The following is a 56138-nucleotide window of genomic DNA, read 5'->3' on the forward strand; positions in this document are numbered from 1 at the left end:
GCCTTGGCCGGCTGCGGGGTGCCGCCGTACCGGTCGAAGAAGGCCGTGTTGTGGGCGGCGATGCCGGCCGGGACGATCGAGTAGAGCGGCGTCGCGGTGCCGTCGTACACCTCGCTGACCAGGGACTCGCGGTCGACGAGGTACGCGATGGCCTGACGCACCCCGAGCTCGCCGGCCACCGGGTGCTCGTGGTTGAAGACGAGGTGCTGCACCTCGGCCCCGGTGCCCTCGACGACGTCGATGCCCGTCTCGCCGCTCTGGCCGTCGAGTCCCGTGATGTCCTGCGCGGTGAGGCCTCGGTAGGCGATGTCCACCTCGCCCTTTTGCAGCGCCTTCTTGAGCGCCGCCTGGTCGTCGTCGAAGAACCGCAGCGTCATGCCGGAGTTCTTGGCCTTCGCCGTGCCCTCGTAGTCGGCGTTGACCGAGAAGGTGGCTTGCTTGTCGTCGAACGAGTCCAGCTTGTAGACGCCCGAGCCGACCGCCTTGTTGTCGGTGCGCAGCTTGTCGAAGCTGTACTCGCGGTGGTCGACGATCGATCCGGCGCCCGATGCGATCTTGCTGGGGAAGGTCGCGTCGGGCACCTTGAGGTGGAAGACGACGGTCTTCTCGTCCGGCGTGTCGATCGCGCCGATCGAGGCGAGCATGACGGCGGGGCCGTTCGCATCGTCGATCTTCAGTGTGCGCTCGAAGGAGTACTTGACGTCCTTGGAGGTGAGGCTGTTGCCGTTGCTGAACTTCAGTCCGTCCCGCAGCGTGCAGCGGTAGACCTTGCTGCCGCCGCCCTCGAAGCCGCACCGCTCGGCCGCCTCGGGCTGCGGCACCGTACTCCCCTTGGGGAAGCTCAGCAGGGACTGGAAGACGTTGTTGAACAACAGCCAGGAGCCGGGGTCGTAACCCGACGCCGGATCCGTGGCCGCAACGTCGTCGGACATTCCCATGACCACCGATTCACCGGTGCCCCCGGAAGCCCCCTCCTGCGCACCGCAACCGCTGAGCAAACCGGCCGCGAGCCCCGCCCCGAGCGGGGCCGCCAACCACTGGTTACGTCTCTTCACGCGAACGTGCCTCACTGTCTCACTGAGTTGCCTCCCGGCGCGTGGTGCCCGCCACCGGGTTCTGCGGATCAGCCGCTCACACCTCGGCCGAGCTCCCACAACTGAAGGTCCGCGGAGGAGTTGACCGACCACTCCACCCCGGTGATGTCGTCGCGCGCGCCGACGTACTGCTTGCCCTGCCACAGGGGCAGCACGGGCACGTCCTCGGCGACGATGTCCTGGATCTTTGCGAAGGTCTTGGCGGCCGCGCCCCGGTCGGTCACCCGTCGCGAGGCCGGGATCAGCTTGTTGCGGACCTCGTCGCTGACGTACGGCGTGTTGAGGAAGTTGTCCTTGTCCAGGAACGGCGCGACGTAGTTGTCGGCGTCCGGGAAGTCGGGGAACCAGCCGAGGCCGTAGACGGCGTACTCGCCGCGCTTCTGGGCGGGACGGAACTTCGACCAGTCGGTGCCCTTGACGGTGACGTCGAAGAGCCTGGTGGAGTTCAGCTGGCTCTTCAGCGCCTCGAACTCCTTGGCCGTGCCGGAGCCGTAGTGGTCCGTCGTGTAGTGCAGCGTCAGCTTCACCGGGGTCTCGATGTCGGCGGCGCGCAGGATGGAGCGGGCGCCGGCGGCGTTGGCGTCGCCGTACTTGTTGAAGAACGAGTTGACGTGGCCCGGGATGCTGGACGGCACCAGCGAGTAGAGCGGCTCGGCCGTCGATCCGTACACGCCCGAGGTGATCTCGTTGCGGTTGACGGCGGAGGCCATCGCCTGCCGGACCGCCTTGTCCTTCACCGACGGGTCCGCGGTGTTGAAGGCCAGGTACCGGATTTCCAGACCCGGCATCTCGACGAGCTCGACGCCCTCGGCCGGCGACGTCGACAGCTTCTCGATCTGCTCGGGCGACATCGTGCGGGACATCATGTGGATGGCACCGGACTCCAGCGCCCGGCCCATCTCGTCGGAGTCGGCGAAGGTACGGAGCTCGACCTTGTCGTTCCGCAGCTTCAAGTCGCCCTTGTAGTGGGGGTTCTTGGAGAAGACGGCGCGGACGAGCCGGCCGTCCTGGACCTCGGGCTTGACCGTGTAGGGACCGGAGCCGTCGACATCGAACCCGGCGCGCAGCTTCTTCGCGTCGTACGTGGCGCTGTTGACGATGCCCGCGGCGGGCGTGGACAGCTTGTACGGGAAGGTGGCGTCCGGGGTCTTGAGGTGGAAGACGACCTCGTCATCACTCTTGGTCTCGACCGTGTCGATGTTGGAGAGCAGCGTGATGGGGCCGTTGTCGTCGTCGATGGTCAGCACGCGGTCGATGGAGAACTTCACGTCCTCGGCGGTGAGCGCGTCTCCGTTGGAGAACTTCAGGCCGCTGCGCAGCGTGCAGCGGTAGCTCTCGTTGCCCCGGTCCGTGAACAGGCACTCCTGAGCGGCTTCGGGCTTGGGGGCGCCGCCGCCGCGCGGCACGTGCATCAGGGTCTGGACGGTCTGGCGGAGTACGTTCCAGGCGCCGGCGTCGTACGCGTACGCGGGGTCGAACGGAGCGGGTGCGTCCTCCGCGGCCTCGAACCGGTCCGTGGTACCGACGACGATCCCGTCGCCGCCCTCTCCCCCGCTGACCGTGCTGCCGCACGCGGCGAGCACGGGGGTGAGCAGGCCGGCCAGAGCCGGCAGCACCAGAGTCTTGCGGTTCATCCTCGAAGTTCTCCCTCATCCGGCACTTGCGTACAGCGGTTGCTTCCACTCCGCGCAGCCGCCCGGGGTAGGGGCGGAGCGATCGGGCCGGGTAGAAAACGATCGGTCCAGTGAGCTCAGTTACGGGGTACGTGCTGAGGACACGAAGGTTGCGGCGGAGTTCTCGCGACGACATTAGTGGGCATCGCCAGGAAAGCTGGAACTGGGCGGACTTGAGGCGTAATCACACGGTGATCGATGAGAACGGCTTGCGGATGCGGAGCCACGGAAGGATTCGTACACCGCTCCATGAATCCGGACACAAGGGAAGCGGACGCACCGCCTCAACCCGCCCGTCAGGGGGCAGAGGGGTGACGAAGCTCACCCCGGAGACCGTGGCCCGCGCCCATTTACTTTCAGCAACCACGCACTCACCGGAAAAGGGCGTGGCGGTGCCGGGATTTCCTTCCGTCCATTCAGTGCTGCACGCAGCGTGAAGGGGTCAGTTCAATCCCGTGATGAGAGTTCTGAGGAATGGGAGATCCACTTCTTCGAGGGACCTGACGACCGTCCGGCCGGGCGCCGCGGCGATGGGCGCGACCGACGGCACCGCCACCACCCGGCAGCCGGCCGCCTCCGCGGCGGCCACCCCGGTGGCCGTGTCCTCGATGACCGCACAGCGCGCGGGGTGGGCGCCGAGCCCCTCTGCGGCGAGGAGATAGGGGTCGGGGTGTGGCTTGGTGCGCGGGACCTCGTCCCCGGCGACGGTCATCGTGAAGCGGTGTGCCCCGAGCGACCCGAGGACGCGGTCGATGATCCGCCGGTGCGAGGCGGACACGAGGGCGGTCGGGACGTTGTGCGCGGCGAGCTCCGTGAGCAGCCGCTCGGCGCCGGGCATCATCGGCAGGCTGCGCCCGATGCGCTCCTCGAAGCGGTCGTTGAGCAGTACGGTCAGCTCGGCGAGGGTGATGTCGGCGCCGGTCGCCTCGATGAGGTAGCCGGCACTGCGGGTCATCGGACCGCCCACCACGATGTCGCGCCAGGTCTCGTCGAGCCGGTGCCCGAGATCGGCGAAGACCTCCACCTCGGCGTCCCACCAGAAGCCTTCGGTGTCCACCAGTGTGCCGTCCATGTCGAGCAGCACGGCCTGGAGTGCCGAGCCGTCGGCCGTACGGGTTACGGGCGCGGGAACCGTACTGGTCATCCGGGCACACCTCCATGAGGGACGAGAAGGCCGGCGGCTCTCCCGGGCGGGAAAGCTGCCGGCCTGCACTGGACCGACCAGTGTACGACGTGTCCGCCCGACGCGCGCTGCGGCCGCCGCGCGAGCCCGGCGCGGCGGGACCGCGCCGGGCCCCGCCGGGCCCCGCCGGACCGCTCTAGCGGGCGTTGAAGTACTTCGCCTCCGGGTGGTGGATGACGATCGCGTCCGTGGACTGCTCGGGGTGGAGCTGGAACTCCTCGGAGAGGTGGACACCGATCCGCTCCGGCTGGAGCAGCTCGGCGATCTTGGCCCGGTCCTCCAGGTCGGGGCAGGCGCCGTAACCGAGGGAGAACCGCGCGCCGCGGTACTTCAGCGCGAACATGTCCTCGACGTCCGCGGGGTCCTCACCGGCGAAGCCCAGCTCGGCCCGGACGCGGGCGTGCCAGTACTCGGCGAGGGCCTCGGCGAGCTGGACGGACAGGCCGTGCAGCTCCAGGTAGTCACGGTAGGCGTTGGCCTCGAACAGCGCGGCAGTGGCCTCGCCGATCCGGGAACCGACGGTGACGACCTGGAGGCCGACGACGTCGGTCTCGCCGGAGTCCTCCGGGCGGAAGAAGTCCGCGAGGCACAGCCGGCGGCCACGCCGCTGGCGGGGGAAGGTGAAGCGGGTGCGCTCCGAGCCGTCCTCGCCCAGCAGGATCAGGTCGTCGCCCTTGGACACGCACGGGAAGTAGCCGTGGACAACGGCTGCTTCCAGCAGGTTGTCGGTGTGCAGCTTGTCGAGCCAGCCGCGCAGCCGGGGCCGGCCCTCGGTCTCCACCAGCTCCTCGTACGTGGGTCCGTCGCCCGTGCGCGCCTGCTTCAGGCCCCACTGACCCTTGAACAGGGCGCCCTCGTCGAGCCAGGAGGCGTACTCCTTGAGGCCGATGCCCTTGACCACCCGGGTGCCCCAGAACGGCGGCGTCGGCACCGGGTTGTCCACGGCCACGTCGGAGCGGGCCGCGCCCTCCTCGGGGCGCTCTTCCACCACGGCGGTGGCGGTGGGCCGCACGCGGCGCTGCCTGAGTTCGGGCAGGGCCGCGCCGGGGACACCGCGCTTGACCGCGATGAGGGCGTCCATCAGCCGCAGGCCTTCGAACGCGTCGCGGGCGTAGCGGACTTCGCCCTCGTAGATCTCGTGCAGGTCCTGCTCGACGTACGCCCGCGTCAGTGCCGCACCGCCGAGGATCACCGGGTAGTCGGCCGCCAGCTTGCGCTGGTTGAGCTCCTCCAGGTTCTCCTTCATGATCACGGTGGACTTGACCAGCAGGCCGGACATGCCGATCACGTCGGCGCGGTGCTCCTCGGCGGCTTCGAGGATCGCGGAGACGGGCTGCTTGATGCCGAGGTTGACGACGTTGTAGCCGTTGTTGGACAGGATGATGTCGACGAGGTTCTTGCCGATGTCGTGGACGTCGCCGCGGACGGTGGCGAGGACGATGGTGCCCTTGCCCTCGGCGTCCGACTTCTCCATGTGCGGTTCGAGGTGGGCGACCGCGGACTTCATGACCTCGGCGGACTGGAGCACGAACGGCAGCTGCATCTGGCCGGAGCCGAACAGCTCGCCGACGACCTTCATGCCCTCCAGCAGCGTGTCGTTGACGATGTCCAGGGCCGGACGCTCCTGGAGGGCCTCGTCCAGGTCGGCTTCCAGGCCGTTCTTCTCGCCGTCGATGATCCGGCGCTGGAGCCGCTCGTCCAGCGGCAGGGCGAGGAGCTCCTCGGCCCGGCCGGCCTTCATCGACTTGGTGTTGACGCCCTCGAAGAGCTCCATCAGCTTCTGCAGCGGGTCGTAGCCCTCGCTGCGCCGGTCGTGGATGAGGTCGAGGGCGACCTGGACCTGCTCCTCCTCCAGCCGGGCGATCGGCAGGATCTTGCTCGCGTGCACGATCGCCGAGTCCAGACCGGCCTTGACGCACTCGTCCAGGAAGACCGAGTTGAGCACCAGCCGGGCGGCCGGGTTGAGACCGAAGGAGATGTTCGACAGACCCAGCGTCGTCTGCACGTCCGGGCGGCGGCGCTTGAGCTCGCGGATCGCCTCGATCGTGGCGATGCCGTCCTTGCGGGACTCCTCCTGACCGGTGCAGATGGTGAACGTCAGACAGTCGATGAGGATGTCGGACTCGTGTACGCCCCAGTTGGTGGTGAGGTCCTCGATCAGCCGCTCGGCGATCGCGACCTTCGTCTCGACGGTACGGGCCTGGCCCTCCTCGTCGATTGTCAGCGCGATGAGCGCGGCGCCGTGTTCCACGGCGAGCGCGGTGACCTTCGCGAACCGGGACTCCGGCCCGTCGCCGTCCTCGTAGTTGACCGAGTTGATGACCGCGCGCCCGCCCAGCTTCTCCAGACCGGCCCGGATCACCTCCAGCTCGGTGGAGTCCAGCACGATCGGCAGCGTCGAGGCGGTCGCGAACCGGCCGGCCAGTTCCTCCATGTCCGCCACACCGTCCCGGCCGACATAGTCGACGCAGAGGTCGAGCATGTGGGCGCCCTCGCGGATCTGGTCGCGGGCCATCTCCACACAGTCGTCCCAGCGGGCCTCCAGCATCGCCTCGCGGAACTTCTTCGACCCGTTGGCGTTCGTGCGCTCACCGATCGCCAGGTAGGAGGTGTCCTGGCGGAACGGCACGGTCTGGTAAAGCGAGGCGGCACCCGGCTCGGGGCGCGGATCCCGCACGGCAGGGGTCATTTCACGGACCCGCTCGACGACCTGCCGCAGGTGCTCCGGCGTCGTACCGCAGCAGCCGCCGACCAGCGACAGGCCGTACTCGCGCACGAAGGTCTCCTGCGCGTCGGCCAGCTCCGGCGCCGTCAGCGGGTAGTGCGCGCCGTCCTTGCCCAGGACCGGCAGTCCGGCGTTGGGCATGCAGGCCAGCGGCACCCGCGAGTGACGGGCGAGGTAGCGCAGGTGCTCGCTCATCTCGGCGGGACCGGTGGCGCAGTTCAGGCCGATCATGTCGATGCCCAGGGGCTCCAGGGCCGTCAGTGCCGCACCGATCTCCGAACCCAGCAGCATCGTGCCGGTGGTCTCCACGGTGACCGAGCAGATCAGCGGAACACTGATGCCGGCGACGTCGAGGGCGCGGCGGGCGCCGAGGATGGCGGCCTTGGTCTGGAGCAGGTCCTGGGTGGTCTCCACCAGCAGCGCGTCCGCGCCGCCGGCGAGCATGCCTTCGGCGTTCTGCTGGTAGGCGTCGCGCAGCTTGTCGTACGGGGCGTGGCCCAGCGTCGGCAGCTTGGTGCCGGGGCCCATGGAGCCGAGCACCCAGCGCTGCTGTCTGGTGGAGGCGGTGAACTCGTCCGCCACCTCGCGGGCGATCCGCGCGCCGGCCTCGGACAGCTCGTACACCCGCTCGGGGATGTCGTACTCGCCCAGGGCGGAGAGGTTCGCGCCGAACGTGTTCGTCTCGACGCAGTCCACGCCGACCGCGAAGTACTCCTGGTGCACCGTGCGCACGATGTCCGGCCGGGTGATGTTCAGGATCTCGTTGCAGCCCTCTAGCTGCTCGAAGTCGTCGAGGGTGGGGTCCTGTGCCTGGAGCATCGTCCCCATGGCTCCGTCGGCGACCACCACGCGGGTGGCCAGCGCCTCACGCAGGGCATCGGCCCTGTTCTGGCTGTCAGCGGATGGGGTGGGCAACGAGGCCATGGATGTGCTCCCTGGAGTGCGACGGCTGTCGGCTTTGCACCTTCTGACGGAAGGCGCACGCGGCCAGCGTAACCGCCAGACTCCTGCCCGGTGCGGCTGTCCCAAAGGCCGGACGGCATGCTGTGGCCGGGGGCACGTCTTGACAGACTCTCTCAATGGTGCACGAGGTCGGCATCGACCGATAGTGTTCAGCATTGTCGAACCGAGGTGGAGGAGGCTGCGCGATGGCTCGTAACATCCAGTCGCTCGAGCGGGCGGCCGCGATGCTGCGGCTGCTCGCCGGTGGCGAGCGCCGGCTGGGACTGTCGGACGTGGCCTCCTCCCTGGGGCTGGCGAAGGGGACGGCGCACGGCATCCTGCGCACCCTCCAGGCGGAGGGCTTCGTCGAGCAGGACGCGGCTTCCGGCCGTTATCAGCTGGGCGCGGAGCTGCTGCGCCTCGGCAACAGCTACCTGGACGTCCACGAGCTGCGGGCGCGCGCCCTGGTGTGGACGGACGACCTGGCCCGGTCCAGCGGGGAGAGCGTCTACGTCGGCGTGCTCCACCAGCAGGGCGTGCTGATCATGCACCACGTCTTCCGGCCGGACGACAGCCGCCAGGTCCTGGAGGTGGGGGCCATGCAGCCCCTGCACTCCACCGCCCTGGGCAAGGTGCTGTCGGCGTACGACCCGGTGGCGCACGGCGAGGCCGTGGAGAGCGAACGTCAGGCCTTCACGCCCCGGACCCTCACGGCCCTGGACGATTTCGAGTCCGTTCTGGACCTCACCCGGGCCCGCGGCTGGGCCGCCGATGTCGAGGAGACGTGGGACGGCGTGGCCTCGGTGGCGGCGCCCATCCACGACCGGCGCCGGATGCCGGTGGGGGCAGTCGCCATAGCGGGCGCCGTCGAGCGGGTCTGCAACGGGGGCGGCGAGCTGCGCTCCGAGCTGATCGCGGCCGTACGGGACTGTGCCCGCGCCGTCTCCCGCGACCTGGGCGCCGGGCGCTTCTGACGCCCCCGCCGAGACGGACGGTAACGATCCGGCTTTCGGCCACCGAACTCTTGACTCGCTGTGAACCGTGGCGGAAAACTGCCGTTCACCGGTCGGCATTGTCGAACAGCTAACGGCAATACACGCTAAGGTGTGCGAAGCCAAGGCCGGTCACCGCACTCACCGAGTGCGCGGACCACCGGAGGGACCCGGGGGTTCGCCTTCCCCTGGACGAAGGAAAAAGGAGTCGCGCGTGTCCAGCTCCGACATCTTCATCGGCGAGATCATTGGTACCGCCGTACTCATCCTGCTCGGCGGTGGCGTGGTAGCCGCCGTCGTACTCAAGCGCTCGAAGGCGCAGAACGCCGGCTGGCTGGCGATCACCTTCGGGTGGGGCTTCGCGGTCATGACCGCCGTCTACATGACGGGCACGCTCTCCGGCGCCCACCTCAACCCCGCGGTCACCCTCGGTATAGCCATCAAGGACGGCGACTGGGGCAATGTCCCGGTCTACTTCGCCGGCCAGCTGCTCGGCGCCATGATCGGTGCCGCCCTCGTCTGGGTCGCGTACTACGGCCAGTTCCGCGCCCACCTCACGGACCCCGAGATCCTCGCCCTGCCGCCGCACGAGGAAGGCCTGGTCAGCGAGCCGGCCGCACCGAAGGCAGGACCGGTGCTCGGCGTCTTCTCCACCGGCCCCGAGATCCGGAACGTGGCCCAGAACCTGGCCACCGAGATCATCGGCACCGTCGTACTCGTGCTCGCCGTCCTGACCATGGGCCTGAACGACAGCGGCAAGGGTCTCGGCACCCTGGGCGCGCTGATCGTCGCCTTCGTCGTCGTCGGCATCGGCCTCTCGCTCGGCGGCCCGACCGGCTATGCCATCAACCCGGCCCGTGACCTGGGCCCGCGCATCGTGCACGCCCTGCTGCCGCTGCCCAACAAGGGTGGCTCGGACTGGGGCTACGCCTGGATCCCCGTCGTCGGCCCGCTGATCGGCGGAGCCATCGCAGCGGGTATCTACAAGCTCGCGTTCGTCTAAGCCGTCCCTTCAAGACTTCGCAGGAGTACTCCGTGACCGACGCACACACCCCCGGCACCCACTCCCACGGCAGCGGCCCGTTCATTGCCGCGATCGACCAGGGCACCACCTCCAGCCGCTGCATCGTCTTCGACCGCGACGGGCGCATCGTCGCCGTCGACCAGAAGGAGCACGAGCAGATCTTCCCCAAGCCCGGCTGGGTCGAGCACGACGGCGCCGAGATCTGGACCAACGTCCAGGAGGTCGTCGACAGCGCGATCGCCAAGGCCGGCCTCACCTCCGCCGACGTCAAGGCGATCGGCATCACCAACCAGCGTGAGACCACGATCCTGTGGGACAAGAACACCGGCGAGCCGGTGCACAACGCCATCGTCTGGCAGGACACCCGCACCGACGCGCTGTGCAAGGAGCTCGGCCGCAACGTCGGCCAGGACCGCTTCCGCCGCGAGACCGGCCTGCCGCTCGCCTCGTACTTCGCCGGCCCGAAGATCCGCTGGATGCTCGACAACGTCGAGGGCCTGCGCGAGCGCGCCGAGCGTGGCGAGATCCTCTTCGGCACCATGGATTCCTGGGTCATCTGGAACCTGACCGGTGGAGTCGACGGCGGTGTGCACGTCACCGACGTCACCAACGCCTCGCGCACCATGCTGATGAACCTGCAGAGCATGCAGTGGGACGAGAAGATCCTCCAGTCGATGGACGTACCGGCCGCGGTGCTCCCGGAGATCCGCTCCTCCGCCGAGGTGTACGGGCACGCCAAGAGCGGCGCCCTCGCCGGCGTCCCGGTCGCATCGGCGCTCGGCGACCAGCAGGCGGCCCTCTTCGGCCAGACCTGTTTCTCCGAGGGCGAGGCCAAGTCCACGTACGGCACCGGCACCTTCATGCTGATGAACACCGGCCACGAGCCCGTCAACTCGTACAACGGCCTGCTGACGACCGTCGGCTACCGCATCGGTGACGAGGCGCCCGTCTACGCCCTCGAAGGCTCGATCGCCGTCACCGGCTCGCTCGTCCAGTGGATGCGCGACCAGATGGGCCTGATCAACAGCGCCGCGGAGATCGAGACGCTGGCCTCCTCCGTCGAGGACAACGGCGGCGCGTACTTCGTGCCGGCCTTCTCCGGCCTCTTCGCCCCGTACTGGCGCTCCGACGCCCGCGGTGTGATCGCCGGCCTGACCCGGTACGTCACCAAGGCGCACATCGCCCGTGCCGTGCTCGAGGCCACCGCCTGGCAGACCCGTGAGATCACCGACGCCATGACGAAGGACTCCGGCGTCGAGCTGACCGCACTCAAGGTCGACGGCGGAATGACCTCCAACAACCTGCTGATGCAGACGCTCTCGGACTTCCTGGACGCACCCGTGGTGCGCCCGCTGGTCGCCGAGACGACCTGCCTCGGCGCCGCCTACGCCGCCGGTCTGGCCGTCGGCTTCTGGCCGGACACCGACGCGCTGCGCGCCAACTGGCGCCGGGCCGCCGAGTGGACCCCCCGCATGGACGCGGACCAGCGGGACCGCGAGTACAAGAACTGGCTCAAGGCCGTCGAGCGGACCATGGGCTGGCTCGAGGACGAGGAGTAAGACATGAGCACCCTGCAGAGCGTCCCGGCCCTTGGGACGCACCCGACCGCCGGTTCGCGCCCCTCGCCGGTGGCGGGCCGTGCCGAGACCAGAGACCAACTGGCCAAGGCCACGTACGACCTTCTGGTGATCGGCGGCGGCATTCTGGGCACCTCGGTGGCCTGGCATGCGGCGCAGTCGGGGCTGCGGGTCGCGATGGTGGACGCCGGCGACTTCGCCGGCGCCACCTCCTCCGCCTCCTCCAAGCTGGTCCACGGAGGTCTTCGCTACCTCCAGACCGGCGCGGTCAGGCTGGTGGCGGAGAACCACCACGAGCGGCGGGTACTGGCCAAGGACGTGGCCCCGCACCTGGTCAACCCGCTCACGTTCTACCTGCCGGTCTACAAGGGCGGGCCGGTGGGTGCCGCGAAGCTGGGCGCCGGCGTGTTCGCCTACTCGGCGCTGTCCGCCTTCGGTGACGGCATCGGCAAGGTCATATCGCCCGCCAAGGCTGTGGCCGGCAACCCGGGCCTGAAGACGGACAACCTCAAGGCCGTCGCGGTCTACTACGACCACCAGATGAACGACTCGCGGGTCGCGGTCATGACCGTCCGCGCGGCCGTCGAGTCCGGTGCGGTCGTGCTGAACCACGCCGAGGTCACCGGGCTGCGGATGACGCAGGGCCGGGTCTCGGGCGCGGAGCTCAAGGACCGTCTCGACGGCACCGAGTTCGGCGTGAACGCGCGCGTCGTGCTCAACGCGACGGGTCCGTGGGTCGACCACCTGCGGCGGATGGAGGACAAGCACTCCATGCCGTCCATCCGCCTCTCCAAGGGCGCGCACATCGTGATGAAGCGCAAGTCGCCGTGGAGGGCCGCCATGGCCACCCCGATCGACAAGTACCGCATCACGTTCGCCCTGCCGTGGGAGGACCAGCTGCTGCTCGGTACGACCGACGAGAAGTACGAGGGCGACCCGGCGGACGTGCGGGCCACCGAGTCCGACATCCAGCAGATCCTGGACGAGGCGGCCTTCTCCGTACAGGACGCGGACCTCGACCCCTCGCTGATGACGTACGCCTTCGCGGGCCTGCGGGTGCTGCCCGGCGGTCCCGGCGGCGTGGAGAAGGCCAAGCGCGAGACGGTCGTCTCCGAGGGCCGCGGCGGGATGCTCTCCGTCGCGGGCGGCAAGTGGACGACGTACCGGCACATCGGCCGGGTGGTCATGGACAAGCTGGCGAAGCTGCCGGGCAGTCCGCTGACCGAGGACATGGAACCGGTGTCGTCGCTGGTACGCCGGGTGCCGTTGCCCGGCGTCGCCAACCCCAACGCGGTCGCGCACCGGCTGCTGGTGGACCGGGAGCCGGGAAGCCGGATGGATCCGCTGACGGCGCGTCACCTGGCCTCGCACTACGGCTCGTTGTCGTTCGACATCGCGCGCCTGGTGAACGAGGACCCGGCGCTCGGCGAGCGGATCCACGAGGACGGGCCGGAGATCTGGGCGCAGGTCGTCTACGCCCGGGACCACGAGTGGGCCGAGACGGTGGACGACGTGCTGCGCCGCCGTACGACGCTGACGATCCGCGGCCTGGACACCGAGGACGTCCGCGCCCGGGTCGGGGACATGCTGGGCCGCAAGGCCTGAAACAGCTGACTGGAAGGGGCGGCCTGCCGAGCAGGCCGCCCCTTCGGGTTGCCTTGGCATACCTTCGCCAAGCCGTAGGCTTGGCCCGTACGCAAAAGAACTTCGGAAGAAGGAGGCACTGGGTGATCGAGCTCGAGGGGGTTCCCGAGCTGATCGACCCGGTCATGGTGGCCGCGTTCGAGGGCTGGAACGACGCCGGCGACGCCGCCTCCACCGCGGTCGCACATCTGGACCGGGAATGGAAGGGCGAGGTGTTCGCGGCGCTCGACGCCGAGGACTACTACGACTTCCAGGTCAACCGGCCCACCGTGTGGCTGGACGGCGGAGTACGGAAGATCACCTGGCCCACCACCCGGCTGTCCGTGGTCCGCATCGGCGGGGCCAAGCCCCGCGACCTCGTGCTGGTACGCGGTATCGAGCCGTCCATGAGATGGCGCTCGTTCTGCAACGAGATCCTCGGCTTCGCCCACGAACTGGGCGTCGAGATGGTGGTGATCCTGGGCGCGCTGCTCGGAGACACCCCGCACACCCGCCCGGTGCCGGTCAGCGGGGTCACCTCCGACCCCGACCTCGCGCGGACCATGGAGCTCGAGGAGACCCGGTACGAGGGGCCCACGGGCATCGTGGGCATCCTCCAGGAGGCATGCACGCACGCGGGTGTACCGGCGGTGAGCCTGTGGGCAGCGGTGCCGCACTACGTGTCGCAGCCGCCCAACCCGAAGGCGACGCTCGCGCTCCTCAACCGCCTGGAGGATCTGATCGACCTGCGCATCCCGCTGGGCGAACTGCCCGAGGACGCGCGGGCCTGGCAGCTGGGCGTGGACCAACTGGCCGCCGAGGACAGCGAAGTGGCGGAGTACGTCCAGACGCTGGAGGAGGCGCGGGACACCGCGGAGCTGCCGGAGGCGTCCGGCGAGGCGATTGCCCGGGAGTTCGAGCGCTATCTGCGGCGGCGGGACGGCGGGCCGGGCCCCGGCCAGGCGCCGGGCGGCCACGCGACGGAGGGCGGCGACAGCTCGTATCTGCGCGACACCTCCAGCGGACGCACCCGGCCGCCCAAGCCGCCGCGCAGGAAGCGCGAGGAGCCCGGAGGGCCCGCCGAGGACGGCGACGCCGGCCCCGCCCCGGACCCCGGGGACGCGCAGGAGTAGGCGGACACCGAGCCCCTGGCGCGCTGTGGCGTCCGCGCGAAGGCCCGGTGAATACACGGGACTTGGCGTCCGAGCCCGTTCGGCACGGAAGTCCAGCGATCTCCGGGAACCCCCGGAACTCCGGGAAGACCAAGCTGACGCGGCCTCGGCTCGCCGCCTTGCCGGGCGGCGGACCGAGCCGACGGCGGCGGAACGGTGACGGCCCGACGCGGCGCTGACGGCCCGTCGGCCGTGCCCGACCGCGGCGGAAACGGTGACGGGCCGCCAGTAGGGACGGGGCCGCCCCCGGGGTTCCGAAGAGCTCCGGGGGCGGCTCAAGCAGGACGTGCGACCGTACAGGCCCTAGAGGGCGACGCCCAGGAGTGCGTCGACGGTGCGCGACACCACGCCGGGTGCCCCCTCGTCCGTACCGCCCTCGGACCGCTGCAGCGCGGCCCAGCGGTCGACCGCGGCAAGCGCGGCCGGCGCGTCCAGGTCGTTCGCCAGCGCCTCGCGGATGTCCTCGACGAGCGCGTCGGCGGGCGGCCCGTCGGGGCGCGACACGGCGGCACGCCAGCGGCCGAGCCGCTCGACGGCCGTGTGGAGGACGTTGTCCGTCCACTCCCAGTCGGCCCGGTAGTGGTGCGCGAGGAGCGTCAGGCGGATCGCGGCCGGGTCCACGCCCTCGCGGCGCAGCCGGGAGACGAAGACGAGGTTGCCCTTGGACTTGGACATCTTCTCGCCGTTCAGCGCGACCATGCCGGCGTGCACGTACGCCTGGGCGAAGGGGAATTCACCGGTCAGCACCTGTGCGTGCGAAGCGCCCATCTCGTGGTGCGGGAAGGCGAGGTCGGAGCCGCCGCCCTGCACGTCGAAGCCCATCCCGAGGTGGTCGAGGGCGATGGCGACGCACTCGATGTGCCAGCCGGGCCGGCCGCGGCCGAGCGTCCCCCCGTCCCAGCTCGGCTCACCCTCGCGGGCGGCCATCCACAGCATCGGGTCGAGCGGGTTCTTCTTGCCCGGGCGGTCCGGGTCCCCGCCGCGCTCGGCGGACAGCAGCCGCATCGCCTCGGCGTCCAGGTGCGACACCGCGCCGAACTGGGCGTCCGACTCGACGGAGAAGTACACGTCCCCGTCGAGCTCGTACGCGGCGCCCGCGTCCCGCAGCCGCTCGACGAGCGGCACGATCCCGGGTATCGCCTCCACCGCGCCGATGTAGTGCTGCGGCGGGAGCATCCGCAGGGCGGTCATGTCCTCGCGGAACAGCGCCGTCTCGCGCTCCGCGAGCTCGGTCCAGTCGTGTCCGTCGCGGATGGCCCGCTCAAGCAGGGGGTCGTCGACGTCCGTCACGTTCTGGACGTAGTGAACCTGCCGCTTGGTGTCGAGCCACACGCGCTGAACGAGGTCGAACGCGTTGTAGGTCGCCGCGTGACCGATGTGGGTCGCGTCGTACGGAGTGATGCCGCAGACGTAGATACGGGCGACGGGACCGGGGGCGAGGGTGATCGTCCCCTGGGTCGCGGAGTCGTGGATCCGGAGGTCGCGGCCCTTGCCGGGCAGGGCGGGAACCTCAGAAGCGGGCCAGGCATGCATGCCTACGAGACTAACCGGACGGGTGTTCCGTACACGAACCGGATGCGCGCCCTTGGCGATATCGGCGCTCTTGACTTTCCCGCGCTCCGTGCGCCTCGCGTGCGGACGTGCACTGCACCGGCACGAACTACACCGGCGGCCAGGGGATCGCCGGCCACTGGCCGGAGGGTGCCGGGTGGCAGCCGGTGGCCAGCAGCTCCGCCACTCGCGCCCGCACCGCTTCGAGTTCCACCGCGGTGATCAGCTCGGCCAGACGGGTGGCCAGGGCGCCGCCGTCGGCCAGGGCCGTGTCCAGCCGGCCCAGCACCTCCACCGCCTCCGGCGCCAGCGGCTCCCCCGCCCAGCCCCACAGCAGCGTGCGCAGTTTGTCCTCGGTGTTGAAGGAAACGCCGTGGTCGATGCCGTACAGCCGCCCGTCGGCGGTCGGCAGCAGATGCCCGCCCTTGCGGTCACCGTTGTTGATCACCGCATCCAGGACCGCCATCCGCCGCAGCCGGTCGTCGTCCGCGTGCACCAGCAGCGCCGTGCGCCCCTCCCCCACCTCGGCGAAGGCCACCGCCTTCCAGCCCTCTCCGGGCTCGTCGGCCTCGACCAGGCTCAGCAGCGGGGCGGCCTCGGGGTCGGCCTCGATCCACAGCTGGCACATGCCCGTGCCGTAGGGCCCGTCCCGCAGCACGGTGGGCGGGATCAGCCCCCATCCGGTGGCCTCGGAGAGCTCGTACGCGGCCACCTCGCGCTGGGCGAGATTGCCGTCGGGGAAGTCCCACAGCGGGCGCTCGCCCGCGACCGGCTTGTAGACGCAGCTGACCTGCCGGCCCTCGTGTTCGGCCACGCAGAAGAGCGCCGCGTTGGACGCCTCGCGGATCCGTCCGCGTACGGTCAGCTCCCCCTGGTCGAGCACCGTGAGGACGGCAGACCCGGGGGACCCGGCGGGCCCGGTGACCACGGTGACCTCGTCCGACGCGCTCATGCTCCGCGACGGTATCCGTTCTGGCGCGGGCACACGTGTCCCTCCGGATCGAGCGGCAGGCTGCACAGCGGGCACGGCGGGCGGCCGGCGTTCACGACGTCGAGGGCGCGCTTGGCGAAGGCACGGGCCTGCGAGCCGGACAGCCGCACCCGCAGCATGGGCGGCCCGTTCTCCTCGTCCTGGAGCATCCGCTCCTCGGCCTCCGCGAGGTCCTCCTCGGAGTCGGCGTCCAGTTCCACCAGCGCCTGTGCCTCGACGATCATGCGCTGTTCGTCACCGTCCCAGGCGAGCGCCATCGTGCCGACCCGGAACTCCTCCTCGACAGGCGCTTCGAGAGGGGCGGTGTCCGCGACCTCGGTGGGGGCGACGGCCGGTACCGGCGCGCTGCCGCCGGTACGGCGCACCACCTCGTCGAGCAGCTCGTCGATGCGCTCGGCCAGCGCGGCGACCTGGGTCTTCTCCAGGGCGACGCTGGTGACGCGCGTACCGGACGAAGCCTGCAGGAAGAACGTACGGCGTCCAGGCAGCCCGACCGTACCGGCCACGAAGCGTTCCGGCGGGTCGTAGAGGAACACCTGACGGGACACGTCCAGTCTCCATGGGTTCGGCGGTCGGGGGTCTACGTCGTCTACATCGTCCACACCGACAGCGTCGGCTGCATCAGCACCGGGCCGTGACAGCACCGGCTTTCGGCCCGTCCACCCTACTGCGCCCGGCGATCACGCCGCGCCCGCACCGCCCCCGACCACCGCGTCCCCGTTGTTTCCGGTCTCGCGCCCGGCCGGCGCCAGGGAGGCGAGGTCCCCGGTGTCGCCGAGCCGTACGACGAAGGGGCGCAGCCGGGTGTAGCGGATGGCCGTGACGGAACAGGGCTCCACGGAGATCCGCTGGAAGAGGTCGAGATGCATGCCGAGCGCGTCGGCGACCAGGGACTTGATGATGTCGCCGTGCGAGCACATCAGATAGGCGGCGTCCTCTCCGTGCTCCTCGGTGATCCGCTCGTTCCAGTCCCGTACCGCCTCGACGGCGCGGGCCTGCATGGCGCGCATGGACTCACCGCCGGGGAAGGCGGCCGCCGAGGGGTGCTGCTGGACGACGGTCATCAGCGGCTCGTCGGCGAGCTCGGCGAGTTTGCGTCCGGACCAGTCCCCGTAGTGGCACTCGCCGATGCGCTCGTCGGTGTGCAGGGGCAGCCCGGGGCGTGCGTCGAGCAGCGGCCGCAGGGTTTCCGTGCAGCGCTGGAGCGGGCTGGTGACGGCCGCGGCGAGCGGCACCGCGGCGAGCCGGCCGGGCAGGGCGGCGGCCTGGGCGGCGCCCTGCTCGTCCAGGGCGACACCCGGCGTCCAGCCGGCGAGCAGTCCGGCGGTGTTGGCGGTCGAACGTCCGTGCCGTACGAGGATCAGCGTGGCCATGACCGCCAGCCTAGGCTGCCGGGCGGTACGAGGTGCGTGCCGGGCGGTCAGAGGTGCGTGCCGGGCGGCAGGCGGGGAAGAATGCGCGGGTGATTGTGGACTGCGCCATTTACCGGGAGGGGCGCCGGATCGAGGGCCCCTCCGACTTCTCCGACGCCCTGGACGAGGCACGCGCCACGGGGGACGCCTTTCTCTGGATAGGCGTGCACGAGCCGACGGAGAAGGAATTCGACCTCGTACGCGGCGAGTTCGGCCTGCACCCGCTGGCGGTGGAGGACGCGTTGTCCGCGCACCAGCGTCCGAAGCTCGAGGTGTACGACGACTCGCTCTTCGTGGTCCTCAAGCCGGTCGTGTACGAGGACAAGGAGGACACGGTCACCACGAGCGAGCTGATGCTGTTCATCGGCGACTCGTTCGTGGTCACGGTCCGGCATGGCGACGGCGCCCCGCTGGCCGCCGTACGCCACCGGCTGGAGGCCGAGCCGGAGGTCCTGAGGCAGGGGCCGACGTCCGTGCTGTACGCGGTGAGCGACGCCGTCGTGGACCACTACATCGACGTGGCCGCGGAGCTTCAGGTGGACCTGGAGGAGCTGGAGACGGACGTCTTCGAACCCAACGGCGGCGACTCCAGGAACACGGCCGCGCGGATCTACAACTTCAAGCGCCAGGTGCTGGAGTTCCGGCGGGCGGCCGGGCCGCTGGCCGAGCCGATGGACCGGCTGGCCGGCGCGGGGGTGCCGTTCGTCGACGAGCACTCGCAGCCGTTCTTCCGCGACGTCGCCGACCACCTGACGCGGGCCAACGAGTACGTCGAGGGTCTCGACCGGCTGCTCTCGGACGCGCTGGCGGCCCATCTGGCGCAGATGGGTGTGCGGCAGAACGACGACATGCGGAAGATCTCGGCGTGGGCGGCGATGGCGGCGGTGCCGACCATGGTGGCGGGCATCTACGGCATGAACTTCGCCCACATGCCGGAACTCGGGCACACCTGGGGCTATCCCATGGTGCTGCTCGTCATGGCGGGAGCGGTGTTCGGCCTGCACCGGCTGTTCAAGCGACGCGGCTGGCTCTGAGCTCGGGCGAACTCCGCCGCGGGCTCAGGCGAACTCCGCCGCGGAGGTCTCCGGTCCGCCCAGGGCGTCGCGCCGGGCGGGCCGGGCCAGGCGCACCATCCGGTGCCAGCCGCCGAACCGCTCGTACGCGTACATGGCGTGGATCCCCGCCGCGAGGACCGCGGACTTCGTCCTGGGCCAGTGCAGGATGCGGCCCATCTGCTCCATGACGGCCAGGCTCACGTCGCGGTAGATCCTGGTCTCGGCGAGGGCGCTCTCCCGCAGTACACGGTGGATGGTGCGGCCGTGCCCCTGCCGGGCCAGCCGCAGCAACTCCTCGTGGCAGTAGGCCAGATGATTGTCCTCGTCGTCGCTGATCATCCTGATGGCCCGGCCGACCTCGGGGTGGTCGCCGAAGTACTTCACCAGCATGTCCATCTGGTCGGCCGCCCGCTGCTCGGTGACCCGGCTGTGCGCGAGGTAGACGACGATGTCCTCCTCGGTCAGCGGTTCGTCCCGGCGCAGCTTGTCGTGGGCCAGGCCGATGCCGCCCTGTTCCAGCAGCATCGTGTAGTCGGTCTCGGGCGGGACCGGGACCGGCTGCAGGTTGCGCTTCTTCAGGAGGGCGTTGAAGATCCGGCCGTGCTTGTCCTCGTCGGCACCGTGCCGGGTGATCTTCGGCGCGAGGGCGCTCATGCTCGGGGGTACGAGGGCGGCGATCCTGGCGTTCTCCCATCCGCCCTGCGTTTCGCCGCTGGCCGCGATGGAACAGAAGAGCCGGAAGGAGTCGTCATCACCGAGGATTTCCTGGAACAGGCTTCGGGCCGAGAGCATCACTGCCACCTCCATACAGGTATCCGCAAAGGACGAGTCAAATGCGGATACGGGTGGCGGGCAATACCTGTGTCGGACCAGTCCGCCGAACGAGGGACACAGCGGCGCGTCCGGTCGCGTAACCGAGCGGGCTTCCGCGCGTTGTTACCCATGACGGCCGTGGCGGGGAAGACCCCCCGAGCCCCCACCACGGCCGCAGACTTCCCGGCCGGCCGTTGCCCGGCCGGCCTTGCCGTTACGCGAGTCCGGCCCGCTCCAGGGCCTCGGTGCCGGCGCGCAGGGCCGTGAGCCGCTCGTCGAGCGTGAAGCCCGCCGGGGCCAGCGTCAGTGTGGTGACCCCGGCAGCGGCGTAGGCCTGCATCCGCTCGGCGATCCGGTCGACCGAGCCCAGCAGCGTGGTCGAGTCGATGAGCTGGTGCGGGATGGCGGCGGCCGCGCCGTCCTTGTCGCCGGAGAGGTACTTGTCCTGGATCTCGGCGGCTTCCTTCTCGTATCCCATGCGCTGGGCGAGCTGATTGTAGAAGTTCTGCTTCCGGCTGCCCATGCCGCCGACGTACAGGGCGGTGTACGGACGGAACATGTCGGCCAGCGCGCCGACGTCCTTGTCCTCGCCGACGGCCAGCGGCAGCGTCGGGCAGACGTCGAAGCCGTCGAGGGTCTTGCCCGCCTTCTCGCGGCCCGCGCGGATGTGCCGGATCGCGGTGTCCTCGAGGTGGTCGGCGGACGGGAAGATCAGCAGGGCGCCGTCGGCGATCTCGCCGGTCTGCTCGAGGTTCTTGGGGCCGATCGCGGCGATGTAGAGGGGGATGTGCTCGCGCTGCGGGTGGACGGTCAGCTTGAGCGGCTTGCCGGGGCCGCCGGGCAGCGGGAGGGTCCAGTGCTCGCCCTCGTACGAGAGCCGCTCGCGGGTCATCGCCTTGCGGACGATGTCGACGTACTCGCGGGTGCGCGCGAGCGGCTTGTCGAACTTGACGCCGTACCAGCCCTCGGAGACCTGCGGGCCGGACACGCCGAGGCCCAGCCGGAAGCGGCCGCCGGAGAGGGAGTCGAGGGTGGCGGCGGTCATCGCGGTCATCGCCGGCTGGCGGGCCGGGATCTGGAGGATGGCGGAGCCGACGTCGATGCGCTCGGTCTGGGCAGCCACCCAGGCGAGGACGGTGGGGGCGTCGGAGCCGTACGCCTCGGCGGCCCAGCAGACCGAGTAGCCGAGCTTGTCCGCCTCCTTGGCGACCGCGAGGTTGTCGCCGTCCATCCCCGCGCCCCAGTAGCCGAGGTTGATACCGAGCCGCATAGCACTCCCCTTACCGATCAGTAACGTCCTTGTTGCGGGGGACTCTAGCGCGCGCGGCGCGATCCGTCAGTCGGCACTTGTCCACAGGCTCCCACTGCGTAGGCCCCTGGCCAGTAATCTCAGCGCTCATGGAGCAGAGGCACCTCGGCCGCACGGGCCTGCGCGTATCCCGGATCGGGCTCGGCACCCTCACCTGGGGCCGGGACACCGGCGAGCACGACGCCGCGGATCAGCTGAAGGCCTTCTGGGAGGCCGGCGGGACCCTGGTCGACACCGCGGACGTGTACGGCGACGGCGACGCCGAGTACCTTCTGGGGCAGCTTGTGGAGGGGCTCGTGCCGCGGCGCGATCTGGTCATCGCGACCAAGGCGGGCAGCGTGCCGGACCCCGACCGGCGCTTCAACGGCTCGCGCGGGCATCTGCTGGCCGCGCTGGACGCTTCGCTGGAGCGGCTCGGGACGGATTACGTCGACCTGTGGCAGGTGCACGCCTTCGACCCGACGACGCCGCTGGACGAGACGCTTCAGGCGTTGGACCTCGCGGTCAGCAGCGGGCGGGCGCGGTACGCGGGCGTGTCCAACTTCTGCGGCTGGCAGCTGGCGAAGGCGGCGACCTGGCAGCTCGCCGCGCCCGGGGTGCGGACCAGGCTCGCGAGCACGCAGATGGAGTACTCGCTGCTCCAGCGCGGCGTGGAGCGGGAGGTGCTGCCGGCCGCCCTGGACCTGGGGATCGGGCTGCTGCCCTCCTCGCCGCTCGGCCGGGGCGTGCTGACCGGGAAGTACCGGCATGCCACGCCGGCCGATTCGCGCGGGGCGTCGGAGCACCTGGCGCCGTTCGTCGCCCCGTACCTCGACGACGCGGCGAGCCGGATCGTGGACGCGGTGACCACGGCGGCGGACGGCCTGGCGGTCACTCCGCTCCAGGTGGCGCTCGCCTGGATCCGCGACCGGCCGGGAGTCACGGCCCCGATCGTCGGCGCACGCAACGCACAGCAGCTCACGGCGGCGTTGTCAGTGGAGGCGCTTAGTCTTCCTGACGAGATCTGCCAGGCGCTGGACGACGTGTCGGCGCCCGTGCACCGCTACCCCGACCAGGACTGGAGCACGCTGTGAGTACGGAGCGCGAGGAGGATACGGCTGCCGCCGCGGAGGCCGAGAACGCCACGGGCGACGAGCCCGCGCCGAACACCGCCCGCGCCGACGACGGCCCCGCGACGAGCGCCGGCTCGGGCGACAGCGGCGCGCACGGTGGGCCGGGCAGTGCTGAGGACGAGGGCCGTGCCGCGCGGGACGGCGGGGACGCCGAGGGCGACGGGACCGGCCGGCACACTCACGGCTCCGCGACGAGCGCGGGCTCGGGCGAGGGCGACGGCGGCGAGTCGGGCACCGCCCCTGAAGGCGCCGGCATCGCGCCGGGCGGGGCCGGCGCCGGCGAAGACGAGGGCCGTACTCCGCGGGACGGCGCGGACGCCGCCGATAAGGACGCCGGCGGGGGCGGTGGGGACCTGGCCGGTGCCGGACAGGACGACACCGGTGCGGCGGAGGGGGCGGTGTCCGAGGCCGAGGCCGAGTTGGCCGCGCAGCGGGCGCTCCACGAGCGCATCGAGCAGCGCAAGGCCGAGCGGGGGACTCCCGTCGAAGCCGGGGCCAAGCTCAGCGGGACCGCCGCCGATCTGCTCGCCGCCGTACGGGCGGTGGAGAGCGGGGCCAAACCTCCCGCCGCGTACTCCGAGGCGCCCACCCCGGCACCGCGCCGGCCCGCCACGCCGACGGCGCCTCCCCGGCAGGCCCGCCCGGCCACCGCGGCCGGTGCGGTCGAGGCCGTGCAGGGGGTACTAACCCAGGGCGGCGCACCCGCCGCACTCGCGCCGCAGGTCGCCGCCGTGCTCGGGGACGGCGCCGCCCAGCTGCTGCGGGAGGACCCCTGGCAGCTCCTCGCCGTGAGCGGCGTACGGCCGACGCAGGCCGACGGATTCGCCCGGGCGCTGCTCGGCACGGAATGCGGGCCCGGCGACGAGCGGCGTACCACCGCGCTGGTGGGCTGGCTGCTGGAACAGGCCGCCGCCAAGGGCCACACCGCGCTCGAGTCCGCGGTGCTCTCGGGCGCCCTCGCCCAGTACGCGGTGCCGGCACCGGACGAGGCCGTGCAGGCCGCCATCGCCGACGGGAGCGTGCTGGTCTTCCAGGACACACCGGCCGACACGCCGGCCGACTCCGGTGAGACCGCCGAGCAGCCTGTCCCGGTCCTCATCGGGCTCGAGCGGTACGCCGTGGCGGAGGAGAGCCTCGCCGACGGGCTGGCGCGCCTCACCAACACCTTCGGCGGCGGAGCCGGTGCTGTGCTCGGAGCCGGCACCGCGGACGCAGGAAAGGACGGGGCGGCGGCCGGCCCCACCCCGGAGCGGTGGGAGGCGGCCGCCTCCACCGCGCCGTCGCCCTCCGCGGCCGAGCTGATCCGTGCCGTCGCCGGCAGCGGACTCGTCACGCACACCGGCGGCGAGGCCTCCCGGGCCGAGCCGGTGGCGCTGGTCGCCGCGGCACACGCGCTGGGCCTCCGGGTGTGCGCGGCGGCGCACACCAGGGACGGCCAGCGTCGGGCGGCGACAGCCGGCGCGGGCCCCGCCACCGCCACCGTCGCCGGACTGCTGGCGGGGAGCGAGGGGCCGGGGAGGGACGCCGAGGGCACCTTCGCCCTCGACCTGCTGGTGCTGCTGGACGCGCCGCAGTTGGACGTGGAGGCGGCCGCGGCCCTGGTCGAATCGGTCCCGGACGGGGCCCGGCTCGTCCTCAGCGGCGACCCCGGCGTGCTGGGGTCGGCGGGGCCCGGCCGGGTGTTCGCCGATCTGCTGGCTGCCCGCGTCTGTCCGCAGGTCACCTCCCGTACGCCGGACCCGGGCCCGCTCGGCGAGCTGGTCTCCGGCATCGGAATCGGTGAGCTGAACCAGGTGGCGGCGCCGGGCAAGGAGGTCGTCATCGTGCCGGTGCGGGACGCCGGGGAGGCCGTCCACCGCACCGTGCAACTGGTGGCCGACTCGGTGCCGCGGGCGATCGGCGTACCGCCGGAGAGTACGCAGGTGATCACCCCGGGGCACGGCGGCTCGGCGGGGACGCGCGCCCTGAACGCTGCCCTCAAAGAGCGGCTCAACCCGGGTCCGGGCCGCTTCGGGGGCTTCGACCCGGGCGATCGTGTGGCCTACGCGCCAGTGCCGGGCCGTACGCTGCCGGGCACGGTGGTCACGGCGGACGCGGAGGGGCTGCACCTGGACTGCGAGGGCACCGCGGTCATCGTGCCGAAGGAGCGCGTGGAGCCGGCCGTGCGGCACGGCTGGGCGCTCACCGCACACCAGGCGGTCGGGACGCGCTGGCCGGCGGTGGTGGTCGTGCTGCCGGGCGACGCGGCCGAGGCGCTGTCGCGGGACTGGGTCTACACGGCGTTCGGCCGCGGCGAGCGCCACCTTTCCGTGGTGCACGGCGTGGACCAGGCGCTGCCGAAAGCGGTGGCGGAAACACTCCCCAAGCCCCGCACCACCCGGCTCCGCACGCTACTGCTGCCCCAGACCCGGCCGGTCGCCCCGCAGGAGTGACCGGCCGGGCCATGGGCGGGACCGGCGGTCAGTGGCCGGCGTTCGGGCGGGGGTGGGTCTCCTCTTCGGCGTCCAGTTCGTCGTCGAAGACGGAGCTGGCATCGAACCGGCACAGCACCCGCTGCGGATCGGCCTCGTCGAACGGTGCGTTCAGCCACTCCCCCGGCTCCGCGGGCTCGTCGGCGGCCGACACCCACAGGGTGGCGTCGCCCTCCTCCAGGCCGAACTCCTTGTGGCGGGAGGCGATCTCGTCCGCTTCGTACTCCCCGAAGAGCACCCCGAGCGCCGCACCCACGCCCGCCCCGTCGGCAGGCCACTCGTCCCGGTCGACGGCCGCCACCCGGTCGGCCTGGGCGATCAGCCGCTGCGGTTCCACGACCACGTAGTCGCGCCGGATCAGCACGCTGATCGCGCTGGGCTCCGCGGGCCCCGTGTACGGCAGGGCGTCCTCGGTGCCGGGGATCTCGAAGGGGGTCACCTCGTCGTAGCGGTCGTAGAGCAGTTCGTCGTACTCCTCGGCCGCCGCGGCCAGTTCGTTGAACGCGGCGTACACGGCCGGATCGTCGTCTCCCGACCGGTGCTCGACCGCCTCGAGGTGACGGTCGAGCGCGGCTTTGACCGCCTCGGCGGCGGCGCGTACCTCGGCAGCGGTGGGCTGAGCAGCATCAGACATAGGGCAGACGCTATCCGTACCGGGCCGCTGCCCGCACAATAGATGCGATGCCGGAATACGAATTTGTCGACGTGTACGTACCGCGCGGGGTGTCCCGCAAGGAGGCGACCCGTCTGCTCACCGACCATGCCGAGTACGGACACTGGGAGTTGGACCGACTGAGTCTGCACCGGGACGGCAGCCGCCGGGTGCGGCTGCGCCGCCGGATCATCCGCCAGGTGCGCGCGACCTGGTGACGCGTGGAAGGGAGCGGGCCCCGCGGCTGCGGGCCCCGCTCCCTTCCGGCTGCGCCGACGGTGGTGTTACGCGGCGGCGCGCGCCCGGCGGTAGATCACCGCACCGGCCAGCAGCAGCCCGGCACCTGCCGGGATCGCCAGGCCGAGCGAGCCGGCGCCGGTCTGCGCGAGGGCGTCGATGCCCCGGGGCTCGGTGTCCGGCCGGCCGCCGTGCTCGGAGGGCCCGCCGGGCTGCTGCGGAGTCCCCGGCTTCCCGTCACCCGGCTTGTCACCGCCCGGCGTGCCAGGCTTACCGGGCTCCCCCGGCTTGCCAGGCTCTCCCGGCTTACCGGGCTCCCCAGGCTCTCCCGGCTTGCCAGGCTCGCCCGGCTTACCGGGCTCTCCGGGCTTACCGGGTTCCCCCGGCTTACCGGGTTCCCCCGGCTTACCGGGTTCCCCCGGCTTTCCGGGCTCGCCCGGCTTACCGGGCTTCCCCGGGCCCGGCTGCCCCGGCTTGCCCGGCGGGTAGCCGCCGGGCGGCGTGCCGGCCTGGGAGTCGTTGGCGCAGCGGTTTCCGGTGGCCGGGTTCAGCGCTCCGACCACGTCCGCCGTGTTCCCGCAGGCGTTCACCGGGACGCTGACCGGCGCCTGGACGTGGTTGCCGGAGCCGACGCCGGGCGAGTGCGCCGCCCCGCCCTCCGCCTTGGCGCCGCCACCGTTCCGGCCGCCCGAGGTGCCCGAGGCGCCCGTGTTCGCGCACTTGTTGCCGGCGGCCGGATTGAGCAGCCCGACCACGTTCACGGTGTTGCCGCACGCGTTCACCGGCACGTGCACCGGGGCCTGGACGGTGTTTCCGGACAGCACCCCCGGTGAATTCGAGGAGCCGCCGTTGGCCACTGAATCCGCTTGTGCGTATCCGCCACCCAGGGCGATGACGCCACCGGCGGCCGCCACGGTGATCAGGCCTTTGCGCGTGACCTGTCGCATTGGTTCGTTCCCTGCCTTCTGCTGTCCCGAAATGCGCCCGGACTTCCTGCCCGTACGCGGAAATGACCAGCGGCCCCGGAGTGCATCGCGTGCACTCCGGGGCTACGGGGATTCACACCCTCACGGGTTGTGGCAACGTCAGTCGTTGTGGCAGTAGTTGCCGAAGGCGGGGTTCAGCAGCCCGATCACGTTCACGGTGTTGCCGCACGCGTTCACCGGGATGTGGATGGGCGCCTGGACCACGTTGCCCGAGAGGACACCCGGGGAGTGCACGGCAGCACCCTGAGCACCCGAGTCGGCGACGGCCATGCCCGCACCCGCGAGAATGAGGCCACCCGTGGCAGCCGCAGCAGCGACGACCTTCTTGATCATTATTCCTCCTAGTTGGCAATGCGGTCCCAGCCGCGGACCGCATCACCTGTAACGAGGAGGAGGTGACGGGGCTACGAGTGCATGACCCCATTCACCCTTCTCAGTCACATGCGCACAGGCTGCCGATTATTGGAGTGTCGTTTCAGCAGTTTTTACGTCAGCACTTGTCCAGAAATCGGTCGAGGACGCGAACGCCGAACTTCAGGCCGTCCACAGGCACCCGCTCGTCCACGCCGTGGAACATTCCGGCGAAGTCCAGCTCCGGCGGCAGCTTCAGCGGCGCGAAGCCGAAGCAGCGGATCCCCAGATCGTCGAACGACTTGGCGTCGGTGCCCCCGGAGAGCATGTACGGGACGGCACGCGCGATCGGGTCCTCCGCCTTGAGGGCGTACTGCATGGCGTCGACCAGGTCGCCGTCGAAACTGGTCTCCAGGGCCTTGTCGCCGTGCACGTCCTCGCGCTTCACCCGTGGCCCGAGGATCCGGTCGAGATCGGCGAGGAACTCCTCCTCGTGGCCCGGCAGGAAACGCCCGTCGACGTGCGCCGTGGCCTGCCCCGGGATGACGTTCACCTTGTACCCGGCGCCGAGCATGGTCGGGGCGGCGGTGTTGCGCAGCGTCGCGCCGATGATCTTCGCGATGCCGCCGAGCTTGGCGAGCGTCGCGTCCATGTCCTCGGGGTCCAGCGGGGTGCCGAGCGCGTCCGAGAGCTCGTCCAGGAAGGACCGGACGGTCTTGGTGACCCGGACCGGGAACTTGTGCCGGCCGAGCCGCCCGACGGCCTCGCAGAGCTCGGTGATCGCGTTGTCGTTGTTGGTCATCGAGCCGTGGCCGGCGGTGCCGTCCACGGTGAGCCGCATCCAGTGCATGCCCTTCTGTGCCGTCTCGATCAGATAGAGCCGCAGGTTCTCGTTCACCGTGAAGGAGAAGCCGCCGACCTCGCCGATCGCCTCCGTGACGCCCTCGAACAGATCCGGGTGCCGGTCGACGAGGTGCCGCGCCCCGTACGTGCCGCCGGCCTCCTCGTCCGCGAGGAACGCCAGCACGATGTCGCGCGGGGGCTTGCGGCCACTGCGCAGCCGGTCCCGTACGACCGCGAGGGTCATGGCGTCCATGTCCTTCATGTCGACGGCTCCGCGGCCCCAGACGCAGCCGTCCGCGACCTCGCCCGAGAACGGGTGGTGCGTCCAGTCGTCGGCGTTGGCCGGGACGACATCGGTGTGTCCGTGGATCAGCAGCGCGGGCCGGGACGGGTCCTCGCCCTCGATCCTGGCCACGGTGGAGGCACGCCCCCGGTGGGACTCGAAGATCTGCGGCTCGAGCCCCACCTCGGCGAGCTTCTCCGCCACGTACTCGGCGGCGGCGCGCTCGCCGGGGCCCGAGTGGTCGCCGTAGTTGCTGGTGTCGATCCGGATCAGCTCGCGACAGAGGTCCACGACCTCGTCCTCGCCGGATACGGGCTTGGCGGTACTGGCCGGGCTGGCGGTGTTTGACTCGGTCACGCTGCTTCCTCCCACGGGCATTCCTGGTGGACCCGCCCATCCTCCCGCGAGCCGCCCCCTCCCCCAAGGGTGTGATCGAGCGGGTCCGAATGTTTGCTATGGTTTTCCACGTCGGAACGGCCCAGGGCCGTGAGACAGACACCTTGTCCGGGTGGCGGAATGGCAGACGCGCTAGCTTGAGGTGCTAGTGCCCTTTATCGGGCGTGGGGGTTCAAGTCCCCCCTCGGACACCAGCGAAGACCCCACGTCACGTGGGGTCTTTTCTTTTGTCCACGGCGCTCACGGCACCAGGACGTCCAGCTCGTGCAGCGCCCCCACGGCGATCTCCCTGGTCAGCTGTTCGGCGCGGGCCGCGTCCCGTTCCCGTACCGCCTCGGCGACCTGGACATGGAGCGTGACGGCGGCCGGGTCCGGGTCGTCGAACATCACGCGGTGCTGGGTACGGCCGGTCAGTACCTCGGCCACCACATCGCCCAGCCGCGCGAACATCTCGTTGCCCGAGGCCTGGAGCACCACGCGGTGGAACGCGACGTCGTGCACCAGGTACCCCTCCAGCTGGTGTCCGCGCGAGGTGGCGACCATCCCCAGCGCGTGCTCGGTGAGCTGTGCGCACTGGGCGGGCGTCGCGTGGTGGGCGGCGAGTCCGGCCGCGACCGGTTCGACGGCGGACCGCAGTACGGTCAGCGAACGCAGCTGGCGCGGGCGGTCGGCGCCGGCCAGCCGCCAGCGGATGACCTGCGGATCGTAGACGTTCCACGCCTCGGTGGGCCGTACGGTGACCCCCACTCGGCGCCGGGACTCGACCAGGTGCATGGACTCCAGCACCCGGATCGCCTCCCGGATGACGGTCCGGGAGACCTCGAAGCGCTGCGCGAGCTCGTCGGTGCGCAGGATGCTGCCCGGCGGGTACTCGCCCCCCGTGATGGCGGGCCCGAGCGACTCCAGCACCTGCGCGTGAAGCCCCTGCCCCCGGCCCTCTGTGGTCATGGGAGAAGCGTACGGGGAGCCCCTCGGGAAGAAAAAGTACGACTTTTATGTCACAGACTCTTGAATACGTCGTACCTAATGGGTTTCCTGGGCGCGACGAACCGACGTCGGATGTCGACGCCGGAGGTCAGTGAAGACAGCGAGGCCCTCATGAGCACCCCTCACGTCATCGTCGTGATGGGCGTGGCAGGAACCGGCAAGACCACGATCGGTCCCCTGCTCGCCGAAGCGCTGGGCGTCCCGTACGCCGAGGGCGACGACTTCCACCCCCCGGCGAACATCGCCAGGATGCGGGCCGGGATCCCGCTGGACGACGAGGACCGGGGGCCCTGGCTGGACGCCATCGGGGCCTGGGCCCGAAGCCGGGCCGGCCGGGGCGGCGTGGTGAGCAGCTCCGCGCTCAAGCGGATGTACCGCGACCGGCTGCGGGCCGCGGCGCCCGACGCCGTCTTTCTCCACCTCACCGGCGCTCGCGAGCTGATCGAGCGACGGATGGCGGAGCGCAAGGGCCACTTCATGCCCACCGCGCTGCTCGATTCGCAGTACGCCGCGCTCCAGCCGCTTCAGGAGGACGAGGCCGGCGTCGCCGTCGATGTCGCCGGCACCCCTGAGTCCATCACCCGACGGGCCGTCGCCGCGCTGCGGCAGCTCGACAAGCAGCTCGACCAGTAATGGAAGCACCGTGACCTCAGCGTAGAGATGCTGGCAGCGGGCCCAGTGGAACCGATTCACGCAAGGCGGCACGGAGCGCCGCCGCAACGCCAGCGGCCGCGCAGCGGGGTGCGCGAAAGGGCCGGACAGTAACAGAAAGTGATGGTACGATCACCAACGTGAAGATCGTTGTGCAGGTGAAGCTGACGCCGGATGCCGTACAGGCACCGGCACTGTCGGCGACCCTCCACGCGGTCAACGATGCCGCGAACCAGGTGTCGTCCCTGGCTTTCGAGCGCTTCGGACTGAAGGCCCGTGTGCCTGATCTGCGCCAGCTCTCCTATGGAGAGCTCAAGGCCCGTGGGCTTGGGGCGCAGGCCGCCCAGCATGTGATCAAGCGGGTGGCCGATGCGTACACGACGCTGCGGGGGAACATCCGGGCCGGAAACCTAGGAGCCGAAGGCTCCAAGCGGCGACGTAGGGCCGAGTCCAAGCCGATCGCGTTCCGCCCCGATGCGGCGCACACCTTTGATGACCGATGCTTGTCCTGGCAACTCGACGCTGGCACGGTGTCAATCTGGACCACCGGCGGGCGCCTGAAGAGCCTTCGGTTCGTCTGCTCCCCCGACGCTCTCAAGATGCTCACCCGGCACCGGCAGGGCGAGAGCGATCTCGTCCACCGAGACGGCATGTGGTTCCTCATCGCGACGTGCGAGGTACCCGAGGCCGACACGTTCGAGCCCACCGACTGGATCGGTGTGGACCGGGGCATCGTGAACCTGGCCACCACCTCGGACGGCACCAACTATCAGGGGCGCAGACTCGGACGGTACCGGCGCTGGCAGGCCCGCAAGCGGGCCGAGTTGCAGGCCAAGCGGACCCGTTCCGCGAACCGTCGGCTCAAGAAGCGGGCGCGGCGCGAGCAGCGTCACGCCACCCACATCAACCACAAGGTCTCCAAGGAGATCGTCGCCGTCGCAGCACGCACCGGTCGCGGCATCGCCCTGGAAGAACTCCATGGCATCCGCGACCGGGTACGGCTCCCTCGCGACCAGCGGGCACGACTCTCCTCCTGGCCGTTCCACCAGCTCGGCGCATTCGTCGCGTACAAGTGCCGCCGCGCAGGCGTGCCGTACTTGGAGGTGGATCCGGCCTATACATCGCAGCGCTGCCCGCGCTGCGGGCACACCGCGAAGAACAACCGCCCATCCAGGGACCACTTCTTCTGTCGTCGATGCGGCCTCGCTGGGCCCGCCGACCACGTCGCCGGGATCAACGTACGCAACCGCGCACGCTCGGCGTGGGTGTTCGTCAACGCACCCGTCCCAGACCCGGCATAGCCCGCCCTGGGAGATGCGACCCGTGACCGCCCTGTCGTAGGGGGCAGTCGGGAGCGCGACAAGGCCTAAAGGCACCGAGTACCAAGCTCGGTCCCTTTGGGGCCGAGAAGTTGACCCATGTCAACGACGCCGCCACAGCGGGTGCTCGCGCTCGGCCCACTCCCGGTCGACCGTGCCCGTGCGCATGCCGCGGCGGGCCTCCGGGTCGGCCAGGGCCATGCCCACATGCCCGGCGATCACGATGCCGAGCGCGAGCGCCAGCCAGTCGTGGACGAAGGTCGCCGCGGTCCGCCAGACCAGCGGGGCGAAGCCGGTGAACCACATGAGCAGCCCGGTCCCGAGCATCACCAGCACGGCTCCGGCGAGCCAGGCGGCGAACGTCTTCTGCCCGGCGTTGAATTTCCCGGCGGGCCGGGAGGCGGGACGGCGGTCGCGGCGCAGTGCGGCCCGCAGCCACACCCGGTCGTGCCGGCCGAAGCGGTTGAGGCGGCGCAGGTCCGCCCGGAACGCCGGGGAGGCCAGCCCCAGCAGGAACGGCGCCGGCAACAGCAGACCGGACCACTCGTGCACGGTGACCAGGAGATGGCGGCGGCCGACGAGTTCGGCGAGTTCCGGTACGTAGAGACAGGCCGCGGTCGCCACGCACACGCCCATGAGGGCGGCCGTGGCGCGGTGGACCCGCCGCTCGGCGCGGCTGAACCGCTCGATGCGCGGGGGCGGTTCAGACGGTGGGGGCATCGTCGCGTCCGTTCGACCGGCCGACCCATGCGTCGACGTCATAACCGCGCTCCTCCCAGTAACCGGGGTCGACGTCACGGGTGAGGGTGATGCCGGAGAGCCATTTCGCGGACTTGTAGAAGTACATGGGCGCGACATAGAGACGCGCCGGGCCGCCGTGCGCATGGCTCAGCGGCTTGTCCTGCATGCGCAGCGCCACCAGGACGTCGGCGCGGCGGGCCTGCGGGAGCGTGAGGCTCTCGCTGTACGTGCCGTCGAAGCAGCTGAACCGGATCGCCCGGGCCTCCGGGCGCACTCCGGCCGCGTCGAGCAGCCGGGAGAGGGTGACCCCCTCGAACGGGGTGTCCGGGACCCGCCAGCCGGTGACGCACTGGACGTCGCGCACGATCCGGGTCTGCGGGAGCCGCCGCAGCGCGTCGAGGGTGTACGTCGTGGGGCGCTCGACCAGACCGTCGACGGTGAGCCGGTAGTTCTGCGGGCCGCGGTGCGGGACGGAGGTCGCGACCGAGTAGTAGCGGAATCCCCCGCCGTTGGGCAGCAGTCCGGTGAGCCCGGTGGGGTCCTTGTCGGCGGCCGCGCCGAGGGCGGCTTCCAGTCCGCGCTGGAGGTACGGCGCGGTGGCCAGGCCCGCGGCGCCGAGGCCCAGCATCGACAGGACCAGGCGTCGCCCCACCGGGGTGCCCTGGCCATCGGCGTCCGGGGGCTGTTCTGTGGTCACAGAACGATTCGAGCACCCGCGGGGGCCGATGGCCAAGGGTCCGCGGGTGCTCGTCAGACTTCCGTCAGACTTCCGTCAGGTTCGCCGGTGCGTCCGGCATCCGCCGCGCGTCGCGCGTCAGACCTCGGCGCGGGATTCCGACTCGGCCGCCTTCTCCAGCCGGAACGCCTCGTTGCCCAGCCCGATCCGGGCGTGCACGTCCGGCTTCACGGACCGCAGCACCGCTCCGTACACCAGGCCGGCGACCACGGCCGCGCCGATGATGCCCGGCAGGATCCAGCTCAGCGCGGAACCGGGGCCGGCCCCCACCAGGACCTCGAAGTCCTTGACGGTGTAGACGGCGATGCCGACGAGCGCCAGTCCGGCCAGGGCCGAGGCGACCAGCCGTCCGGCCTGCGCACGGGCGGTTCCGCGACGTACGAAGAAGGCGATGACGGCGAAGGAGGCGGCGGCCATCAGCACGATGACCCCCAGGGCGCCGATGTTGCCCATCCAGGTGAACAGCTGGAGCACGGGGGCGGTCGGGTCGCCGACCGGCTTGTCGTCCGTGAGCGCGAAGGCCAGGACGACGATCACCGAGATCGCGGTCTGCAGGAGCGAGCCGGTCGCCGGGGCGCCGCTGGTGCGGCTGGTCCGGCCGAAGGCGGCGGGCAGCAGACCTTCGCGGCCCATCGCGAAGGCGTACCGGGCGACGACATTGTGGAAGCTGAGCAGTGCCGCGAACATGCCGGTCACGAACAGCACGTGCAGGACGTCGGTGAACGTGCCGCCGAGGCGGCTCTCGGTGAGGCCGAAGAGGAGGCCGGGCCCGGCCTCCCGGGACGCCCCGACCACGGCGCCGGGTCCGGTCGCGACCGTCAGCGCCCAGGAGCTGAGGGCGAAGAAGAGCGCAACGAAACCGACCGCGAGGAACATCACCCGGGAGACGACGATGTGCGGGCGGCTGGTCTCCTCGGCGTACACCGGGGACTGCTCGAAGCCGACGAAGGCGGCGATGCAGAAGCACAGGGCGGTGCCGAGTCCGGCGCCGGTGAGGGTGTCGGGGTTGAAGGCGTGGAGGGAGAGGCCCTCCTTGCCGGGGTCGGCCACGGCGGCGATGTCGAAGATGACGACCAGGGCGCATTCGATGATCAGCAGGACGCCGAGCACCTTGGCGTTGAGGTCGATCTTCAGGAAGCCGAGGACGCCGATGACCGCGGCGGTAGCCAGCGCCGGTATCCACCAGGCGAGTTCGATCTCCAGGTAGGTGGCGAAGAGGCCGGATATCTCGAAGCCGAGGATTCCGTAGACGCCGACCTGCATCGCGTTGTAGGCGACCAGGGCCACCAGCGAGGCTCCGACGCCGGCCGTGGGGCCGAGGCCGCGGGCGATGTACGCGTAGAAGGCGCCGGCGTTGTGGACGTGCCGGCTCATCTCGGCGTACCCGACGCTGAACAGCATCAGGACGACGCCGAGGATGACGAAGAGCAGCGGCTGCCCGACGATCCCCATCACCCCGAATGTGGTGGGCATGACACCCGCGACCACCATCAGGGGCGCGCTGGCGGCGAGGACGGACAGCAGCAGACCTGCCGTGCCGAGGCGGTCGGCGCGCAGCGCCCGGTTCTGGCCCTTGTAGGTGCTGATGTCACTCGCACCCGTTCTCTCGCCCGTGCTCGTGCTCGAACTGCCCGTCGCCATGGCGGGGTTGTCCTTTCCGGATATGCGGATCATGCGGAGCCGAGCGCGGCGTTGCGCGCGGCGAGGAACGCCTTGTGGGGGTCCAGGTCTGGGTAGGACCAGGGGGCACGGGTGGCGTGCCGCCCGATGCGGTGGAAGAGGGCGGCCGCCTCGGCGGGCCGGCCCTCGCAGAGCTTGGCGTGGGCCAGGAAGTTGAGGTCGATCCGGTTGCGCGGATGGTCCTCGCGCTCCCATTCGAGCCACCAGTCGAAGGCGGACTTCAGCACCTGGCGGGCGCGCCGTCCGGACCAGTGCTCCGAGACCCCGGAGCTCCCGGGCTCGGTGCCGGCGGCGAGGACGCGGTACCGCTCGGCGTGCGCGATCACCGGGAGTACGGCGAGCGGCGAGTCGGCCGGTGCCTGTTCCGCGGCCCAGGCGGCGAAGTCGTACACCTCGTGCAGCGGGTCCTGGCCCGTGCCGGACTGGCGTTCGGCGAGGCGCGCGACCATGAGGTGGTGGGCGTGGTGGTGTTCGCGGTGGCGGGCGCGCACCTGGTCGAAGAGCCGCCCGAACTCCTCCTCCGTACCGAAGGAGCGCGAGAGGATCAGCAGGCCGAGCCAGGGCGTGGGATCGCCGGGAGCGAGGGCGGCGGCGCTCCGGCAGGCCTCGGCGGCACGCTCGGGCGACTCCTTGCCGCGCAGCGCGCGGAAGACGGTGGCGCACGCCAGCAGGGCGGAGGCGTCGGCGCTGTCCGGCTCGGCGAGCAGCCACTCCTCGGCCCACGCGGCGGAAGCCTGGCCCTCGGCGAGGACGACGACGCGGTGGCCGCGGCGGTCCCAGTCGTCGCCGGTCTCGGCGAGCAGGGAACGGGCCCTGGACCATCGGCCCTGGGCGAACTGTCCTCGTACGGTGACGAGTTCGGCGTCACCGAGCGCCGGGTCGAAGAGCTGGGTGTCCCTCTTGCGGGGGCGGCCCAGGGGCGGCGGAGGCGGGGACATCCGCGGGGATTCCTCTACGACGTGTGGGTGCGAGCGAATGATCACGCACAGCAAAGCGGTAGTCACCGCTCCCCGTCAAGGCCGACCGGAATCCGGTGAGCCTTCAACTACCTACACGGACCGCCCACTTGCCTCTCACCTGCACGGATGTGGTCCATGTTGTCCAGGGGTGTCCCCCTGTCCGGACACCCCCTAGCCGACTGCCTGTGCGGCGGCGCGGCCGGCCGTCCGGCCCGAGAAGATGCAGCCGCCGAGGAACGTGCCCTCCAACGAGCGGTAGCCGTGCACCCCGCCGCCGCCGAAACCGGCCGCCTCCCCCGCCGCGTACAGGCCCGGCAGCGGGGCCTGACCGTCCCCGGCCAGGACCCGCGAGGACAGGTCCGTCTCCAGACCGCCGAGCGACTTGCGGGTGAGGATGTTCAGCCGTACGGCGATCAGCGGACCGGCCTTGGGATCGAGGATGCGGTGCGGGGCGACGGTCCGGATCAGCTTGTCGCCCAGGTAGTTGCGGGCCCCGCGGATCGACATCACCTGAAGGTCCTTGGTGAACGGATTCGCGATCTCGCGGTCGCGTGCGGTGATCTCGCGGCGCAGCTCGGCCTCGTCGATGAGCGGTTCTTTGGTGAGCGCGTTCATGCCGCGCACGAGTGCGCCCAGGTCCTTCTCCACAACGAAGTCCACGCCGTTGTCCATGAACGCCCGTACCGGGCCCGGCACATCGAGGCGCGCGCGGTTGATCACGTCGCGGACGGACCTGCCGGTCAGGTCCGGGTTCTGCTCGGAGCCGGACAGCGCGAACTCCTTGCCGATGATGCGCTGGTCGAGGACGAACCAGGTGTAGTCGTACCCGGACCTGGTGATGTGCTCCAGCGTTCCGAGCGTGTCGAAACCGGGGAACAGCGGCACCGGCAGGCGCTTGCCGCGCGCGTCCAGCCACAGCGAGGAAGGCCCCGGCAGGATCCGGATGCCGTGCCTGGACCAGATCGGGTTCCAGTTCTCGATGCCCTCGGTGTAGTGCCACATCCGGTCCTTGTTGATGTGGCGTGCGCCGGCCGCTTCCGCGATGCCGAGCATCAGCCCGTCGACGTGCGCGGGCACCCCGGACAGCATCTTCTCGGGCGGGCTGCCGAGCCGGTCGGGCCACTGGGCGCGTACGAGGTCGTGGTTGCCGCCGATGCCGCCCGAGGTGACGATCACCGCCTGGGCGCGGAACTCGAAGGACCCGGCGACCGCCCGGCTGCTCGCGGTGCCGCGCTCGGCCGTCGACGGCTCCAGCACTTCGCCGCTGACGGTGTCGAGGGTGCCCGCGCTGCGGGAGAGACCGGTGACCCGGTGCCGGAACCTCAGTTGTACGAGCCCCTTGGCCACGCCCTCGCGCACCCGGCGCTCGAAGGGCGCCACGAGACCCGGGCCGGTCCCCCAGGTGATGTGGAAGCGGGGCACGGAGTTGCCGTGGCCGTTGGCGTCGTACCCGCCACGCTCCGCCCAGCCCACGACCGGGAAGAACCGCACCCCCCGGCGGTGCAGCCAGGACCGCTTCTCGCCCGCCGCGAAGTCGACGTACGCCTCGGCCCACTTGCGCGGCCAGTGGTCCTCGGCGCGGTCGAAGCCGGCCGTGCCCAGCCAGTCCTGCATGGCCAGTTCGCGGCTGTCCTTGATCCGCAGCCGCCGCTGCTCGGGCGAGCCGACGAAGAACAGTCCGCCGAAGGACCAGTGCGCCTGACCGCCGATCGACTGCTCGGGCTCCTGGTCGAGCAGGATCACCGTGCGCCCGGCGTCGACGAGTTCGGCGGTGGCCACCAGGCCCGCGAGCCCGGCCCCGATCACGATCACATCAGCGTCGTACGCCATGGGTTCCATCCTTGCCGGGCGGAGTGAGTGGGTGGTCCGATCCTCTGTACGCGGGAGTAACTAGTCAACAGCCGGTAACCGCCTGATTGGATGGGCGCATGGCTGCTGACGAGATCCTGGACATCGTCGACGAGGAGGACCGCGTCGTCGGCCGGGCGCCGCGCGGGGAGGCGACCGCGAAGGGGCTCCGGCACCGGTGCGTGTTCGTGCTGGCCCGGGACGGGGACGGCCGGGTGTTCGTCCACCGGCGCACCGCGACCAAACTGGTCTTCCCCTCGATGTACGACATGTTCGTCGGCGGGGTCGTCGGCGCCGGCGAGTCGTACGACGAGGCGGCCCTGCGCGAGGCGGAGGAGGAGCTCGGCGTCTCGGGGCTCCCACGGCCGGTCCCACGGTTCAAGTTCCTGTACGAGGACGGCACGCACACCTGGTGGTCGTACGTCTACGAGGTCCGCTGCGACCTCCCGGTGAACCCGCAGGTGGAGGAGGTGGCCTGGTACGACTTCCTGCCGGAGGCGGAGGTGGAGCGGCGGCTGGTGGAGTGGGCGTGGACGCCGGACGGGCTCGCGGCGTACCACCGGCTGCGGGAGTTCCGGGCCGGGTAGGGTCTGTCCGGCCAAGATCCGCCGGGCAGGCCTGGCGCGCTACGACCGGCGGCGGGGTTTGCCGCGCTTGCCGCCCTTGGGGCCGCCGGAACCGCTCCGTGGGCTCTTGCCGGCCGGCTTGCCGGCTGCGGGCGTCCGCCGTGCGCCGCCCTTGTCGGGGCTCTTGTCGGGGCTCTTGCGCTTCGGCTGCGCCGGGGCCGGGGCGCGGCCCCGTGAGCTGTTGACGGTCCGCCCGCGGACGATCCCGATGAAGTCCTCCACGAGGTCGGTGGTCTCTTCCTCCGGCCACGACAGCGCGATGCGCGACTCGGGGGCGTCCGACACCGGCCGGTACGTGAGGTCCTTACGGTGGTGCAGCCGGGCGAGTGACTGCGGGACCACGAGCAGTCCCACTCCCGCCGCCACCAGTTCGACGGCGTCCGCCGTCGTGGCGGGGCGCTCGATCGCGGGCCGTCCCGGAAGGCGCTCCCAGTCGAGGGTGTCGTCGAGGGGATGCAGCACGACGTCGTCGGCCAGATCCTCGGCGGACACCTCGTCGACCGCCGTCACCTCGTGATCCTTCGGGACCACGACCACCGTCGTCTCGGTGTAGAGAGGGATCGCGCTGAGATCCGTCCGGTCGATCGGCAACCGTACGAAGCCCGCGTCGGCGCCGCCGGCCCGCAGCAGGCCGGGGGCTTCGGCGGCGGACACCGCGACGAGGGTCAGGGGGACGTCGGGCAGCCGCTCGTTCCAGATCCGCACCCATTTGGTGGGCGTCACGCCCGGGACGTACGCGAGCCGGAACAGAGGGTTTACTTCCGAGCCTGTCACTCCGCCAGGTTACCGGCCGTGGTCGGAGGTAGCGCACACGCTCGATACTCTTGACACCATGACGTCGCACCAGACCACCCAGACCATGAAGCCCGCAACCGCGGCGAAGAAGCTGGGTGTGTACCTTGAGGCCACCCCCGCCGAGTTCCAGGAGGGTGTCGTCTCGCGCACCGAGCTGAGTGCGCTGCAGGCCGATCCGCCCCAGTGGCTGCAGGAACTGCGACGCAACGGTCCGCACCCCCGGCCGGTCGTCGCGGCGAAGCTGGGCATCTCCATCGCGGGCCTCGCGCGCGGCGGAGTCACCGAGGCGCTGACCACGGAGCAGATCGACGCGCTGAAGGCGGAGGCCCCCGAGTGGCTGCGGCGGGAACGTGCCACCCAGGCCGAGGTCCGGAAAGAAGCGGTGCGCATCAAGGAGAAGAACGCGGAGCGAGGCGATCAGGACCGCCCGACGCGCTCCTGACCTCTGAACCTCTGAGCCGTCAGTAGGGTGCGGCCGTGACCGAGTTTGTGCGGAGCCTGCGGCTCTGGTTCGCCCCCCAGCGCATCCGCGAGGAGGGCGAGACCCCCGACTACCGCTTCTCGCTCGCCAACGAGCGCACCTTCCTCGCCTGGATCCGGACCGCGCTCGCCCTGGTGGGCGGCGGCTTCGCGGTGGACCAGTTCCTGCCCGACCTCCGCTGGGGCGTCCGGGTCGGCATGGCGCTCGCACTGCTCGGCGCGGGAGCGCTGTGCGCGCTGCGGGCGGTGAACCACTGGATGCGCTGCGAGCGGGCGATGCGGCGCGGCGAGGATCTGCCGGTGTCGCGCTTCCCGACGCTGCTGAGCCTCGCGGTCGGGGTGGTCGCGGTGGCGATGGTGGTGGTCGTGCTGTTCGGCTGGTCCGGCCGGTGACCGCCGGCGTACGGGATCCCGGCCTCCAGCCGGAGCGGACCCGGCTGGCCTGGCGGCGTACGACGCTGACCTGCGCGGTCGTGGCCGTACTGGCGGGCAAGCAGGCCCTGCACGAGCGGGTCACGGCGGGCGGCCTGGTCGCGGCCGCGCTGAGCGCGCTGGTCTGCCTGGGGTTTCTGGTGGTGGCCCACCGCCGCATCCTCGCCCTGGCGACGGCGCGGCCGGCGCCGCTGTCCCTGCGGGGCGCGGCCACGGTGGCGGCCTGCACGCTCGCGCTCGCCGCGTTCGCCGTGGCGGTGGTGGGCTGAGGCGTACGTCCCCGGCTGCCCGCACCGCGACCGGTCGCACGTGACGCGCCGCACACCCCGGCGGCGAGGGACTTCGGCCGGCCCTCTGGACGCGCATACCGACTGGTCGGCATGATGCTCCACAGAGACGCGCCACAGAGATTCAACCCGATCGTCCCACCCTGCACGGAGGTGCCCATCATGAGTTCAGTCCCCCCACCGGGCCTCGATCTGGACCGGCTGCGCGGCCATCTGGACCGCGAGCGGCCCGGCCTGGTGAGCGGACCGCTGAGCGGCCGGCTGATCGAGGGCGGGCGGTCGAACCTCACGTACTCCGTCACCGACGGCACTTCCCGCTGGGTGGTCCGCCGCCCGCCGCTCGGACATGTGCTGGCCACCGCGCACGACATGAAGCGCGAGCACCGGGTGATCGACGCCCTGCACGGCACCGCCGTACCCGTGCCGACGCCGGTGCTGCTCTGCGAGGACGACACGGTCATCGGATCGCCGTTCTACGTCATGGAGTTCGTGGACGGCACTCCGTACCGGACGGCCGACGAGCTCGCCGCGCTCGGACCGCAGCGCACCCGTGACGCCGTGCTCGCCCTCGCCGACACCCTCGTCGACCTGCACGCCGTCGACCCCGCGGCGGCCGGGCTCGCGGACTTCGGGCGACCCCAGGGCTTCCTGGACCGCCAGCTGCGGCGCTGGGGCAAGCAGCTCGACGCCTCCCGCAACCGCGAGCTGGCCGGCATCGACGAGCTGCACGCCGCGCTGGGCCGCGAACTGCCCGCCTCCCCCGCGCCGACGGTCGTCCACGGCGACTACCGGCTGGACAACGTACTGCTCGGGTCCGACGACTCCGTCAAGGCCGTCCTGGACTGGGAGATGTCCACGCTCGGCGATCCGCTCACCGACCTCGGCCTGCTGGTGATGTACAGCGCCCCGCTGGACCTGCCGGACTCCCCGGTCAGCACCACCGCCGGAGCCCCCGGCCACCCCACCCCGCGGGAGCTGATCGAGCGTTATGCCGCACGCTCCGGCCGGGACACCTCCGCGATCTCCTGGTACACCGCCTTCGCCTGGTTCAAGCTCGCGGTGATCCTCGAGGGCATCCACTACCGCTACACGCAGGGTCAGACGGTCGGCGCCGGCTTCGACCGGATCGGCGGCCTCGTCCCCGTCTTCATCGAGCACGGCCTCACCACCCTCCAGGAAGGCTGAGACACCCATGGACTTCGCATTCGACGCGCGGACCGAAGAGCTGCGCGCCAAGCTGCTCGCTTTCATGGACGAGCACGTATACCCGGCCGAGGCGGTGGCCGAGGAGCAGCGGGCCCTGCTCGCCTCCCCGTGGGACACCCCGGCCGTGGTCGAGGACCTCAAGGCCGAGGCCCGCCGACAGGGCCTGTGGAACCTCTTCCTCCCCGACGCGGAGTACGGGGCGGGGCTGACGAATCTCCAGTACGCGCCGCTCGCCGAGATCACCGGCCGCAGCCCGCACCTGGCGCCGACCGCGCTGAACTGCGCGGCCCCGGACACCGGGAACATGGAGGTGCTCGCCCAGTTCGCCACCGACGAGCAGAAGAAGCAGTGGCTCGAGCCGCTGCTCGCGGGCGAGATCCGGTCGGCGTTCGCGATGACCGAGCCCGAGGTGGCCTCCTCGGACGCAACGAACATCGAGACGCGGATCGCGCGGGACGGCGACGAGTACGTCATCACCGGCCGCAAGTGGTACATCTCCGGCGCGATGAACCCGGACTGCAAGATCTTCATCGTGATGGGCAAGACGGACCCCGACGGCGCCGACCAGCGCCGCCAGCAGTCGATGATCCTGGTCCCCCGGGACACCCCCGGGGTCGAGGTCCGGCGCGCCATGCAGGTGTACGGGTACGAGGACCACTCGCACGGCGGTCACGCCGAGGTCGTCTTCGACGGCGCCCGGGTGCCGGCCTCGAACCTGATCGGGGAGGAGGGCGGCGGCTTCGCCATCGCCCAGGCCCGCCTCGGCCCCGGCCGGATCCACCACTGCATGCGGCTCATCGGGATGGCCGAGCGGGCCATCGAGCTGATGTGCCGCCGGGCCGTGACCCGTACGGCCTTCGGCAAGCCGCTGGCCCAGCAGGGCGTCGTACAGAACTGGATCGCGGACGCGCGGGTCACCGTCGAGCAGCTGCGGCTGCTGGTGCTGAAGACGGCCTGGCTGATGGACACCGTCGGCAACCGCGGGGCGCACACCGAGATCCAGGCCATCAAGATCGCCACACCGCGGGCTGTCGTCGACATCCTCGACAACGCGGTCCAGGTGCACGGAGCGGGCGGCGTCAGCCAGGACTTCCCGCTCGCCGAACTGTGGGCGGCGGCGCGGACGCTGAAGCTCGCGGACGGGCCGGACGAGGTGCACCAGCGCTCGTTGGCCCGCCGCGAGCTGAAGAAGTACCTGTAGGCAGCGCGAGGGCCTGTCCGGCCCTGATCCGCCGGACAGGCGCTACGGGCGCAGCGCGCGCAGCAGCAGGTCGGCGAGGTGATCGGCGACCTGCTGCGGCGAGAGCGGCCCGTCCGTGCGGTACCAGGTGGACAGGTGGTGGATGGATCCGAAGTGGTAGTCCACCACCAGGTCGGCGGGGGTCGCGTTCGAGAACACCCCGGTGCGCTGGCCCTCCTCGATCAGCGCCCGGAACCGCTCGTGGTAGCGCCGGCGCTCGGCCCGCACCTGCTTGTCCTTCTCCGGGCTCAGCTGGTGCATGGAGCGGAAGAAGATCGACGCGTCGTCGAGGTTCTCGATGGTCGTGACCACCACATCGGCGGCGGCGTCGCGCAGCCGCTGCTCCACGGGCGCGTCGGCGTCCGCGAAGGCGTCCAGCCGCTCCTGCTGGAGGCGCAGCATGCGTGCGTACACCTCGTGCAGGAGATCGTCCTTGCTGCCGAAGTAGTGGTACAGCGCGCCCTTGGTGACGCCCGCCGCTTCGACGATCTCCTGGACCGAGGTCCTGTCGTACCCGCGCTCCGCGAAGAGCCGGGTGGCGGCGGCCAGCAGCCGCTGCGGGACAGGCGTGCCGTCTCCGTCCGTCGTCCTGGCCATTTCCGCCACCTGCCCTTTCGTTCGCTTTCCTGCACTAGGCGCGGGCACGCAGGTCCCGCCTGAGGATCTTCCCACTCGTGGTCTTGGGAAGCTCCGGCAGGATCTCCACCACGCGCGGGTACTTGTACGCGGCCAGCCGCTCCGCGCAGTACGCGGAGAGCTCGGCGGGCTGGATGACGGCGCCCGGGCGGAGGCTGACGTACGCCTTGACCGTCTCGCCGCGGTACGCGTCGGGGACGCCCACGACGGCCGCCTCGCGTACCGCTTCGTGCGTGTACAGCACGTCCTCGACCTCGCGCGGCCAGACCTTGAAGCCGGAGGCGTTGATCATGTCCTTCTTGCGGTCGACGACGTAGAGCCAGCCGTCCGCGTCCATGAACCCGATGTCGCCGGTGCGCAGTTCGCCGCCGGGGAACGCCTCCGCGGTGGCGTCCGGGCGGCGCCAGTAGCCCGTGACGACCTGCGGGCCGCTCACCGCGATCTCGCCCTGCTCGCCGAACGGGACGTCGGCGCCCGTGGCGTCGATGATCCGTACGACCGTGTCGGGGCCCGGGACACCGACGGACAGGGTGCCAGAGGCCGGGTCGACGGGTGCTTCCTTCTCCGGCGGGACGGCGGCGCAGGGCGCGGTGCACTCGGTGAGGCCGTAGCCGTTGCGGATGTACGGGCCGAAGCCCGCGCGGAACTTCTCCACCAGCGCCGGCGGCACGGGCGCGCCACCCGAGGAGATGACCAGGAAGGAGCTGAAGTGGTCGGGGGTGACCTCGGGATGCGCGGCCAGCGCCATGAAGGCGGTGGACGGGCCCACGGTGTACGCGGGACGGTGCTCGGCGAACGCGTCGAGGACCACCCCGGTCTCGAAGCGGTACGCGAGGGCCAGCGTGCCGGCGTTGGCGAAGCAGGCCGCCAGTTCACAGACCATGCCGGTGATGTGGAACAGCGGCGCGAGCGCGAAGTAGCAGGCGCCCTCGGGCACCGGGTGGCCGGTGCGCTGGCGTTCGGCGTTGTAGGTGATCGCCCCGTGGTGGTTCAGGGCTCCCTTGGGGGCGCCGCTGGTGCCCGAGGTGTAGCTGATCAGCGCCACGTCGGCGGCGGTGAGCACGCGGTCGACGGGGGCCGGGAAGCCGCGGCGCGCGACGTCGGTCAGGTCCTCGGCGTCCGCCGCCCGCGGCAGCCGCTCGAAGCCCAGGACCCGGGTGTCGTTCCTGGTCTGGAAGTCCAGCTCGCACGCGGTGAGGGCGATGCGTACGGGCGAGTCGGCGGCCGCCTCCCGCAGATACGACTCCCAGGCGCGGTCGGCACAGACCAGCGCGGACACCTCCGCGTCCCGCAGCACATGGCCGACCTCGGCCGCCTTGTACATCGGGTTGACCGGCACGACCGTGGCGCCGGCCTTCCAGGCGCCGAGCAGCGCGAGCACGAAGTGCGGGGTGTTCTGCAGCATGATCGCGACCCGGTCGCCGCGCCGGACGCCCCGGGCGGCGAGGTACCCGGCCACCGAGTCGGAGAGCTCGTCGGTCTCGCGGTAGCTGAGCCGTCCGTCGAAGTACGCGAGGGCGGTGTGCCCGGGTGCCCGGCCGACAGCCGCCCGGAAGGAGTCGACCACGCTCCCGGGCGGCGTGACCGGCGCGCGCTGAGCCTCACTCAGCTGCGCCAGCCAGGGCTTTTGTGCGTATATCGACTCCGCGTAGATCGACTTTGCGTCCATCGACCGGTTCATTCACCCTCCCACTTCCGCTGCAGATGGTTCATATTGCCGAGCCACCGGTCTGGGTCGGTGGCCCGGGCCGCGTAGAAGCCGGCCACCTCGGGGTGCGGGAGGATCAGGAAGCGGTCCGCCTCGATGCCCGCGAAGAGCGCGTCGGCCACGTCCTCGGGCTCGATCGCCGTGGGCGCGAGGACGAGTTCGCCCGCCGATCCGGCGGCGGTCAGCATGTCCGTCCGTACGCCCTGCGGGCAGATTGCGTGCACCTTCAGACCGCGGTGCCGGTAGGTCAGCGAGAGCCATTCGGCGAAGGCGAGGGCGCCGTGCTTGGTGACGCTGTACGGCGCCGCGCCGACCATGGTCAGCAGACCGGCGGCGGAGACGGTCGAGACGAAGCGGCCGCTGCCGCGCTCCAGCCAGTCGGGCAGCAGTTCGCGGGCCGCCCTGACGTGGGCCATCACATTGACGTCCCAGGCCGAGGCCCAGACCTTCTCGTCGGCGAACGCGTCGCCGGGCGAGGCCAGGCCCGCGTTGGCGCAGTAGACGTCGACCCGCCCGCCGAGGGCTTCGCGGGCGGCCGCCACGATGGAGGACGCGTCACCGGGCACGGCTGTGGCGCCGATCTCGTCGGCGATCAGCTTGGTCTTCTCCGCGTCCAGGTCGTTGACCACGACACGCGCGCCCTCGGCCGCGAACCTGCGCGCCAGCGCGGCGCCGATTCCGCCGCCGGCGCCCGTGACGACCACTCCCGCACCCTGCACCGTACTCACGTGGACCCTGCCTCTCCCGAGCCGGACGCTCGCCGGCTGAGGGGCAGACTAACCAGTCGGTATGTGCCGGGGGAAGAGGTGGAAGGGGCACGAACGGGGCACGAACGGCTCCGCGCGCATCGTTCCGCGCAGCCGTCATGAGCGCTAGCGTGCGTGGTCATGACAGCCCGAGGCGAGCGCGGAGGTAACCGTATGACCGTGTCCAGACGGGGATTGCTGACCGCCACCGGCGCGGCGGGAGCCGCCGGAATGGCGGGAGCCGCCGGAATGCTCGGGGCGGCCGCCCCAGCTGCCGCCGCTGCTCGGCGCGGGCCCGGAAGGCTGCGCACCGGCTTCGACCGGCTGGCCGCCGACGGGTACGCCGTGCTGGACGGACAGCGGGTCGGCGTCGTGACCAACCCGACCGGCATCACGTCCGAGGCGCGCCACCTCGTGGATGTCATGCACGCCGACAAGCGGGTGGATCTCGTCGCCGTCTTCGGCCCGGAGCACGGCTTCCGCGGCACCGCGCAGGCGGGCGGCTCGGAGGGCCGCCACGACGATCCGGCCACCGGGCTCCCCGTGTACGACACCTATCTCAAGAGCGGGCAGCCGCTCGCCGACATCTTCGGCGCGTCGGGCGTGGACACCGTCGTCTTCGACATCCAGGACGTCGGCGCCCGCTTCTACACGTACATCTGGACGCTGTACGACTGCATGGCCGCCGCCTCGCTCGCCGGCAAGCGGTTCGTCGTCCTGGACCGGCCGAATCCGGTGACCGGCCGGCAGGCGTCCGGTCCGGTGCTGGACAAGGCCTTCGCGACCTTCGTCGGACGCGAGCCGATCCCGCAGGCGCACGGGATGACCGTCGCCGAGCTGGCCCGGCTCTTCAACGGCGAGTTCCTCTCCCGCCCGGTGCCGCTGGAGACGGTACGGATGTCCGGCTGGAAGCGCTCCGACCTCTTCGACGCGACGGGGCTGCCCTGGGTACCGCCGAGCCCCAACATGCCGACGCCCGACACGGCGCTGGTCTACTCGGGCACGTGCCTCTTCGAGGGGACCAACCTCTCCGAGGGACGCGGCACGACCCGGCCGTTCGAGCTGCTGGGCGCGGTCGGCATCGACCGGCGGTGGGCCGAGGCGGCGAACGCCGAGGGACTCCCGGGTGTCCGTTTCCGCGAGGCGTACTTCGCGCCGACGTTCTCCAAGTTCCAGGGCAAGACGGTCGGCGGCGTCCAACTGCACGTCCACGACCGGGCGTCGTACGACCCGGTGCGCACCGGGATCGCCCTGCTGGTGACGGCGAAGCGCAGCTGGAGCGGCTTCGCCTGGCGGCCGGACCACTGGATCGACAAACTGACGGGTTCCACCCGGGTCCGCACGATGATCGACGCGGGCGCCGGCACGGACGACGTGGTGGCCGCGTGGCAGGACGAACTGACGGCGTTCCGGCGGGTACGCAGGGAGTATCTGCTCTACGGCTGATCCACAACCGGCCTGCGGCGGGCGGGCCGAGGTTGTGCGCCAGCGCGGAAACAGCATGATCCGGAGCCACGCTCACTCCTGTTGATGGGCGCCATTCGATTTTGGATGGAGCCAGAACGGGCAGTCGTACGTCCATTCCACGACGCCGAAGTACCAGCGACGGAGGTGGCAGTGCGATGGCCGGATTCCGGAGTCTTGCGAGACAGGTGCGTGACACGCGCAATGACCTGGCGCTGCGGCGCTACTCGTTGCGCAAGTGCCTGGAGAGGTTCGCCCCTTATGGGCACCGGGCGACCTGGCACCATCTGTGTGCCAGGCATGGGATCGAGCCGGAGGACCGGGAGGCCGATCCGGCGCGGCTGGTGGCCGCGCTCGAGGAACTGGAGGAGGCCCGGTCCGTCTGGCTCGCGTACGAGACGGAGTTCGCGGAGCGGCGCAAGCGCGAGAAGCACGACGGGCTGCGGCGGCCCGGGTCGGTCGACGACTGGCACCGGTGCACCTGGGGCGGCAACGGGGTGGCCCGGTGCGACAACCCGGCCGTCCGGCCGCCCGAACCGTTGGGCGAGGTGCTGCGCCGGCTGATCTCCGCTCTGGAGGCGGCACCGGGCACGGCCTGCCCGGTGTGCGAGGGGACGGGAATCGTCTGGCGGCAGGACCTGGCTCACGAGCCCTCCGACGGACCGGTGTGCACGGGCTGCGGCATTGTGGTGCCGGAGCCCGTGCTGACGACCGAGGCCGTGGCGGCCGCCAAGGGGCCCACCCGGCGCAGGGAGTTGGCGTCGGTGGCGTGACGTTGCGGGGTGCGGGGCGATCGCCCGCGGACCCGCGTTGTCAGTGCCGTCCGGCACCATCGGACGCATGCTCATCCAGGTGTGTCTGAACGGTCCGCGTGGCGCGACGGAGAGCGCTGCCGTGCCGCTCTCGCCCGGGGCGATTGCGGAGTCGGCGGCGGGAGCCGTCGCGGCCGGAGCGGGTGAGGTGCATGTGCACCCCAAGACCCCGTGCGGCAAGGACACGTTGTCGCCGCGGGTGGTCGCGGCGACGCTGACGGCGATACGGGCTGCCGTGTCCGTCCCGGTGGGGGTGACCACGGGCGCCTGGGCCGAGCCGGATCCGGAGCGTCGAGTGGAGCGCGTCCGGTCATGGACGGTGCTGCCCGACCACGCCTCGGTGAACTGGCACGAGCCGGGTGCGGAGGCGGTCGCCGCGGCGCTGCTGGAGCGGGGCGTGGGCGTCGAGGCGGGCATCTGGTCCGGCACGGACGGCGCCGGCCGCTTCCTCGCCTCGCCGCTCGCCCCGCACGTGCTGCGGGTCCTGGCCGAGGTGACCGACCCGGACCCGGAGACCGCGCCGGCCACCGGGCGGGAGCTGCTGGCCGCGCTAGGGCCTGTCCGGCGGATCAGGGCCGGAGAGGACGCGGCGTCTGGTGCACTGCGCTTCGCTCCGTCTCCGCTCTTTTCCAGGCCCTTGGATGCGGAGCTGCATCGCAAGGCGCCGGAGTGCCCTAATAGCGGAGCTATTCGGGCATTTCGGCAACGCGGCGAGGTGCCGTGCCAGACGCCGTGGCCCCGGCCAAGATCTGCCGGACAGGCCCTGGGCCCGGCGCATGGCCGGCCGGTGCTGCTGCACGGGGAGGACGGCGGGGCGTGGCCGGTACTGCGGCTGGCCCGGCGGCTGGGACTGGACATACGGATCGGCCTGGAGGACGTACTGGTGCTCCCGGACGGCCGGCCCGCCGCGTCCAACGCCCAGCTGGTGCGGGGTGCGCGGGACGGGTGATCAGCTGTCCGGCCGGCCGGGGGCCGGGCGCTTGCGCTCGGTCATCAGGCGCGAGCCGCTCATCCGCTCGCCGAAGACGTCGTCCGGGTTGGACAGCACACAGGTGTCCAGGGACAGGCAGCCGCAGCCGATGCAGTCGGTGAGGTGGTCCCGCAGCCGCCCCAACTGCTGGATGCGCTGGTCGAGTTCCGTGCGCCAGGCCTCGGACAGACGCGCCCAGTCCTCGCGGTTGGGGGTTCGCTCGTCCGGCAGCTGGGCGAGCGCGTCCCGGATCGTGACCAGAGGGATGCCGACGCGCTGTGCCGCGCGTACGAACGCGACGCGGCGCAGCGCGTCGCGGCTGTAGCGGCGCTGGTTGCCGGACGTGCGGCGGCTGCTGATCAGGCCCTTGGACTCGTAGAAGTGCAGGGCGGAGACGGCGGCGCCGCTGCGCGCGGACAGCTGGCCGACCGTGAGCTCGTGGATCTTCTCTGGAATCTGCGGCACTCCTCGAACCCTACTCCGCCGTCCGTTGACAGATACATACGAGGCCAACCATGCTGAGCAAGCGCTTAGACAAATCGCTGGAGCAGGTACGAGAGGCAGGGTCATGGCAGAGCCGAGGATCTTCACGTCCGCCGAAGAGCTGCACGCCGGGGTCGGCGAGCAGCTGGGTGAGAGCGACTGGCTGGAGGTCGACCAGAAGCGGATCGACCTGTTCGCGGACGCCACCGGCGACCACCAGTGGATTCACGTGGACCCGGAGAAGGCCGCGGCCGGCCCCTTCGGTGCGACCATCGCGCACGGCTATCTGACGCTCTCGCTGCTGCCCGCACTCGTACCGCAGATCATGCGGGTCGAGGGCATGAAGATGGGCATCAACTACGGCGCGAACAAGGTCCGTTTCCCCTCCCCCGTGCCGGTCGGCTCCCGGCTGCGCGCGACGGGCGTGATCACGGACGTCACCGAGGCGGGCGGTGGCGTGCAGGTCACCGCCGCCATCACGGTCGAGCGCGAGGGCGGCGACAAGCCGGCGTGCGTGGCCGAGTCGGTCTCCCGCTTCTACTTCTGAGACGTCCGGGACTCCGGTCCCGGACGCCGCGCCTGGACCATACGGAACACGAGGTCGGCGTAGAGCGCGCCGACCTCGTCGGGCGTTCTGCGCCCCTCCACGTTGAACCAGCGCGCCACGTCGATGCAGAGCGACAGCACGGCGACCGTGGTGCCCGGCACGTCGGGCACCTCGAACTCCCCCGCCTGCACCCCTTCGTTGAGGATGCGGCGCACGGCGGCATCGCTGCGCCTGCGCAGCGCGACGATCTCGGTGCGGTGCTCGGGCCCGAGCGCGTCGAGTTCGTACTGCACGACTCGGGCCGTCATATGCCGCCCGGCGTGCCAGCGGACGAAGGAGCGTACGGCGTGGTCGAGGCGCTCGGTGGGCGTCCCCTCGCCGTCGGCCGCCGATTCAAGGATCTCGAGAGCCTTGTCGTGGCCGATCCGGCTGATCCGGTGGAGCAGCTCTTCCTTGGTCTTGTAGTGGATGTAGAGCGCGGCCGGGCTCATCCCGGCCCGGCCCGCGATGTCGCGGGTCGTGGTCGCGTGGTAGCCGCGCTCGGCGAACGCCTCGACGGCGGCGACGAGCAGCCGGCGGGCCGCCTCGGGGCCGACCTCGGCCCACGGCGATTCCTCGCCGCCGGTCTCCTCCGCGATGCCCATCGCTCACCCCTTCGTCCCTCAGCAGGAGTGACAACGATACCCGAGGGTGAGCAAGCGCTTAGGCCACCGGGACTCCTGGCAGCCTAGCTCTTGGCGTTGTACGGATCGTACTCGGCGAGCATCTTCTCCAGCCGTGCCTGGTCCACCCGGCTGACGATCTGCCCGGCCTCCTGCCGGTCCCTGATCACCTTGGCGAGGGTGAACGCCGATGTCGTGAGGTAGAGGATGGCGGTACCGAGGAAGGCCCGCACCCACGCGTCCGCCTCCAGGTTGAGCACCCCGAGGCCGACCGCGCCCAGCGCGATACCGAAGGACGCGACGGCCTGCCCGTAGTACGCCGCGGTGTTCTGCTGCTTGACCGGTGTGTCATTCATGGTGTCAGCATCGGCGGGCGCGGCGCCCGTCACATCCGTCCGGATACTCAGGCGGGGTACTCAACCCGGCCGTGTATCCACTGTCCAACCAGCGGGCCCGAGGGGTTCAGAACGCCGAGACGCCCGTCAGCGCGCGGCCGATCACCAGCTTCTGGATCTGGCTCGTACCCTCGTACAGCGTCATGACGCGGGCGTCGCGCAGCAGCTTGCCCGCCGGGTACTCGTCGATGTAGCCGTAGCCGCCGAAGACCTGGAGCGCGTTGTTCGCGGCGCGCACCGCCGCCTCCGACGCGAAGAGCTTGGCCTTGGACGCCTCGGTGTCGAACGGCAGGCCGCGGTCGATCAGGTCGGCGACCCGCCAGGTGAGCAGCCGGGCCGCGTCCACGTCCACCGCGATGTCGGTGATCAGCTCCTGCACCAGCTGGTGGTGCGCGATCGTCCTGCCGAACTGCTCGCGCTCGCCCGCGTACGTCACGGCGGCGTCCAGCGCGGCCTGCGCGATCCCGACGCAGCCCGCCGCCACCGACATCCGGCCCTTGGCCAGTGCCGACATGGCCACCGAGAAGCCCTTGCCCTCGGGGGCGAGCATCGCCGAGGCCGGGACCCTGACGTCCTCCAGCACCAGTTCGGCGGTGGCCTGGCCGCGCAGCCCGAGCTTGCCGTGGATCTCTCGGCGGGTCAGACCGGGGGTGGCGGTGGGGACGAGGAAGGCGCTGACGCCCTTGTGGCCGGGCGTGTCGTTCGTCCGCGCGAAGAGGAGGACCACGTCGGCCCAGGTGCCGTTGGTGATGAACATCTTGGTGCCGCTGATGACGTACGTGTCGCCGTCCCGGACCGCCCGGGTGGCGAGCCGGCCGGCGTCGGACCCGGTGCCGGGCTCGGTGAGGCCGAAGCATCCGACGTGGTCGCCCGAGGTCAGACCGGGCAGCCACTGCCGCTTCTGCTCCTCGCTGCCCCACGCGGCGACCGACTTGGCGACCAGACCGAGCGATACGGAGACGATGCCGCGCACCGAGGAGTCGCCGCGGCCCAGCTCCTCGGTGACCAGGGCGTACGCGAGGTGGTCGCCGCCGGAGCCGCCGTACTCCTCGGGGATGGTCAGGCCGAGGAAGCCGAGGGCGCCCAGCTTCTTCACGATGGCGCGGTCCACGCTCTCGGCGCGGTCCCAGGCGGCGGCGTGCGGGGCGATCTCGCGGTCGGCGAAGTCCTTGGCCAGCCGGCGCACCGCGGCCTGCTCGTCGCTCAGCTCCAGGTTCATCGGCACCTCGTTAAATTAACACTGCTAGTTTATCGGCGGCAGGCCCTACTATGTGCCGCATGGCCCGCCCACGCAAGCCCCTCCTCAGCAGAGAGCGCATCGTCGAAGCGGCGAGCGCACTCGTGGACACCGAAGGGCTCGACGCGGTCTCCACCCGCCGCCTCGCCGCCGGGCTCGGCGTCAGCGGGCCGTCCCTCTACAACCACTTCCGCAACAAGGACGAGATCCTCGACGCCGTCGCCGACACGGTCAGCGCCCAGGTCGACCTGTCGATGTTCGAGGACGGCCGCGACTGGCGCACCGCGCTGCACGACTGGGCGGTCTCCTACCGCGCCGCTCTGCGGGCCCACCCGAACATCGTGCCGGTGCTGGCCCAGGGTCCGGGCCGCCGCCCGGCCGGACTGCGGGTGGCCGACGCGGTGTTCGGCGCGATGGTCGCTGCGGGCTGGCCGCCCGCCCAGGCGACCCGTATCGGGGCCCTGATGCGGTACTTCATCACCGGCTCCGCTCTCGGCTCCTTCGCCGGCGGCTTCGTGGACGACGAGGCGGCGTACGACCCGGCGGACTACCCCCACCTCGGCCAGGCCCACCTGCTGGCCGAGCGTCAGCAGCAGGTGGACGAGGGCGCGTTCGAGACGGGGTTGCGGGCTCTGATCGACGGGCTTTCGGTGCAGTACGAGCAGCTGGCGCGCGCGTGAACGGGGATGCTCAGGCGCCGGCGGGGGCGCTCTCGTCCCGGTCCGCGCCGGCCTCGTCCGGGGCCGCGGCGGTCTCCTCCTGACGGGCGGCGGCCCGCCGGGACAGGATGCGGATGGAGATCAGGGCGATGACCGCGAGGCCGATGATGTAGGCCGACACCGCCATCGAGGTACCCGTCGCCTCCAGCAGGAGCACCATCACGAACGGCGCGAGTCCGCCGCCGAACACAGCGGCGATCTGGTAGCCGAGCGAGGCTCCGGTGTACCGCATCTCCGCCGTGAACAGCTCGGCGAACAGCGCCGCCTGCGGCCCGTACATGATGCTCAGGAAGCAGCTGGTGACGAAGGTGCCCACGCCCAGCCACAGCAGGGAGCCGGTGTCGATGAGCAGGAACAGCGGCACGGCCCAGACCAGCAGGCCCACCGCGCCCAGCGCGTAGATGCGGAGCCGGCCGATCCGGTCGGAGAGGGCCGCGGCGGCGGGTATCAGCACCAGTTGGGTCAGGCTGACGCAGAGCGAGACGGCCAGGACCGCACTGCGCTTCATGTCGAGCTCGCGGGTCGCGTAGTCGAGCACGCCGGTGATGATGATGTAGAAGGTCGCGGTGTTGACCGCGAAGGAGCCGCCGGCCAGGAAGACCGTGCCGAGGTGACTGCGCAGGATCGTGCGCAGCGGGGAGCGCGCCTCACCCTTCTCCTGCTCCGCCAGGGCTCGTTCGGCCTCGCGGAAAGCGGGGGTCTCCTCGACCTTGGTGTGGATGTACCAGGCGAGGAACAGCACCAGGAAGCCCACGAAGAACGGCACTCGCCATCCCCAGGACGCGAACTCGCCGTCGCTGGTGGTGGCACCGGCGATGAGGAAGACGGTGTTGGCGGTCACCACACCGATCGGGACGCCGAGCTGGACGAGACTGCCGTAGAGGCCGCGCTTGCCCTCGGGTGCGTACTCGGTGGCCATGAGCATCGCACCGCCCCACTGGGCGCCGACCGCGATGCCCTGGAGCACGCGCAGCAGGACGAGCAGCACCGGAGCGGCGATGCCGATCGTCTCGTAGGTGGGCAGGAGTCCGATGCCGGTGGTGGCGACGCCCATCAGGGTCAGCGCGAGGACGAGCATCGGCTTGCGGCCGTGCTTGTCGCCCAGCTGGCCGGCGATGATGCCGCCGATGGGACGGGCGAGGAAGCCGACCGCGAAGGTGGCGAAGGCCGCGAGGACTCCGGCGGAGGAACTGCCGGCCGGGAAGTACAGGTCACCGAGCACGAGTGCGGCGGCGATGCCGAAGACGAAGTAGTCGTACCACTCGACGGCGGAGGCGAGGGCGGCGGCAGTGGCCACCTTGCGCCGGTTCCGGTCGGTGGGGGCCGGCTGGGTGGTGCCGGTGGGCGGGGAAGCTGCCGTGTCCATGCGGGCACACTCCGATGGGTGGGTGCGGGGGACGAAGGGGGGCGGCGCCATTGAGATTGCGGGGACCGTACCGACCGGCTGGTACGTCGGTCAACAGCCCGCACAGCGGCAGTTTCATCACGACGTACCCGCCGGTATGGGGGGCGGGCGGGCAGCACGAACACCCCGGCCGCACAGGAGGCGGCCGGGGTGCCGAAGGGGTTCAGCAGGGCTGGGTCGTGTCCCTAGAAGACGACCAGGGCCCGCCCGCCCTTGCCCGCGAGCATGTTGTCGAAGGCGGCCGGGATGTCGTCGAGTGCGATCCGCTCGGTGACCATGGCGCTCAGGTCAAGGCGGCCCGCCCTGATGTGCTCCGCGAGGACGGGGAGGTCCCGGGCCGGGTCGGAGTTGCCGTAGACACAGCCGGACAGCGTGCGGCCGAAGTGGAAGATCTCCAGGGCGTTGAACGTCACCTGCTGGTCCTTGCCGCCGATCCCGACCACCGTGGTGCGGCCGCCGCGGCGGGTGGACTCCCACGCCGTACGGATGGTCCCGGCGCGGCCCACGCACTCGACGGCGACATCCGCGCCCTGCCCGCCGGTGAGCCCCCGGATCTCCTTGGCGGTGGTGTCGGAGGCGATCAGGAACTCGGTGGCACCGGCGGCCCGCGCCAGTTCCTCCTTCGCCGGGGAGACGTCGACGGCCACGACCGGTCCGGCACCGGCGATACGCGCCGCCTGGAGCGCGGCCAGACCGACGCCGCCGACTCCGAAGACCGCGACCGACTCACCGGGGCGGACCTGCGCCGAGTGGTGGACGGCGCCGTAACCGGTCAGCACCGCGCAGCCGAGCAGCGCGGCCTCGGTGAGCGGGATGCCCTCCGGGACCGGCAGTACGCAGTTGGCCGCGACGACGGTCTCCTCGGCGAAGGCGGCCACGTTCAGGCCGGGGTGGAGCTCCGTCCCCCCGGCGGTACGGGCATGGACGTTGCCCACCCCGGCGAGGGCATTGGCGCAGAGCCACACCTCACCGAGTCCGCAGTGGTGGCAGTTCCCGCAGGACGGCGCCCAGTTGAGCACGACCCCGTCACCGGGGACGACATGGCCGACGCCCTCCCCGACCGACACCACCGTGCCCGCGCCCTCGTGGCCGAGGACGGCCGGGACGGGCACGCGCATGGTGCCGTTGGACAGGGACAGGTCGGAGTGGCAGACCCCGGCGGCGGCGAGACGCACCCGCACCTGGCCGGGGCCGGGCTCGGGCAGTTCGATGTCGGCGATCTCCAGCGGGGAGCCGACGGCGGGCAGGATGGCGGCGCGGACCACGTTGACTCTCCGGCGGGTCAGAACTGCAGGGACTTGGTCTGGAGGTACTCGGCGAGCCCGTGCGTGCCGAGTTCCCGGCCGACGCCCGACTGCTTGTAACCGCCGAAGGGGGCCAGCGGGTTGAACCGCCCGCCGTTGATGTCGACCTGGCCGGTGTCCATCCGGCGGGCGAAGGCGACTGCCTCGGCCTCGTCGGCCGCCCAGACGGCACCGGCGAGGCCGTAGACCGTGCCGTTGGCGATGCGCAGGGCGTCGTCCTCGTCCTCGTACGGGAGGATCGACAGGACCGGGCCGAAGATCTCCTCCTGGGCGATGGTCATCGAGGGCGTGACGTCCGCGAAGACGGTCGGGGTGACGTAGTAGCCGCGCTCGTGGGGCGCGTCCGGCCCGCCGGCGACGATCCGCGCGCCCTCCTCGACGCCCTTGGCGATGTAGCCGCGCACCCGGTCGTGCTGCTTGGCGTTGACGACCGGGCCGAGGCGGCTGGCCTGGTCGTGCGGGTCACCGGCGACGTACTTGGCGGCCGCGGCGGCGGCGAGCGCGATGGCCTCGTCGTACTGGTCCCGGTGGACGAGCATGCGGGTCCACGCGCTGCACGTCTGGCCGGAGTTGGACATGACGTTGGCGACGCCGAC

At 71.2% G+C, this 56138-nt stretch carries 53 protein-coding genes and 1 tRNA gene (2 of these 54 only partly in view); 23 read left to right on the top strand and 31 right to left on the bottom strand.

Going from position 1 to position 56138, the window contains the following annotated elements; translation table 11 throughout:
* The 4 genes from ACWV17_RS01100 to metH all read right to left on the bottom strand — a co-directional run.
* Positions 1 to 1055, bottom strand: the 5' portion of a protein-coding gene (locus ACWV17_RS01100; RefSeq protein ID WP_455358069.1) for an ABC transporter substrate-binding protein. 538 nt of this gene lie to the left of the window's left edge; only the first 1055 of its 1593 coding nucleotides appear in the window; it begins with the start codon at positions 1053 to 1055; its stop codon lies off the left edge, out of view.
* A gap of 68 nt (positions 1056 to 1123) precedes the next feature.
* Complete coding sequence (locus tag ACWV17_RS01105) at positions 1124 to 2728, bottom strand: ABC transporter substrate-binding protein (RefSeq protein WP_455358070.1); 1605 nt, start codon at positions 2726 to 2728, stop codon at positions 1124 to 1126.
* Between the two features lie 481 nt (positions 2729 to 3209).
* The gene (locus tag ACWV17_RS01110; RefSeq protein ID WP_455358071.1) at positions 3210 to 3911 is read right to left on the bottom strand and encodes an HAD family hydrolase; all 702 of its coding nucleotides are present in this window, start codon (positions 3909 to 3911) and stop codon (positions 3210 to 3212) included.
* Positions 3912 to 4086: 175 nt separating this feature from the next.
* The gene (metH, locus tag ACWV17_RS01115) at positions 4087 to 7599 is read right to left on the bottom strand and encodes a methionine synthase (protein ID WP_455358072.1); all 3513 of its coding nucleotides are present in this window, start codon (positions 7597 to 7599) and stop codon (positions 4087 to 4089) included.
* A 224-nt stretch (positions 7600 to 7823) separates the two neighbouring features.
* Between metH and ACWV17_RS01120 the strand changes: the two genes are divergently transcribed.
* From ACWV17_RS01120 to ACWV17_RS01140, 5 genes are all read left to right on the top strand, one after another.
* Entirely contained in the window at positions 7824 to 8591 is a 768-nt protein-coding gene (locus ACWV17_RS01120; protein WP_455354734.1) for an IclR family transcriptional regulator, read from the top strand.
* 232 nt (positions 8592 to 8823) lie between these two features.
* A complete protein-coding gene (locus tag ACWV17_RS01125) occupies positions 8824 to 9612 on the top strand; it encodes an MIP/aquaporin family protein (RefSeq protein ID WP_455358073.1) in 789 nt (262 codons plus the stop codon).
* 32 nt (positions 9613 to 9644) lie between these two features.
* A complete protein-coding gene (gene glpK, locus ACWV17_RS01130; protein WP_455354732.1) occupies positions 9645 to 11192 on the top strand; it encodes a glycerol kinase GlpK in 1548 nt (515 codons plus the stop codon).
* Positions 11193 to 11195: 3 nt separating this feature from the next.
* On the top strand, positions 11196 to 12815 hold the full coding sequence (locus tag ACWV17_RS01135; RefSeq protein WP_455358074.1) for an FAD-dependent oxidoreductase: 1620 nt from the start codon (positions 11196 to 11198) through the stop codon (positions 12813 to 12815).
* Positions 12816 to 12937: 122 nt separating this feature from the next.
* The gene (locus ACWV17_RS01140; protein ID WP_455354730.1) at positions 12938 to 13966 is read left to right on the top strand and encodes a PAC2 family protein; all 1029 of its coding nucleotides are present in this window, start codon (positions 12938 to 12940) and stop codon (positions 13964 to 13966) included.
* Between the two features lie 342 nt (positions 13967 to 14308).
* On the opposite strand, the gene mshC is transcribed toward ACWV17_RS01140, so the two are convergent.
* The 4 genes from mshC to ACWV17_RS01160 all read right to left on the bottom strand — a co-directional run bounded on the left by mshC (position 14309) and on the right by ACWV17_RS01160 (position 17920).
* Positions 14309 to 15538: a cysteine--1-D-myo-inosityl 2-amino-2-deoxy-alpha-D-glucopyranoside ligase gene (gene mshC, locus ACWV17_RS01145; RefSeq protein ID WP_455358075.1), complete on the bottom strand. Its 1230-nt coding sequence runs from the start codon at positions 15536 to 15538 to the stop codon at positions 14309 to 14311.
* A gap of 127 nt (positions 15539 to 15665) precedes the next feature.
* Positions 15666 to 16508, bottom strand: coding sequence for an SCO1664 family protein (locus ACWV17_RS01150; protein ID WP_455358076.1), 843 nt, complete (start codon positions 16506 to 16508; stop codon positions 15666 to 15668).
* The gene (locus ACWV17_RS01155; protein WP_455354727.1) at positions 16505 to 17095 is read right to left on the bottom strand and encodes a DUF3090 domain-containing protein; all 591 of its coding nucleotides are present in this window, start codon (positions 17093 to 17095) and stop codon (positions 16505 to 16507) included. The genes ACWV17_RS01150 and ACWV17_RS01155 overlap by 4 nt, the downstream gene beginning before the upstream one ends.
* A 132-nt stretch (positions 17096 to 17227) precedes the next feature.
* A complete protein-coding gene (locus ACWV17_RS01160; RefSeq protein WP_455354726.1) occupies positions 17228 to 17920 on the bottom strand; it encodes a histidine phosphatase family protein in 693 nt (230 codons plus the stop codon).
* A gap of 89 nt (positions 17921 to 18009) precedes the next feature.
* On the opposite strand from ACWV17_RS01160, the gene corA reads away from it, so the two are divergent.
* On the top strand, positions 18010 to 18993 hold the full coding sequence (gene corA, locus ACWV17_RS01165; RefSeq protein ID WP_455358077.1) for a magnesium/cobalt transporter CorA: 984 nt from the start codon (positions 18010 to 18012) through the stop codon (positions 18991 to 18993).
* A gap of 24 nt (positions 18994 to 19017) precedes the next feature.
* Here corA and ACWV17_RS01170 read toward each other — a convergent pair whose 3' ends face one another.
* Together ACWV17_RS01170 and ACWV17_RS01175 are read right to left on the bottom strand one after the other, a co-directional pair.
* Positions 19018 to 19806, bottom strand: coding sequence for a ferritin-like domain-containing protein (locus tag ACWV17_RS01170; protein WP_455358142.1), 789 nt, complete (start codon positions 19804 to 19806; stop codon positions 19018 to 19020).
* Positions 19807 to 20041: 235 nt separating this feature from the next.
* Complete coding sequence (locus ACWV17_RS01175) at positions 20042 to 21097, bottom strand: LLM class F420-dependent oxidoreductase (RefSeq protein ID WP_455354724.1); 1056 nt, start codon at positions 21095 to 21097, stop codon at positions 20042 to 20044.
* A 128-nt stretch (positions 21098 to 21225) separates the two neighbouring features.
* Between ACWV17_RS01175 and ACWV17_RS01180 the strand changes: the two genes are divergently transcribed.
* Positions 21226 to 22209 carry an aldo/keto reductase gene (locus ACWV17_RS01180; RefSeq protein WP_455358078.1) on the top strand — a complete coding sequence of 328 codons (984 nt, stop codon included), beginning with the start codon at positions 21226 to 21228 and terminating at the stop codon, positions 22207 to 22209.
* A complete protein-coding gene (locus ACWV17_RS01185) occupies positions 22206 to 24680 on the top strand; it encodes a helix-hairpin-helix domain-containing protein (protein WP_455358079.1) in 2475 nt (824 codons plus the stop codon). The genes ACWV17_RS01180 and ACWV17_RS01185 overlap by 4 nt, the downstream gene beginning before the upstream one ends.
* Before the next feature lie 28 nt (positions 24681 to 24708).
* Here ACWV17_RS01185 and ACWV17_RS01190 read toward each other — a convergent pair whose 3' ends face one another.
* Positions 24709 to 25353 (bottom strand): hypothetical protein, encoded by a 645-nt coding sequence (locus ACWV17_RS01190; RefSeq protein WP_455354721.1) that lies wholly within the window; start codon positions 25351 to 25353, stop codon positions 24709 to 24711.
* Positions 25354 to 25400: 47 nt separating this feature from the next.
* Here ACWV17_RS01190 and ACWV17_RS01195 point away from each other — a divergent pair, with 47 nt between their 5' ends.
* Positions 25401 to 25589, top strand: coding sequence for a DUF5703 family protein (locus ACWV17_RS01195; protein WP_005319466.1), 189 nt, complete (start codon positions 25401 to 25403; stop codon positions 25587 to 25589).
* Positions 25590 to 25655: 66 nt separating this feature from the next.
* On the opposite strand, the gene ACWV17_RS01200 is transcribed toward ACWV17_RS01195, so the two are convergent.
* The 3 genes from ACWV17_RS01200 to ACWV17_RS01210 form a co-directional block, all read right to left on the bottom strand.
* On the bottom strand, positions 25656 to 26555 hold the full coding sequence (locus ACWV17_RS01200; RefSeq protein WP_455358080.1) for a chaplin: 900 nt from the start codon (positions 26553 to 26555) through the stop codon (positions 25656 to 25658).
* 138 nt (positions 26556 to 26693) lie between these two features.
* Positions 26694 to 26927 (bottom strand): chaplin ChpH, encoded by a 234-nt coding sequence (gene chpH, locus ACWV17_RS01205; RefSeq protein ID WP_455358081.1) that lies wholly within the window; start codon positions 26925 to 26927, stop codon positions 26694 to 26696.
* Between the two features lie 157 nt (positions 26928 to 27084).
* Entirely contained in the window at positions 27085 to 28428 is a 1344-nt protein-coding gene (locus tag ACWV17_RS01210) for a M20/M25/M40 family metallo-hydrolase (RefSeq protein ID WP_455358082.1), read from the bottom strand.
* 145 nt (positions 28429 to 28573) lie between these two features.
* On the opposite strand from ACWV17_RS01210, the gene ACWV17_RS01215 reads away from it, so the two are divergent.
* Positions 28574 to 28661, top strand: a tRNA-Leu gene (locus ACWV17_RS01215).
* A 46-nt stretch (positions 28662 to 28707) separates the two neighbouring features.
* Here ACWV17_RS01215 and ACWV17_RS01220 read toward each other — a convergent pair.
* Positions 28708 to 29415 (bottom strand): FadR/GntR family transcriptional regulator, encoded by a 708-nt coding sequence (locus ACWV17_RS01220; RefSeq protein ID WP_455358083.1) that lies wholly within the window; start codon positions 29413 to 29415, stop codon positions 28708 to 28710.
* 150 nt (positions 29416 to 29565) lie between these two features.
* On the opposite strand from ACWV17_RS01220, the gene ACWV17_RS01225 reads away from it, so the two are divergent.
* Positions 29566 to 30087 carry a gluconokinase gene (locus tag ACWV17_RS01225; RefSeq protein WP_455358084.1) on the top strand — a complete coding sequence of 174 codons (522 nt, stop codon included), beginning with the start codon at positions 29566 to 29568 and terminating at the stop codon, positions 30085 to 30087.
* A 158-nt stretch (positions 30088 to 30245) separates the two neighbouring features.
* The gene (locus ACWV17_RS01230) at positions 30246 to 31406 is read left to right on the top strand and encodes an RNA-guided endonuclease InsQ/TnpB family protein (protein WP_455358085.1); all 1161 of its coding nucleotides are present in this window, start codon (positions 30246 to 30248) and stop codon (positions 31404 to 31406) included.
* Between the two features lie 120 nt (positions 31407 to 31526).
* Here ACWV17_RS01230 and ACWV17_RS01235 read toward each other — a convergent pair whose 3' ends face one another.
* From ACWV17_RS01235 to ACWV17_RS01255, 5 genes are all read right to left on the bottom strand, one after another.
* Entirely contained in the window at positions 31527 to 32144 is a 618-nt protein-coding gene (locus tag ACWV17_RS01235) for a cytochrome b/b6 domain-containing protein (protein WP_455358086.1), read from the bottom strand.
* The gene (locus ACWV17_RS01240) at positions 32128 to 32793 is read right to left on the bottom strand and encodes a molybdopterin-dependent oxidoreductase (RefSeq protein WP_455354751.1); all 666 of its coding nucleotides are present in this window, start codon (positions 32791 to 32793) and stop codon (positions 32128 to 32130) included. Before ACWV17_RS01240 ends, ACWV17_RS01235 begins: the two co-directional genes overlap by 17 nt.
* Before the next feature lie 186 nt (positions 32794 to 32979).
* Entirely contained in the window at positions 32980 to 34542 is a 1563-nt protein-coding gene (locus ACWV17_RS01245; protein WP_455358143.1) for an APC family permease, read from the bottom strand.
* Between the two features lie 29 nt (positions 34543 to 34571).
* The gene (locus ACWV17_RS01250) at positions 34572 to 35519 is read right to left on the bottom strand and encodes a hypothetical protein (RefSeq protein WP_455354712.1); all 948 of its coding nucleotides are present in this window, start codon (positions 35517 to 35519) and stop codon (positions 34572 to 34574) included.
* Positions 35520 to 35711: 192 nt separating this feature from the next.
* Complete coding sequence (locus tag ACWV17_RS01255) at positions 35712 to 37370, bottom strand: FAD-binding dehydrogenase (RefSeq protein ID WP_455358087.1); 1659 nt, start codon at positions 37368 to 37370, stop codon at positions 35712 to 35714.
* A 98-nt stretch (positions 37371 to 37468) separates the two neighbouring features.
* Here ACWV17_RS01255 and ACWV17_RS01260 point away from each other — a divergent pair, with 98 nt between their 5' ends.
* Positions 37469 to 37975 carry an NUDIX domain-containing protein gene (locus tag ACWV17_RS01260; protein WP_455358088.1) on the top strand — a complete coding sequence of 169 codons (507 nt, stop codon included), beginning with the start codon at positions 37469 to 37471 and terminating at the stop codon, positions 37973 to 37975.
* Positions 37976 to 38014: 39 nt separating this feature from the next.
* On the opposite strand, the gene ACWV17_RS01265 is transcribed toward ACWV17_RS01260, so the two are convergent.
* The gene (locus ACWV17_RS01265) at positions 38015 to 38788 is read right to left on the bottom strand and encodes a LysR family substrate-binding domain-containing protein (RefSeq protein WP_455358089.1); all 774 of its coding nucleotides are present in this window, start codon (positions 38786 to 38788) and stop codon (positions 38015 to 38017) included.
* Between the two features lie 58 nt (positions 38789 to 38846).
* Here ACWV17_RS01265 and ACWV17_RS01270 point away from each other — a divergent pair, with 58 nt between their 5' ends.
* From ACWV17_RS01270 to ACWV17_RS01290, 5 genes are all read left to right on the top strand, one after another.
* Positions 38847 to 39251, top strand: coding sequence for a DUF5997 family protein (locus tag ACWV17_RS01270; RefSeq protein WP_455358090.1), 405 nt, complete (start codon positions 38847 to 38849; stop codon positions 39249 to 39251).
* A 35-nt stretch (positions 39252 to 39286) separates the two neighbouring features.
* On the top strand, positions 39287 to 39682 hold the full coding sequence (locus ACWV17_RS01275; RefSeq protein ID WP_455354707.1) for a YidH family protein: 396 nt from the start codon (positions 39287 to 39289) through the stop codon (positions 39680 to 39682).
* Positions 39679 to 39990, top strand: a complete 312-nt coding sequence (locus ACWV17_RS01280) for a DUF202 domain-containing protein (RefSeq protein WP_455358091.1) — start codon at positions 39679 to 39681, stop codon at positions 39988 to 39990. The genes ACWV17_RS01275 and ACWV17_RS01280 overlap by 4 nt, the downstream gene beginning before the upstream one ends.
* Before the next feature lie 180 nt (positions 39991 to 40170).
* Positions 40171 to 41193, top strand: a complete 1023-nt coding sequence (locus ACWV17_RS01285; protein WP_455358092.1) for a phosphotransferase family protein — start codon at positions 40171 to 40173, stop codon at positions 41191 to 41193.
* Positions 41194 to 41200: 7 nt separating this feature from the next.
* Positions 41201 to 42415, top strand: coding sequence for an acyl-CoA dehydrogenase family protein (locus ACWV17_RS01290; RefSeq protein ID WP_455358093.1), 1215 nt, complete (start codon positions 41201 to 41203; stop codon positions 42413 to 42415).
* Between the two features lie 42 nt (positions 42416 to 42457).
* Here ACWV17_RS01290 and ACWV17_RS01295 read toward each other — a convergent pair whose 3' ends face one another.
* The 3 genes from ACWV17_RS01295 to ACWV17_RS01305 are packed head-to-tail and all read right to left on the bottom strand — an operon-like array spanning position 42458 to position 45526.
* Complete coding sequence (locus ACWV17_RS01295; RefSeq protein WP_455358094.1) at positions 42458 to 43051, bottom strand: TetR family transcriptional regulator; 594 nt, start codon at positions 43049 to 43051, stop codon at positions 42458 to 42460.
* Between the two features lie 34 nt (positions 43052 to 43085).
* Positions 43086 to 44759 carry a class I adenylate-forming enzyme family protein gene (locus tag ACWV17_RS01300; RefSeq protein ID WP_455354702.1) on the bottom strand — a complete coding sequence of 558 codons (1674 nt, stop codon included), beginning with the start codon at positions 44757 to 44759 and terminating at the stop codon, positions 43086 to 43088.
* Between the two features lie 8 nt (positions 44760 to 44767).
* A complete protein-coding gene (locus ACWV17_RS01305; RefSeq protein ID WP_455358095.1) occupies positions 44768 to 45526 on the bottom strand; it encodes an SDR family oxidoreductase in 759 nt (252 codons plus the stop codon).
* A gap of 192 nt (positions 45527 to 45718) precedes the next feature.
* On the opposite strand from ACWV17_RS01305, the gene ACWV17_RS01310 reads away from it, so the two are divergent.
* From ACWV17_RS01310 to ACWV17_RS01320, 3 genes are all read left to right on the top strand, one after another.
* Positions 45719 to 46990 (top strand): exo-beta-N-acetylmuramidase NamZ family protein, encoded by a 1272-nt coding sequence (locus ACWV17_RS01310; RefSeq protein ID WP_455358096.1) that lies wholly within the window; start codon positions 45719 to 45721, stop codon positions 46988 to 46990.
* Between the two features lie 176 nt (positions 46991 to 47166).
* On the top strand, positions 47167 to 47781 hold the full coding sequence (locus tag ACWV17_RS01315) for a hypothetical protein (protein WP_455354699.1): 615 nt from the start codon (positions 47167 to 47169) through the stop codon (positions 47779 to 47781).
* 67 nt (positions 47782 to 47848) lie between these two features.
* On the top strand, positions 47849 to 48769 hold the full coding sequence (locus ACWV17_RS01320; RefSeq protein ID WP_455358097.1) for a 3-keto-5-aminohexanoate cleavage protein: 921 nt from the start codon (positions 47849 to 47851) through the stop codon (positions 48767 to 48769).
* Here ACWV17_RS01320 and soxR read toward each other — a convergent pair whose 3' ends face one another.
* The gene (soxR, locus tag ACWV17_RS01325) at positions 48770 to 49255 is read right to left on the bottom strand and encodes a redox-sensitive transcriptional activator SoxR (protein ID WP_455354697.1); all 486 of its coding nucleotides are present in this window, start codon (positions 49253 to 49255) and stop codon (positions 48770 to 48772) included.
* A gap of 103 nt (positions 49256 to 49358) precedes the next feature.
* Here soxR and ACWV17_RS01330 point away from each other — a divergent pair, with 103 nt between their 5' ends.
* A complete protein-coding gene (locus ACWV17_RS01330; RefSeq protein ID WP_455358098.1) occupies positions 49359 to 49820 on the top strand; it encodes a MaoC family dehydratase in 462 nt (153 codons plus the stop codon).
* On the opposite strand, the gene ACWV17_RS01335 is transcribed toward ACWV17_RS01330, so the two are convergent.
* The 3 genes from ACWV17_RS01335 to ACWV17_RS01345 all read right to left on the bottom strand — a co-directional run bounded on the left by ACWV17_RS01335 (position 49811) and on the right by ACWV17_RS01345 (position 52096).
* The gene (locus ACWV17_RS01335) at positions 49811 to 50464 is read right to left on the bottom strand and encodes a TetR/AcrR family transcriptional regulator (protein WP_455358099.1); all 654 of its coding nucleotides are present in this window, start codon (positions 50462 to 50464) and stop codon (positions 49811 to 49813) included. The genes ACWV17_RS01330 and ACWV17_RS01335 overlap by 10 nt on opposite strands.
* A gap of 83 nt (positions 50465 to 50547) precedes the next feature.
* Entirely contained in the window at positions 50548 to 50838 is a 291-nt protein-coding gene (locus ACWV17_RS01340) for a YiaA/YiaB family inner membrane protein (RefSeq protein ID WP_455354694.1), read from the bottom strand.
* A gap of 106 nt (positions 50839 to 50944) precedes the next feature.
* Positions 50945 to 52096: an acyl-CoA dehydrogenase family protein gene (locus ACWV17_RS01345; protein WP_455358144.1), complete on the bottom strand. Its 1152-nt coding sequence runs from the start codon at positions 52094 to 52096 to the stop codon at positions 50945 to 50947.
* 59 nt (positions 52097 to 52155) lie between these two features.
* On the opposite strand from ACWV17_RS01345, the gene ACWV17_RS01350 reads away from it, so the two are divergent.
* On the top strand, positions 52156 to 52794 hold the full coding sequence (locus ACWV17_RS01350; RefSeq protein WP_455358100.1) for a TetR/AcrR family transcriptional regulator: 639 nt from the start codon (positions 52156 to 52158) through the stop codon (positions 52792 to 52794).
* A gap of 10 nt (positions 52795 to 52804) precedes the next feature.
* Here the strand turns inward: ACWV17_RS01350 and ACWV17_RS01355 are convergent, their stop codons facing one another.
* From ACWV17_RS01355 to ACWV17_RS01365, 3 genes are all read right to left on the bottom strand, one after another.
* On the bottom strand, positions 52805 to 54199 hold the full coding sequence (locus ACWV17_RS01355; protein ID WP_455358101.1) for an MFS transporter: 1395 nt from the start codon (positions 54197 to 54199) through the stop codon (positions 52805 to 52807).
* A gap of 224 nt (positions 54200 to 54423) precedes the next feature.
* Positions 54424 to 55503 carry a Zn-dependent alcohol dehydrogenase gene (locus ACWV17_RS01360; RefSeq protein ID WP_455358102.1) on the bottom strand — a complete coding sequence of 360 codons (1080 nt, stop codon included), beginning with the start codon at positions 55501 to 55503 and terminating at the stop codon, positions 54424 to 54426.
* A gap of 17 nt (positions 55504 to 55520) precedes the next feature.
* Positions 55521 to 56138: the end of an aldehyde dehydrogenase family protein gene (locus tag ACWV17_RS01365; RefSeq protein ID WP_455358103.1), read on the bottom strand. Its footprint extends 795 nt past the window's final position; only the last 618 of its 1413 coding nucleotides appear in the window; its start codon lies off the right edge, out of view — the gene reads right to left on this strand; its stop codon occupies positions 55521 to 55523.

This window comes from Streptomyces mabaensis (assembly GCF_053763515.1).

Coding starts and splice junctions, on each gene's coding strand:
- ACWV17_RS01105 (WP_455358070.1), bottom strand. CDS start 2,728: ATGAACCGCAAGACTCTGGTGCTGCCGGCTCTGGCCGGCCTGCTCACC.
- ACWV17_RS01110 (WP_455358071.1), bottom strand. CDS start 3,911: ATGACCAGTACGGTTCCCGCGCCCGTAACCCGTACGGCCGACGGCTCG.
- metH (WP_455358072.1), bottom strand. CDS start 7,599: ATGGCCTCGTTGCCCACCCCATCCGCTGACAGCCAGAACAGGGCCGAT.
- ACWV17_RS01120 (WP_455354734.1), top strand. CDS start 7,824: ATGGCTCGTAACATCCAGTCGCTCGAGCGGGCGGCCGCGATGCTGCGG.
- ACWV17_RS01135 (WP_455358074.1), top strand. CDS start 11,196: ATGAGCACCCTGCAGAGCGTCCCGGCCCTTGGGACGCACCCGACCGCC.
- mshC (WP_455358075.1), bottom strand. CDS start 15,538: ATGCATGCCTGGCCCGCTTCTGAGGTTCCCGCCCTGCCCGGCAAGGGC.
- ACWV17_RS01150 (WP_455358076.1), bottom strand. CDS start 16,508: ATGAGCGCGTCGGACGAGGTCACCGTGGTCACCGGGCCCGCCGGGTCC.
- ACWV17_RS01160 (WP_455354726.1), bottom strand. CDS start 17,920: ATGGCCACGCTGATCCTCGTACGGCACGGACGTTCGACCGCCAACACC.
- ACWV17_RS01170 (WP_455358142.1), bottom strand. CDS start 19,806: ATGCTCTCGGCCCGAAGCCTGTTCCAGGAAATCCTCGGTGATGACGAC.
- ACWV17_RS01175 (WP_455354724.1), bottom strand. CDS start 21,097: ATGCGGCTCGGTATCAACCTCGGCTACTGGGGCGCGGGGATGGACGGC.
- ACWV17_RS01180 (WP_455358078.1), top strand. CDS start 21,226: ATGGAGCAGAGGCACCTCGGCCGCACGGGCCTGCGCGTATCCCGGATC.
- ACWV17_RS01190 (WP_455354721.1), bottom strand. CDS start 25,353: ATGTCTGATGCTGCTCAGCCCACCGCTGCCGAGGTACGCGCCGCCGCC.
- ACWV17_RS01195 (WP_005319466.1), top strand. CDS start 25,401: ATGCCGGAATACGAATTTGTCGACGTGTACGTACCGCGCGGGGTGTCC.
- ACWV17_RS01200 (WP_455358080.1), bottom strand. CDS start 26,555: ATGCGACAGGTCACGCGCAAAGGCCTGATCACCGTGGCGGCCGCCGGT.
- chpH (WP_455358081.1), bottom strand. CDS start 26,927: ATGATCAAGAAGGTCGTCGCTGCTGCGGCTGCCACGGGTGGCCTCATT.
- ACWV17_RS01220 (WP_455358083.1), bottom strand. CDS start 29,415: ATGACCACAGAGGGCCGGGGGCAGGGGCTTCACGCGCAGGTGCTGGAG.
- ACWV17_RS01225 (WP_455358084.1), top strand. CDS start 29,566: ATGAGCACCCCTCACGTCATCGTCGTGATGGGCGTGGCAGGAACCGGC.
- ACWV17_RS01235 (WP_455358086.1), bottom strand. CDS start 32,144: ATGCCCCCACCGTCTGAACCGCCCCCGCGCATCGAGCGGTTCAGCCGC.
- ACWV17_RS01240 (WP_455354751.1), bottom strand. CDS start 32,793: ATGCTGGGCCTCGGCGCCGCGGGCCTGGCCACCGCGCCGTACCTCCAG.
- ACWV17_RS01245 (WP_455358143.1), bottom strand. CDS start 34,542: ATGGCGACGGGCAGTTCGAGCACGAGCACGGGCGAGAGAACGGGTGCG.
- ACWV17_RS01250 (WP_455354712.1), bottom strand. CDS start 35,519: ATGTCCCCGCCTCCGCCGCCCCTGGGCCGCCCCCGCAAGAGGGACACC.
- ACWV17_RS01255 (WP_455358087.1), bottom strand. CDS start 37,370: ATGGCGTACGACGCTGATGTGATCGTGATCGGGGCCGGGCTCGCGGGC.
- ACWV17_RS01260 (WP_455358088.1), top strand. CDS start 37,469: ATGGCTGCTGACGAGATCCTGGACATCGTCGACGAGGAGGACCGCGTC.
- ACWV17_RS01270 (WP_455358090.1), top strand. CDS start 38,847: ATGACGTCGCACCAGACCACCCAGACCATGAAGCCCGCAACCGCGGCG.
- ACWV17_RS01285 (WP_455358092.1), top strand. CDS start 40,171: ATGAGTTCAGTCCCCCCACCGGGCCTCGATCTGGACCGGCTGCGCGGC.
- ACWV17_RS01290 (WP_455358093.1), top strand. CDS start 41,201: ATGGACTTCGCATTCGACGCGCGGACCGAAGAGCTGCGCGCCAAGCTG.
- ACWV17_RS01295 (WP_455358094.1), bottom strand. CDS start 43,051: ATGGCCAGGACGACGGACGGAGACGGCACGCCTGTCCCGCAGCGGCTG.
- ACWV17_RS01300 (WP_455354702.1), bottom strand. CDS start 44,759: ATGGACGCAAAGTCGATCTACGCGGAGTCGATATACGCACAAAAGCCC.
- ACWV17_RS01310 (WP_455358096.1), top strand. CDS start 45,719: ATGACCGTGTCCAGACGGGGATTGCTGACCGCCACCGGCGCGGCGGGA.
- ACWV17_RS01315 (WP_455354699.1), top strand. CDS start 47,167: ATGGCCGGATTCCGGAGTCTTGCGAGACAGGTGCGTGACACGCGCAAT.
- ACWV17_RS01320 (WP_455358097.1), top strand. CDS start 47,849: ATGCTCATCCAGGTGTGTCTGAACGGTCCGCGTGGCGCGACGGAGAGC.
- ACWV17_RS01330 (WP_455358098.1), top strand. CDS start 49,359: ATGGCAGAGCCGAGGATCTTCACGTCCGCCGAAGAGCTGCACGCCGGG.
- ACWV17_RS01335 (WP_455358099.1), bottom strand. CDS start 50,464: ATGGGCATCGCGGAGGAGACCGGCGGCGAGGAATCGCCGTGGGCCGAG.
- ACWV17_RS01340 (WP_455354694.1), bottom strand. CDS start 50,838: ATGAATGACACACCGGTCAAGCAGCAGAACACCGCGGCGTACTACGGG.
- ACWV17_RS01345 (WP_455358144.1), bottom strand. CDS start 52,096: ATGAACCTGGAGCTGAGCGACGAGCAGGCCGCGGTGCGCCGGCTGGCC.
- ACWV17_RS01350 (WP_455358100.1), top strand. CDS start 52,156: ATGGCCCGCCCACGCAAGCCCCTCCTCAGCAGAGAGCGCATCGTCGAA.
- ACWV17_RS01355 (WP_455358101.1), bottom strand. CDS start 54,199: ATGGACACGGCAGCTTCCCCGCCCACCGGCACCACCCAGCCGGCCCCC.